A 57,671-nucleotide genomic window follows, 5' to 3' on the forward strand; every position below is an offset into this window, starting at 1 on the left:
TTCCGGGATACTAGTAAAATTGTTGTCGGTCAAGATAGCTTTGTAGACGGATAATTTTCCAATCCCCCTAGGTAGCGTCGATAATCCTCGATTCATAAGCCATAGATAATTACCGTTAGCGTCTTGTAAAATAGATGAGTCTTCACTTTTATAAAAACTTTTTTCCTTTCCTTCAACAATATTATTGCACAATGAAACCATTAGGTCTTTCAGATTTGAGCCGTCTTCTTTTCCCTTCGAGAAGCTCCAGGCTTCAATTTTATTATCGCAAACGATGCAGTCTACTGTTACATTTGGATTCCATCTCACGTTAGGATAGACTAGCACAGGAGAATCGGCAGACCCAAAGCGGACCATACGAGGAATATCTTCAAATTTTGTAGAGGTAATCAGAATACCCATTTCCGGCAGAGTGATGGTTCTCTTCCAAAACTTTGCTTTGGGTAGTTCGGGGTAGCCCTCGATACCGAAAATGATACCAGACTGTCCGTCAAAATCTTTCGGCAATATGATGTAGTTGTGCTCCTGCCACCGCATGTAGAAGACAAATACCACAACCAAATAACCTAGGGTTAGCACAGTTTGGCCAACTTCGTATATTCTCCGGTTCTTTGACAACTTCCGTAGGGCAAAGTCGATGATATATAACAGCAAGCCTATGCCCAAGAGGTAAATACCTAGAAAGAAAAAATAGCTAAAAGTCAAAATTGCCAATAGCCCCACAGCGGTGGTCAGAAAGGCCATAACCTTCATTGGGGAACCCAAAAGTCTTCTGATAAACATTTTTTTGAGATAATGTAGAGAGTTTACTGAACTATTAACCAATGATCCTATTGAGCAATTTACTTATTTCTTCTGGTTTGTTCACTGTCATAAAATGACCACCACCCTGAATTTTATAATCCGTTTTTATGTTTTTAATAGGTAGAATTCTGTCATTGAGACCATGTATATGAACATAATTTAGGGGTATTTGCAGGTTCTTCCAAGTTACTACTTTGTCTATAGCCCAGTAAAGGAACTTATTATCAGTTTCCTCTAAGATCTGTTTTAATAATATTTTGTCGCTCGGTGTCTGCGCTCCAAAGAACCAATTAGAAATACAATTAGCGCTTTTAAGAAAAGGTGCGGGTATAAAGTGATGTATCTTTAGTTTCCCCAAAATCCTATACAGCATTGGTATTTCTTTTCTAGTCTTGGCCGAAGCAATTAAAATTAGCTTGTCAATTGCTATTGTTTTTGCAATTTCGACAGCAATAATACCGCCGAAAGAAAGACCAATTAAAATCGGGTTTTCAGCATTTATTTTCTTTGAAATCCTTTTCGTATAATACTCAATTCTTTCATCCTTTCGAGGTTCAATCCAATCTATGAATTCGACATCTAAGTTTCCAAAATCTATTTTTTGAAAAACTCTTTTGTCGACACCTAAGCCACTAAAAATGTAAGCCTTTTTCATGAAGATTTAAAATTAATACATGCCGTTCAATTGAAACAACGTTTATTTGATTGTTGCATTTACAGGCGGAAAACTGTTCTTTTAATATCCATATATTCAGAAAAGTCTTGCCTCTCTTGTCAACTTACTTTTGTCCAGTCCGAAGTTCTCGCTAAAAATATCTGTCAGGAGATCGACTATTTCATTTTTATTATAAGTCTTCGGATTTCTACGTGATCTAACATAGTTTTCCCTGGTTATTTTTTCCGCAAGTTGTCCAACCGTTTCTACACGGAGTTCTTTTCCTACTTTTTGAGCAAACCAGAATCCCGAATATGTAAGCAAAATACCCAAGGCCCCTACAAAGGTATCCACAAATAGCCAGCCTGCGGAAGCAAACAATGAAATCCCAAGTGTCGTGATCAACCAACCAGGAGGGCTCAGTATATTTAATTTAATCCCCAAGTGTCTTTCAAGCTTCTTAGTCCTATGTCGCCTCTCCTTATGGGGTAAGATTACTGTTAATGGAAGGTCTGTCGATATCGATTTATGATCTATCTGTAACGTAATGGAGATTGCGTTACGGAGTTTGTAAAATGCTTGCTGTGTGGTACAACTGTCAACGTTGTCCAGTTTAATTTTCTCCATAACCAAGTCACATAGCTGTCCGAAGGTCGTAATGGAAGACAGCTCTGCATCTGCAAACGAAATTTCGAATGATTTTTCAATCTCAATCAGCAGATCATCAATATCTTCAGAGTCGATGTTTTCGAGTTTGTCATCTGTTTTCATTAGTCAGTTGCTTTAGTTATTTCACAGATAATGCGTTGCTCAGTTTTCCTCAGGTAAAGTTGGGAGATAATTTCCGCCATAATGCCAAGACGCATCATTATATTTTTTCTCTAAACGCATTATATAAACTCCATTCTTTGTCCGTTGAGATTTCAAATTCAAACGGTCTTTGCTCACCCGATTGGCTTAGGTTATCGATAACTTCTTTTGCACCTACTTTATCATTGGTTACTATATAAAAGTTTCTGATTCCTTTATGGGTATCACGAAAGACGTAATAGTTTTTGATATTTTTCTGCGTCAAATTGTTTTCAAAAAAAAGTTCAAATTTATCCAGCTCGTCCAGTTCTCCTTGCACTGGTAGCATAGATTCTTCATCCATGTTATACGGTGTTGTTACCTTAATGAAATAGCAAAATTCCTCTTTATGCGGAAATCGGTCAAATGCAGTATTACCGATTAATAAGCAGGGAAAACTGTCTTTCTGGTGATCGACGGTTTTAAATTCCTCAGGAACTACATAAGTATCACGTTCAAGTGGCCTGTCCTCGTCTACATTACCGACATCAAAACCATCATAAGTGATTTTATACTTGCCAGCTATTTCGTAAAGTTCCTCGTCAAGTTCATACAAACTTTTAGCATTATGAATTTCTTTTCGCTCCAAATGCAGCCAATAACTCTTATCATCTGCCTGAAAAATATCCACAAATTCAAATCCTTTGTTTTTAAGTTCGTTGGCAACCTTTTCGAAATCGTCCTTTTTGTTTGAAGTAAAGAAATAACCCCAAAGCAATGTCGTATCCGTATAAACGCCATTTGCTTCCATGTTGGAAAACATCTCTTCAATTTCTTCTAATGATATTTTAGTGGACTCCAGATTTGCATTACAACAGCCGAATATTGCAAGTAAAAATGTCCACATCATTATTTTTTTCATACTGTGAATTTTGCGACAAAGCCTCTTTATATGGAATTCATAATTTTCTTTACTTCTCTAAAAGTAGGAAATATTAGTGAAAATATTAATACTCATTTATCTATATTTACACTGTATTTTGCCTAGAAAATAACCAACTATGAATAAAGAAACACTAGATTCTCTGAAACAAACCTTAGCATTAGATAGTGCTATAGACATCGGTCGTTTCGGCATCTTCTATGATTCCAGTGAATCCAGAGAGGATAAATATTTTATTAAAGCTAATAAGGAAGGATTGAAGATGTTTGCCTATCAATTATTATGCGCCTCTAAAGATCTGGAAGATCAGGAAAAGGACAATGCATTTGAAAAGATAGCTTTGATTCCCGATGGGAGTGCGTGGATTGATAAAGATTCAGAAATCAGCTTGTTCCATGTTGAATCTCCTCAGTTAAGTAAGCATTTGGTGCCACTTATAACTAAGGAGACTTGGAAAGATCGGCTTAGCGAGATCGGCTGCACATTGATTGTCATCTTTTTATTTATTTCGTTACTTGTTGGTATAGATGCCATTTTTACCTATTTAACGCCGTAATAGAAAACAGAGCGTAGTAATATGTTTCCGATTGCGGATACGCTGTATTCGTAATTACGTTAAAATACGATTGCATGTAAACTTCCTATATTGCGATATATTTGAAATTCGTAAATTTAATCTTGAACTAATCAGTGGTATAGGACAACCGAACTAGAACAAGGCCTCTAAACAAAAAAATATTTGAGCATATGAATAAATTGATAATCATCGGCAATGGCTTTGATCTGGCGCATGGTCTCAAGACCGATTACAATTCCTTTATAAAATGGTTTGTCATCAAATGTTTCAGAGAAGCCTCTTTTGAAGATAAAAATGCTTCAGAACGGCCTATACATGTTTCCAATCAGATATTTGAGATCTGCGCATCCACGAGTACAGTTATATACAGTGCTCCATCCTTCTCGAGTATCGAAGATTTGGTAGATGAGTTATTGGAAGGGAAATACACGTTGAACGATCAGTATCAAACAATCGAGCTTCGTAATAAATATTTCAATATTAGGGGCACTGTGAAATCGTCACTACTTGAAGGGATTCTAGCTGATAAAAGGGAATACAATTGGGTCGACATCGAAAGCCATTTTTATCAGCGGCTTAAAAAAATTCTTGTTGAGCGAAAACGTTATACCGCGGAATATTATCATGATCTTTCCGTTAAAGAACGTACGGAGTTGTTAGATAAATTAAACCAAGAACTGGATGAGCTTAAAGAGCAGCTCTCGGAATATCTTACAGATGTATCGAAAGCAGCGCAGGTCAATTCCGTGTTTGAAGAATTTGTACATGAAGATATAAATACGCATGCTATCTTGGAAAAACATCAGTTAGCAAATAAGGAAGTAAGTAAAACGCCGCACGGTTTTATCAATTCTACCTCTGTTAAGTTTCTTGACTTCAATTATACCTCATTGGTTAGACAGCTCACATCTGGTAGCGATACAGGTTACATCCCCATACACGGCACGCTCAATAATCCCGAAAATCCCTTGATATTCGGCTATGGCGATGAGATAGACGACGACTATCTGAAGATGGAGAAAACCAATATCAATGCATACTTAAAACATATTAAGTCCTTTGCTTATTTCCGTACCAATCAATATTCTCGTTTGGTAAACTTTGTCTCTGCGGAACCATATGTCATTTACATATGGGGGCACTCGTGTGGACTGTCGGATCGTACGTTACTCAATATGATCTTCGAACACGATAATTGTGCCGGCATCAAGATCTTTTATCATCAGAAAGAGGATGGAAGGGACAATTTTGAAGAAATTACCCAGAATATTGCGCGTCATTTCAAGGATAAAGTCAAGATGCGCAACAGAGTATTTAATAAGACGCATTGCTGTGCAATGCCGCAGGTGAAAGCAGACTAAAACTCGCAGAATCTTTGTTGAATTGGAATAACACTCGAATAAATTCATTATCTTGCTATAGGCAATTATTTACGCAAAGCAAAAGTCAATAAACAGCTTAAAATAAAATTTAGAAAATGCGGATTCCCGTATAATATCATAGAAATTAGAGTTTAACTTAGCTGTAATAATGATTGCAAGTATTCATACAATGTTATCATAAACTGGAATAAGTTTAACAAGAATAATTACAATTTATAAACCCTAAGAATCGTGGAATTAAAAAAAATAGGAGAAAATTTAGAAATCAAGAATTTTGTCATTCATCAGCTCTTAAAAACAGCTGGTTTTAAAGAAGTGAAGAAGAAAGCTGCTGATGGATTAATAGCCATCAGTGAAAAGGAACAGGTTTTTATGGGAAACTTGGATAAATCGTACCATAGAAAGTCTTCGCCTATCTACGGTATATTTTCTGGAGAAAATCCTAGATTCCGTGATCTTTTAATTGGATATAAACTTGAAGAATATGATTTTCTAGAATTTTCAAAGAATGTCTTAGATTACTATGGTTCTGTATTAAGCTTGACCCCCACTTCGACAGGAGGGTATATGATTTTGTGTGAGTATACTAATAAGACCTCAAAAAATGATTTTCTTTTGGTGTTGATGATTAATAATAAAGAGGGCTATGTCGTAAATGAGAAAAATCTCACTCTAGAAAATATTAAGAATTTAGATCTTAGTAAAGTAGATGTCGCTTGTTTAATCAATTTGACAGAATGGGCTAATATAGAGAATGAAGAAGAAACTGATCGGATAACCTACCTTTCATTTGTAAAAGGCATGAAGCAGGTGAGCCACTATTTTATGACATTTATAGATTGTGATAATAAGAATACTAATTCTGAATCATCACAAAGGTTATTGACTGCCATGAATGCATTTTTTGAAAAAGAAAAATACTCACGCAAGAAGAAGAGTCAATTGAAAAATGACGTTTTTGCGTATTGTGAAGAACGGATGAAAAATAAAAAGGAAATTTTATTATCCTACATCTCTCAGCTTATTAATAAAGATGACCCCGAGAGCTTCCAAAATTTTGCTATTGGAGAGGACTATAAAGTTAGCTCGGTAATAGGAGGGGATAAAGCGAAGATGAAACAGTTGAAATATGTGAGTTATGAGGGCGAGAATTATAAAATTGAATTTGAAAAAGGGGCAATGCTTCTTGATAAAACAGTTGTGTATGATAAGAAGTCAAACGACCTAATTTTTAAAAATATTCCGATGGAGTTTGCTGAAAAAATTAAGGCACTATAATGATTCATGCTCTTGTTGATCTGATTACTAAGAACAATTGTCAAATAGAAGATGATGTATTGTTAATAGAACATAGAATTAATAATTTAGCTGATTTTCTCGATTTCCTTAGGCAATTGAATAGCATACAGGGGCTTTTAGAAAGTGAATTGCTTGAGGATGAGTTGAAAGAGGGGGATCTTATTTCTTTAGAACTTTCAATTGCTAGCTTGAGCCAATTTGGAGTTTATACACAGTCGCTCTATTTTTTTAATAATCATAGATATAGTCTTCCTGAGAATAATGTGTTTTTATATGATGAAGGATGTTACATAGATCAAGCGTCCTTTTATGAAAATTATAAGGCTTTCGTAAATTTGGTAGCGGTATTGGAATCTATGGCGAAATATAGCTATCTTAAAGTTGATGACAAATATGCTTTTATCGGTCGGGAGGATAGATATATTTTGGTTCCATTGATTTTTTCATTGGAAGATATCGTTGCGTTGTCTATGTCAAAATTAGGCTGTCTTAATCAATTTCTCAATGTGATGAGAGATAGTGAAGTTCAAGAGAAGAAACATATTTTTCTTAACGAACTTATCGATTTCCTTTCACAGGTTGAAGAGGCGACACGCCTTATTACATTTGTTAATAAGATAGATGATTTCTTATCTAAAGCTGGAGCTGCCTTTAGCTTCTATCTTAGTGATTTCAAATTTAATAAACTTAAGCTTGAGATAGATTCTAAGTTGCTTGAATTTAATCAAAAAATACAAGGAGTAATAAACGATTCTCAAAACAAACTTATAGCTATTCCAGCAGCTTTTGTTTTAGGCTTGACTTCTTTTGACTATCAAAATACACAATCAATAAAAAACCTCGTTATTTTAATCTCTTTATTTGTCTTTACATTGCTGCTCCAGATATTTATTTCCAATCAAAAAACAGCGTTACTATTCATCGAGCAAAATATCAAGTTTTATAAAGACTCATTCGGAGCGAACCTAGCTTCTGGTATTAAAGATCGTTTTGTCGATGTAGATAAAGAATTTAAAAAACAGAAGGAACGACTCTTCATTACGAATGCATTATTATGGTTTGCCTTTATCTCATCTGCAGCATTTTATTTATGTCAGTTATTCGATACAGTATATCCCTCTTTTTTGATAATTTTTTACTTACTTTTTTTTCTAGGTAGGTACATGTGCATTTTCTATGTATATGATGGAAGGACTCGTCATAGGAATTCATAACTTAATAATTAATCAATATTGGACATTATATGACTACGTGGATTGATATTCATAAAATTTTATCAAACAGACTTCAAGAACTTGTGAGTATACACAAAGTAGATGGTGTAGGATTACATTTAATAGAACTATTTCTCAAAAAGCAGAGTTTGTACGAAACCGAGTTCAGTTGGTTATATAAATCTTATGACATAGTACAAGAAAGACTTTCAAATAACGATTGGGACACTGAGCCTCATATTGATCCTTTACAGATTTTCGTAAGTATTAATAATAGATCTAGTAAGAAGGAAAACCGAATTAGGAGAATAAATGCTTTGTTGAATGTATTAGATGTCGGAAAATCGTTTGAGGACATCGATTTCGACGGTTGCCCTACGCCTGTATCGGTTCAAGCAATACGTTTGAAAAGTGATAAAGACGCTATATTACTTTGGAAATATTTTGAGAGCTTGCTGAAGGAGCAAAGAGTGACCCAAAAGGATTTTTCCTTTACATTAAGTGCATTTGGTGTTGAAGCTACATTGCTCTCTATTTTTTCATTTTGGGTTCAACCTGAAAGATATATCCCTTTGGACAAATGGACGATCAATTATCTTATAAACGGAAGTAGGAATTTGTCTTTGGAAGATTCATTGAAGCGAAGCGAAAGGCTGTTTTTTATATTGAATGAAGAACCTTCAAATTTCTCGCAAAACATATCTGTTCCTGAGTTAGTTAAAACGGCTTATGTGTGGCAAGACAGTGCAAATCAAGATACTTTAAAAGGAACTTTTAAGTTGCTAGGCTTTCGAACATTAAAGTCAAACCCAAAATTGTTCAAGATATTAAAAGAAAAAGAAAGCTATTTTTTTGATAGTAATCTAAGGGTATTTGATGGAGTCCTCCGATACAAATACGACAGATATAACTTATATGATCTTTCTTTCTTTGAAAACGATTTGGAGACGAGTACTGGATTTAATAATTTGAGCGTAAACATTAATGCTATTGTTGGGAAAAATGGTAGTGGTAAAAGTACTCTATTGGATTTGTTTTATATGCTTATGTATAATTTATCACTTCAAGAAGGCTTGATAGATTATGATCGGTATGGCCGCAAATTACATGAGATTGCCGACCTAAATTTTGAAATATATTTTGAATTCGACAGTATCTTCAAGCTTACCTATCTTGATAAGAAAAGGAGCAAGAATAGAGTGGCTTTGTATAAAGGAAACGTTGGTCATGATGGCGTAGTCGTTTTTTCAGAACGCAAGGAAAATATATCAAAATATATAGATATGTTCTATACTTTAGGTATAAATTATTCTTTGTATTCACTTAACTCTCTTGATTACGTAGGTGTAAGTGATAAAGACTTTGATTGGTTGTCTGCATTAACACATAAAAATGATAGTTATCAAACTCCGATCGTTATTACGCCCTTGAGAGATAATGGTAATATTGATGTAAACAAGGAAAAACATCTAACAAAACAAAGGCTTTTAATCAATCTTCTGCGATTACATGATTATGATATAATAAAAAATGGTGAAAAATCGGAGCAATTTAGATCATTTAGAGATATAGGTAATGAAAAGACTTTTACTCATGTATTAATTACAGGTGAATCCAAGTCAATCACAAAGTTTCGTAAAAATTTCAATCTTTCCGTGAAAGAGAGAAAGACCAAACAAAATGTATTAAACGCAGAATATAACAATGCTGAATTATATAGAAAAAGGGAGATTATAAAAGAGTATATAGAGCTTTTACCTAAAGATCGAGTTGATAAAATTTTTAAAAGGATTAGTAATCATTATGGTTTTGATGAGGATGTTGATCCTGCATACGAACTTTACCTTATCTCTAAGGTATACAAAATTTGCTGGTATTATAGCTCGTACCATGCTTTTTGGCCGAAATTTAAAAGCATATTAGAAGGCGGTGACGATGTAGTTTTCAAGCCCATTTTAAGTCAGATTGATCGTGATAATAGTCATGTGACCGATAAATTTAAACAGGTAATTGCCTTTCTAAAGATCCCCAATTTAAAAAGTATTTATGAAAGGAATGTTCCCATAAAATTAGATGATATCTATCATGAAATCTCAGCTATCTTAACTCAAAATTTATCAAGCTTAGGTTTTGATACGAAGAGATTTAAAAAGGTGAAATTTGTTGATAGACATCTAATGATTCCCCCTTTGTTTAGTTACGATTATATTTATAACGACAACATTAATGCTAACGATTTGAGTTCTGGAGAGCAGCAGCAGTTGGCATCTATATCGAATATTTTGTATCATATACAAAATATAGAATCTAAATTCGAGAATAATATTAAGTCCAATAAAACGCAAGAGATCAAATTTCGAGCAGTTAATATTGTATTGGATGAGATTGAATTATATTTTCATCCTGATTACCAACGGGAATATTTGTCTAAATTAGTAGGTTTTCTTTCGAGGTTACCTATAAATGCCAACATATTTGGAAGTATAAATATACTTTTTTCAACGCATTCACCATTTATATTGTCTGATATACCCTCGCAGAAGATTCTAAAAATCAGTAATGGTTCACCTGCAGCAGAGAATAATCTAATTAACTCTTTTGCTGCTAATATTCACGACCTTTTAAAGGATGAGTTTTTCTTGGAAGGTGGAAGCATGGGAGAATTCGCAAAGCAATATGTGAATCTTTTGATAAGTGAGTTGTCTTGGCTGTTAAATAATAATAACTCTCTCAAGGTTAAACTTGAGAAAACTACTTATCAGTTAATTAAGGATAGAATTTTGATCATTGGAGAACCTCTTATAAGAAATTCTCTGTTAGAGATGTTGAAGGAACTTAAAGAGAAGGATTCTGTTGACCATAGTACACCATCTTACGACACATTATTAGCGTTCTACAAAAAACATAATAATTAAAATATTATGAGGCAAATACCATATAGCTCTTTTGAAACAATCGTAGAAAAGCTTAAAAAAACTGATGATTTTACTGACTTCTTAAAAAAAGTACAGAATCGGATTGACGAATTTGTAACTAAACCTGAGTTTAAATATGGCGGGAAGTTAGCTAAAAATAAGAAAGTTGTCAAGGTATATAAAATAGGAAAATCACCAGCAAAAGATATAGAGTATAACATAATTTTAAAAAAAATATCTAATGTTTCTGATCTGATGTTCATGAATCCTTCGACATTCAAAAAGATATTGGAGAAGACCAAGGAACTAAATGAGAACAATCCAATAGATAAAGCTTTCAGTGATAAGATACAATCTCTATTGATGTATACAGAGTTGCGATCTGGTGATATGAAGCTTCTGCACAGTTTCTATAAAGAGCTTGGTATTAAATCGTGTGTATATTGTAATGCTCAGCATACAGTTTTACTAGATGATGATAAGAGAACTATGCGGCTACAAGCAGATCATCACATTCCAAAATCTAAATTTCCAATGTTTTCAATTACTCTTGCGAATTTAATTCCCGTATGTAATAATTGTAATCATTTAAAGAGTACCCATGACTTAAAATATAATTTGTATTATGATGACATTAACGGAAAACATCATGATCTCGGATTCTCCCTAACAGAGGAAAGCATTGCTTTGTATTGTGCAAATAGAAATTCTGAGAATTCAGAAAAATATCTAGAGTTAAATTTTAAGGATTATTATGAGGATGATACTTCTAAAAGTAGTAAACTAAACGAAGTTCTTAAGATTAACAAGATATATGAGAATCATAAAGATCTTGCAGCTGATCTCATAAACAAGAAAATAGTATATAAAGACTCTTATCTATCGTCGTTAGGAAAAGAGTTTGGTACGCTTTTCAAACGAAACGATGGAAGTATTAATAAGCATCTATTTAATCAGATGCTTTATGGTCATACCTTAGAAGAAAGCGACATCAATAAAAAAGTGTTCTCAAAATTAACTATTGACATTAAAAATCAGTTAGATAAACTTGATGTGGATAAATATTTAAATAGTGATGGAAGCTAAACCCTCACCTCATACTTGTCCTCAAAAAACTCATCGAGGGAATCTTGGTCAGTTTCCCTGAGTAAAAAATCCTTATAACCATCACTCAGTTCGTAGACACCAAAATTATTGATGTATGTGTTGTTCAAAGGAGTAGTAACTGGAAGAATAAGGCTTGCTTGTAGATTCTATTGGTCACTAACTCTGGTTTACTTTCGTCCGGAACCGGCGTGTACTTTTGTCGGAATATTCAAAAAGATGACATGGAAGGGAAAAAATCTATCTCAACAGGTTACTTGTTGTTTATGATTCGTTATTACTTTTTTTAAGTTTTCAACAACTTTTTTAAATCCATTTTTTGAAGATATATCCGTAACACCCAGTGAAAGGGCACAAATAGTTCGATTATTTGAGGTAATATCCTCCAAATATTGAATAGAATCTTCATGAACTTTTAGAGTGTTTGGATATATAAGTAATAAATTATTGGTATTCGTTGCTTGCATAAATGCAAGGGATTCGTAAAAATCAGAGCTTGAGATTATAGCATTTCCAGAACGAGTGGCGTTCTGCTCATTAACGGATTTATATTTTGCGTCAGCTAAAATGATTTCTTCTCCGAAATGAAAAGATATGTCTGGAGTAGCATTAATCTTAGATATTTTTCCATTTTTGTAGTGTCGGTATCCAATACAATAACTGTTTTTAGCAATTGTTATTTCTGGAAAAGCTTTTTGAGCTGCTTTACGGAGAAATCGCTCCCATAACTTGTCTGTACGTATTATAAAACCAGGCATTAGAGAGATATTCCCTCCATGATAGCTGATTGATCTATTATCTATAAGAAGCTTTGCCAATATTAATAATTCATTCCAATTATTATTTCTAGAAAGATTTGGAGTATTCTTTGTTTTAATGTAACCTTTTAAATCGTTTTGAAGTGATATTTTTGCGCGTGATAGACGTTCATATAGTCCTGCCTTCTTTATTCTTAACAGAAGTATTTCACACGCTTCTAATAAAATTTTATTATAATTATTTGCTTTAGAAAGTTTAAGTCCTTTCTGGGGATAACCTTCTGAACTTGGAATAATTATATCTTCTTCTTCAAAATCGCCATCTAAAGAAAAATCCGTCCATTTATTTTTGACATAAGTTTTAATAATTCTACGTTGGTTTTTTTCAAAATTATCTACCCATATTTTAGCGATTATCTCATATAAGTTATTTGATTTGCCTGAAGCCCGATGGAGGTGTTTTTCAAATAGATGGCCATCATTAGTTAGGAGTGCAAGAAATAGAAAGTCGTCTTTCCATTGATTATCATCAACGGAAAGAAATTTTGGAACTATTTCTATGTGAAGGGTTGGACTTAATGCAAGTATTCCAGCGATTCCTGCAAATCTAAAAGTATCTAGAGATTTGGTCTCTAAAAAACCCTGTTTCGGATAGGCATTCGAAAGCTTTTTAAGACCTTTGAGAATTAAACTCCAGAGCCTCTCTTTAGACATCTCCAAGGTATTGGCAATTGAAGTCAAACTTACAAATTCGCCGTACTCATGTAAAGTAATAGTTTTTAGCATACTAATAGCCTGCAACTTCCCTTAATATTTTAAAAATATTTTCTTTATTAATTATAGGTTCTAATAATTTTTCTATTCGTTCATTACCAAATTCAAATTCCTCCATTTTGTAATGGTTGCCCGCTTTAGCATTATATACAACTGCAAGTGCCTCATCATTTCCATAAAATAATTCTTTTGTCAAAGAGTCAATAGTACTCCAACAATCAATTGCCCATTGTTTTGCGTCTTCCAGATTTGAAGGTTTATTTTTCCCTAAGATTACTCCATGTCCTATTTTGAAAGCATCTCCTTTTCCTATTGAAATACGTTCATTGACAAACGTCCAAGCATAGAAAACTCCTGATACAATATGATCAATGTTTTCAGGAACCTTTGGAAGATCAGAATTTTCAATAATATTAAAATGATCTTTTATTAACTGCTCAGAAGGGGACAATCTTACCGATTTGAATCTCCGTAGAAATGCTATGTCTAAGGCTTCTACTGAAGAGTCAGCTTCATTCATTGACGATAATATATAAACATGAGCTGATAGGAATACATCCGTAGGCTCTCCAGTAGCTTCATCAAAAGTTTTAAAAGGTGCAGAAGAATAAAGCTGTTTGTCATTTTCATCTAATCTTTTATCAGCTTCAATTGCTGTCAAAGTATCCCCGAAGATTGAAACAGCAGGACCTCTATTCATTTCATCAATTAATATTAGTGATGCACCTCCGTTTAAAGCATGATTATTTGCTTCTAAAAGCACTCCTCTTACAGTTCTAAATCCGAAATCTCCTTTCTGTAAATTAGGTATGATACCACTAACAAAATCTCGATGTTTAGTTCCCTGATGGAAAGTAATATGAAATATACGTCTGTCTGTTCTGTTAGAAGATGGCATCCACTCCGGAATTTTAGCTGAGGTAACAGCAGGAATCGGCACAGCGTCAGACGGCTTAATTTCTGGTGTAACGTCAAGTTTTCCCATAAATGCTTTTCCTACCTCAGCCATCAACATTGATTTTCCAGACGCAGGAGGACCTAAAAGTAATACATTTTTATAATCTTTAAGATTATTTAATAAAATCTTAGCTTGATCTTCGGTTGTCATATTTTTAATTAAAATGTACAAAGCCCCTTATTGTACGATTATCGCTGAGTAAAGGAGTTATTTTTGCAGAAACAGCATCGTGCATCTGATATAACTTATCAGTAGAGAATTTGGATGCCCACACATTCTTATTTTCATCTAAGATAAGTAAGTAAATCCACTTATTTCCAGAGTTTATAATACTTTCATAATATTCTTGAGCAATATTCCAATTATCTATTTGCGCTATTTTGCATATTCTACATTCATTACGTCTACTGGTTGTTGGGCCCATTAGAGTAATTGTTTTGACGTTGTTTTCAGACCTAATCTTTCCAGTATATTCTCGATCTGAAATGCGATTAGGAAAAAATAATAGGAGGTGGTCCCAATAGTCAGAAACTGGACTTATTCTTAGATCTCGTGCTCCGCCTCCCGTGGGCGAATCATTTGATTTTAAATTAAATTTTCGTATATCGCCTCGAACGACTTCTTGAAAAAATGCGATTATCGGTTTACTTGGTTTAATTTCTGACTCTGTCATAATTTTGTGTTTTAAATTGACTTGGCACAAATGGAATTGCCCCAGCTTTTTTATATAAAGTTATTTTATCATTTAAAATTTTTATTTCAGTTTCATAGTTTTCCTTGGTTTTGAGGAATTCCAGTGCTATTATATCTTTGGTTATGTTACTGTTTAGCTCATTTTCAACTTTAGGTTGCAATTTGTCTACAATAGGAAAATCGTTGAGTATAATATCTAATTCATTTTTATTTAGACCATATAGATTCGCTATTAATGCATCTATTTTTGCACGAATCTCACCGGTTTCCCAAGTATAAGATGCATTTTGTCTGAAAATTATATTTTCTGTTAGTTCTATTATTTTTGAAGCTAATATGTTAGAAGTATTTACTATAGGAATTGGGATACTATCTACAATAAAGAAATTAGCATTAGTAGTTATTACCTTTCGTATTAACCAATCAAATATAAAACTATTCGCAATAGCTAACCAGAGAATTGATAAACGAGGGAACTGTTCTTCATGTATAAATTCAATTGTTGGGACTTTATTGCCGCAAATGCACCCAGGCGGAACATAGGCTGCAAGCATAGTTCTTTCATTTGTTTGTCCGGTTATATCGCAAAATCCTACTCGCCATTTCTTTGTCTTCTCTAATTGAGAATACGATAGACTATCTTCTTTTATATAATATTGAGATCTAAAGTTTGATATATTATTAAATATAGATTGTTCCCATCTCGCCTTGCGTCCCGAACCAGAGATGTAAGCTTTGGCCCCTGTGATAAATTGGTGTATCATTCTTCCTTCGAGAATAGGAATTAAACCTTCTCTAATATTCTGAATACCGGTTATAAACATATTTTTATCAAGAGTCATGTCGATTTCTCTGTTATAGGAATGCTCCCATATAGAATTTTTCATACCAAATGAGGGAAATGTGTTGCTAATTTTGTAAAACAAATTCCATTCATCTTTTGTATTGACTTCGGGTAAAGAAAAATCCGGACGTATTTTTTCTAGTTCTTTAGTTTTTATCTCAATTGGATCTTTGGTCTTAGAATTATTTACACTGAATGAAATTTGCTTTGAACCAGTACCTTTTCGTAGCTGTAACATTACGAATTTGAACCTCCCATCAATTTGAAAATAGCGAGCTTTATTGTCGAAAAGCTTTATTGACATTGATATACTATTATTAATCATAGCTTTTCTCAATGTTGCTGTTTGTTGATTCCTAATCAGAGATGCTGGGATAAGTTGGATCATCTCACCATTCTCTTTTAGAAGATCAAGGCCTAAATTTAAGAACGCTACATATAAATCTTTTTCACCTTTAGTTTCTTTTATGTATTTTGTTTCCTTTGCATATTTCTTTAAAGCTAATTTTTTTTGATTAAACTCGTTAAGCTGGTCTTGTGAAAGCTTGTCAAATAGGGTCCCATAATGTATAGTATTGCCATTCGATAACTCGAATTCATGTCTGGTTAGCTTGAGTTTTTCCCATGGAGGATTCCCTATTATCATATCAAATCCTTTTGGAGAAACCAAGTTAACTAAACTTTGTTTTTCATTCAGACTATCTGCCAATAACAAGTGCTCCTTTAAAGAACTAATGACATCTAGATTAGCCGTGTAAGATGAAATAGATAGTAGTGCAGCACGTATAGCATGTTTTGAAATATCTATCGCATATATATTGTTTGATATTATAGTATCTATAGCATAGCAATCTTTTATTTCTTCGAGAAATGAGCACAAAAGGATACCTGAGCCACAAGATGGATCTATAATTGAAATCGACTCTTGCTTATTCTGAACTAATTCGGAATATCTATTAGCCATCTTTTGTCCCATAAGGCTAGCCAATCTATAGTCCGTATAATAAACACCTTTGCTTTTCTTCTCTATATTATTCAAATTTTCGGTTGCAAGGATCCCGAGTAAAATCGAGCTAGGTAGTGGAGATTTTTTTATTTTAACTGCAAATTCTTCGGCTACATTTAAATTATATTCATATCTCTCAATATCAAGAAGACTATGATATTGAGAGATATTAAAACCTCCTAAAAAAGAAGAGACATGTTCTAAAAATTGAAGTTGCAATTCACTAGCTTTATCAGATTCACTGATATCAGATAGAATATTTTCTAATTCTGCTTTTAGATCCTCCAGTAATGCTTCTTGATAACTTGTATTCTTTGCCATTACCTTATCTGTTAATTTCAATTAAAAATTCTGTCAAAGGATTTTTTTTAGCATGATTACTAGATGCTTTGTTCGAAATATATCTGCCAAAATTCTCAAAATATGTAATACTAGTTTTACCGTAAGAATTCGCTATTTTCATTAAATCTTGTTCATTTATATGACCTTCGGAACTGTATGAAATAAATACTCTCTTTGAGGGGATTATTTTTATAAGATTGTCAAGAGCAACACTAGCCCTTGTTTTATAGCAAAAATCAGACGCTTTTGAATGCCATGGTCTTAAACCTGTGATACCAGAAACGTCTGGTTCATCGTCATTCGCAATTGTCTCGGGGATATGGTAATACGCTGCATATTGTCTTTTCGTATAAGGGGGATCTATATAAACAGTATCTTCAATCTCCATATTAACATTTAAAGCATCTTCTTGGGAAATAGCCCAGTCGATCTTTTTTAAAAGTAAGTCCCTTGGTTTTAATAAAAGAGGAGACAAAGCATTCTTAGATAATTTCTTTAGAAAACAGCCGTATGTTCCTGCAATATTGGCAACTTCATTTGCAGATTCTATAAGATCTGCGAGAAGAACCGTACGTTCATGTTCATTAATTAAGTTTTCTTGAGCCAAACTTCTTATTTTCGATCTTATTGCATCAATTTTTTTTGAATTTTGGATTGAAAAATAAGGCCGTTCAATCATCTCTTTATTTTCAGCAGAAGAACTATATTCTCTATAGAAAAAACCTTCTTCTAGGTCTACATTATTCAAATCATTTACTACCGATTGGTAGCCTCCAAGTTTGATAAATTTGGCTTCAGAAAGACTTATTAATTTGGCACTAGTTAGAGTTGCTGCAGCTAAAAGTGTATCATTAGCCGATACTTTCCAATTGTTGAGCCCTGCAGCGAGGGAAATTGAACCTGTTCCGCAAAAGAGGTCTATGAACCTACCTTCAGAGGAGAAACCAACTCTATTAATAATTTCCTGTACTAATCTTGCCTTTGAACCTAAATACCTAACTTTACCCATTTCCCGACTCTATATACATTTTACTAATATATAATTGTAAACGATGAAAAAAAAATATAAATGTAAATTGCTATAGAAGAGTTTTTCACTGCTCGGATTTTAACACTGAGATATATTCTCAAATATAGGAAATCTACATCTGTCTAAAAAAAATTTAAATGTGTGTTTTCATTGAAAAAAACAGCTATTTTTAGAATCTTTCAATTTTGATCCTAGGTTTAGTCTGATAAGATCTGTAGCTTTTCATTTTTTCCTTTCACTAGTGGCCTGATAAAAGGATCATTCGAGTTGCTACCTTTGGGTAGAGATAGATCTGAAAAATAGATTGCATGATCTTTTATAGTGGCACGGTTTGATCGAAATCGCTGGCGTGGTTCCTCCGAAATATTCATCTATTTATACTTGTAGTTTTAAAAAATTAAGGTAGTTATTTTTTTTTCACATAAAATCATAATTGTATGTGGTCGATCACCTTTAGGAACATTGAAAATTTCTGAAAAATTTACTTCAAATTCTGTTGCATCTACCCAAATAAATCTGTACCCAAATTTTTCCAGAGTTGGATTTAGTTTTAAGATTGTCCTGTCCGCATTTAGAATATAGACATAGACTCTATTAGGTGTTTCCCTAGGTGTAGCATATGATTTAGGTTCTAAAAAAGTTTTATAATTCAATGCTTTGGTATCAAATTATTAAAGAAGATGTTGATGAAACCATTTTTTAAAAAGTCCTTCATCTTTTTAAAAATCTAATAATTCAGAAACGGAAATTTTAAGTTTATCGGCTATCTTTTTTAATATTGAAATAGTAGAATTGGTTTCTGCTCGTTCAATACGACCAAGCTGTCTAATCTCAATATCGCATAGGTTGGAAAAGTACTCTTGAGACCATCCGCGAGCCTCTCGTAGAGCTTTGACATGCTTTCCCAGCTTTTCCAAATAGTCTTGATCCCGATATTGTCTCTCAGCCATGAAGTGAAAATCAAAAAATATCAGCATTTTGTTTGAGACATATTTGTCCTATTTATTTTTTATACTTATATTTGTTGATGACCTCATAGATGAGGTGGCATTTTTGACTAAGAAGCTTTGCTCAACAAGACCTAGGAAATCTTAAAGCACGCGAAGCAGCGGTGAGAAAATGCCTGCAATTTGTATATTTGATATTGCAAAGTGTGGGCTCTCTCCGTGCCGCGTGCTTGGAAATTTAGGTTTCCGCCCTTCCTAGGGGGTGTTGAGCGCACGGAGGGAGCCTGCATAATATATAATTTCTCTCGAAAGCTTTTGGGTTTAATAAACTTAAAAAGCAATAATGTATAAAAAACAACTCTTTCGAAAACTTATTGCAGCACCGGAATGACCGGTTTGCTAACCATTTGTGACCTTTTAGAGAGTGAGGCAATATAAACCCTAATATAACACAATATTCAGTCCGTATCGTCCGCATTCTATTTTAGCAAAATAAATTTTATCCCTTTGGCCTAAGCGTAGTTTGGCTTAGTTGGGAATTAATAAATAAAAGACGATGATGGAAAGGGAAGAATTTAGAGATATGCTATTGGGCACAATTGATGAAAAATATCACCACGAGGTATATGAGTGGTTAGATAATGCCGAAGAGAAATTTCAACAAATAGCGAATGCTACGGATTGGCCTATTAGAGAAATTCGGGATTTTTATCGGTCTATTGGTTCCGAAATAGGGTTAAAGCAGAGAGATATATGTATAGACGAATTAGAACAATGAAAAAACAACTTTACAAGAAAATAATTTCTCCGCCCGATTAGGGCAGCAGTGTGTAGGGCCATTAAGGCTTGCCTAAAGAATGCGACATTACAATACCGTATTATAAACATTGTACAACTGATCAATCAGCATTCCAACATCATCAAATTTACTAACTGTGTGGCCTAAACCGAGCTTAGGCGCAAAGGAGAAATAGGAGCAATCTTAAAATAACCAACCCCTTAGGCCACACCCTAAAAACCTCGAAAAAATGAACAATTTTTACAAGGGTGGGAGAGGACTGGCCTTTGTTTGGCGAGACGGAATAATTCCGTTGCGAAACAAAAACATCCACAAAAAAAATATAGATGCAACCTTATGGGAAAAGCAAGCGTCTATATATACAAAGAAGTTCTTAAACCTATTAAAAAGATTTGCTCGCTTATTCGCGGGCTCAATTGATCAGACAACAAAGACCAAATCAATGCCATCTGTTTGGGCATTGATTTGTTTCATGTTGTTTAATCTATCAACAGCCTGGGCGCAGTCCGCGGAAACGCGGACTGCCGAAGGGCAAACCGAAATCAAGCCTCTACAGATAGGGGATACCGTACCCAACGTTCCGCTAAAAATCTTGAATAGCGAGCGTAACCTAGTGCAAGATAGGTTACATAATTACGGAGGTGAAAAGTGGATCATCCTAGAGTTTTGGAATACGGTCTGTGCGCCATGTATCGCAGCTATGCCACATCTTTTTTCTTTAGAAAATGACGTGGATGAAAAGGTGCGTGTTATACCCGTAGGGCATGAGTCTGAAGAAAGAATGAACGCATTTTTGAGGAATACCCGGGCGCCGGGTATGAAGTCTCTCGAGGGAAGATTCCATACAGTCATCGAAGATTCCGTCTTAACAGCAATGTTTCCGAAGACATCCTCTCCCCATACCGTTATTCTGGATGAGAATTATGTGGTAAGGGCGGTAACCAAGCCGGCTTACGTCGATGTGCATATGTTGACGGAGCTGATGAGCAGTAATGCCCCAAGCACTTCGGTTAAGCTGTTTGCTCTAGAGGAAAAGCTTCTTTTGGCTCCGAACGAATTATTGGTAAATCCTTTTTATAGTGGTCTTGTCAAGTACGTTGATGGGCTGACCACTTCCTTTGAATCAAAAACAGATTCACTAAATGGGGTGGTGCACGAGTTCTTCGGGAATATGACCTTATTACAACTGTATGCTGCGGGGGCGACAAAAGATAAACCATTGAAAGGGCTCCAATTTAAACCGGAACACCGGATTCTTTTGGTTAAAGATCCGCATAACATCGTGTACCATACGGAGGATGCTTCGGATATACAGAGGAAGCTTGCTTGGGACAGGGTCAATAAATACAGTTATGAATCAGTACTGCCAATAACCATGTCAACGGAAAGCCGGCGAGCGCGACTCCGGAATGACATGGATAGCTTTCTTGGGATGAGCGCGGAGCTAAAATCAGTAACGGTGCCTTGTCTGGTACTTAAACAGATCCGTAATGTCACTCGTCGGAATTTAGATCATGATGACGAAAAACTATTCGTTGTAAACGGCTGGGTGCCTAATAGGCTAAAGGAACAAGAGAAATATGTGGGCAACTCGCCATCGGGAGCCCAGACCTATATCCGAAACCTCGGATTCAAGGAATTGACAACGGTTATCAGGAAGCTATCGTCCGACCCTATACCAACTATTGTAGATAAAACAGGATATAATGGGTTTTATAATGTAGATTTTTCCAAGGAGTCCAACTCGTTGGCCGATATACGTGCAGCATTGCAGAAAGAGGGCTTTGATCTGGTAGCCGGAGAAGTAGAACAGGAAATGTTCGTGCTGTCGGAAGATGGTATAGAAGCAAATGTTGACGAACTGGTCTTTACACCGCTCGGCTATGTCACGAAAAGTTGTGTTGATTTAAACAGGGCACAAAAACAGAAATAATATGACAAAAGGAATCAAGATTCTGGGATGTATATTATTGCTGTACATTCCTTTAATGATTACGGCAGCGGGTAGCCAAGATATCATCAGCGGCCGGGTGCTAAATGCAGAGACAGATCTCCCGATTGAAGGCGCCAGTATAGGCGTTGTTGGGGAAAGCTTGGAAACAGTAACCGATAAGCAGGGGAGATTTAGCCTGTCGATAGGAAAACGGGAATCGATGAAACTGATTATTTCACACATAAGTTTTCTGGAAGAAAAGGTAGAAGTGGGGGCATCTCGCGAAATAATCATTCATTTGAAGGAAAAAAAAAGTGATATTGAAGAAGTCGTGGTATCAACGGGTTACAGTACGGCCAGACAGCGGCATCTGACAGGTTCGTTTGAACATATCAATCAAGAACTTTTTAATCGGCAGATAAGTACCGATGTGCTCAGTAGGTTAGATGGTATAGCGAACAGTCTGCTTTTCGACAAGCGCTCGTCGTCTGCTGCACCGTTACAGATCAGAGGTTTAAGTACATTGACTGGAGCAATTTCGAGACCGCTTATCATTTTGGACAACTTCCCCTACGAAGGGGACATCGAGAATATCAATCCCAATGACATTGAAAGCGTAACCGTATTGAAGGATGCGGCTGCGGCTGCAATCTGGGGAGCAAGGGCTGGAAATGGCGTTATCGTGCTGACGAGCAAATCGGGCGTATTCCATGAGCAGAGCAATGTGTCAGTTACCAGCAATATCGGTATCACCGCGCGCCCGAATCTCTTTTATGCGCCGCAGATGACGACTTCTGATTTTATTGACATCGAAAGGTTTCTTTTCGAAAAAGGGGAATATAACTGGGCTTTGAATGACCGAACTTCCTGGCCAGTTGTTACGCCCGTTGTGGAGATTTTGAATAAGGAAGCGACGGGGATTTATTCGGATACCGAAGCAAAGCAAGCAATCGATGCACTTCGTCAATTGGATGTGCGGGATGATCTAAGTCGATATTTATACAGAAACGCGGTTAACCAACAATATAATCTACAGTTATCGGGAGGGACGCAACGCAGCCACTATAACGCGTCTGTCGGGTACGACGGGAATCTGAGGAGCGAAGTCGGGAATGCATACGAACGTTTGTCATTACGGACGTCCAACACGTATAAATTGGCAAAGGGGCTGGATCTGGATCTGGGGCTAACATACACGGGAAGTAAGGCGGCAAATAATAATCCGGGAGAGATACGTACATCGGATGTAGGCGGCACGCTTTATCCGTATGCGCGATTGGTAGATGATGACGGGAATCCTGCCATACTGGAGCGTAACTATCGGTTAGGGTTCGTCGATACGGTAGGCGGTGGAAAATTATTGGACTGGCACTACCGTCCGCTGGACGAAATTACCGCTTCGGAGAACACCAACCGTATACATGATATGTTGCTGAATGCTGGCGTAAAATACAGCTTTCTTTCATTTTTTGATGCCTCGGTGAGATACCAGTATCACAGCGCCAGGAATAACGGACAGCATCATTACAGCGTTGATTCGTGGTACGCCCGTAACTTAATAAACAGATTTACCCAGATTGCAGGTGGAAATACGATATATATTGTTCCCAATGGAGGTATTTTGGATGAATCGACAGGGACACGTAACGGTCATTCCTTGCGTACCCAGCTTAATTTTACCCATAATACCCATAAAGATCATGCTATAAATGCATTTATGGGTGCAGAAGTAAGAAACCGTGTCACGGATAACAGCAATAGCCGTGTTTACGGTTATGATGAACGGTATCTCACGCACCAATCGGTCGACTATATAAACAGATATCCCATATACGGCGGGCTTTCATCCAATTCGTTGATTCCGTACAATGCTGGGTTAAGCGGTTTTGTAAACCGGGCCATCTCCATGTATTTCAACGGTACGTACAGTTATAAAGACAGATATGTACTGACGGGAAGTGCCAGACGGGACGCCAGTAACCTGTTTGGGACAGATACGAATAATAAATGGAAACCGTTGTGGTCACTGGGTATCGCATGGGAGATATCAAATGAGCCGTTTTATAAACTTGATGCTTTACCATACCTTAAATTAAGGGCTACAAACGGATATACGGGCAACGTAAATAACAGCTTGTCTGCACTGACAACGCTCAATTTTAGGTCTCTGAGTTCAAAGACACGTTTACCGTATGCCATTATTGTTAACCCGCCAAACCCATCATTGCGATGGGAACAGGTTGCCACTTGGAATGTGGGTGCTGATTTTGCTACTCGGAACCGTAGGATCAGCGGTAGTATTGAATATTATAATCGAAAATCCACGGACGTCATAAGTGCTGAACCTGCCGACATCACGACAGGGTTCAATAGGTTGACAAGAAACAGCGCGCAGTTACGCAATACGGGAATGGATATCAATATAGCAAGCGCAAATCTCCGTGGAGCGTTTTCATGGAATACGAACGTGCTTTTCAGTCTCAATAAAACGAAAGTAGAGAAATATCTGGTAGAGGCTATCCGGCCAAGTAGCATGGTCGGCAGTGGACACACTATATCACCGATAGTAGGCCGCGGTGCATATAACATCGTCAGTTATCGCACGGCCGGTCTAAACCCCGAAAATGGAAATCCCCAAGGATATGTAGGGGGAGAAATATCTTCTGATTATAGGGATATAATTGACAATGCACAGGAAAGCGATCTTGTTTTTCATGGTTCGGCGACACCGCAGAAATTTGGGGCGATACGGAATACATTTTCGTGGAAGGGAGTTTCGCTCTCTGTCAATTTGAGCTATAGGTATGATTATTACTTCCGACGCCGCTCTATAAGCTATCTCGGATTGTACGGCGGAGCTGTTGGCCATGCGGATTATTACCAACGATGGCAAAATCCGGGAGACGAGATGCATACATATATTCCATCGGCGGCTTATCCGGTGGATAGCAGGCGGGATCAGTTCTACCGAGATGCTGATGTCTTGGTGGAAAGGGGAGATCATATCCGGTTACAGGATATTAATCTAAACTACAGCATTGGAAATGATGTAATCGCAAGGACGCCGTTTAAGCGCTTGACAGTTACGGGATATATATCAAATATTGGCGTCATCTGGACAAAAAATTCGCTCAACGTTGATCCGGATTTTAATGAGATGCCGCTACCGACAAGCTATACGTTTGGTTTGAAGGCAGAATTTTAATGGACTTGATTATGAAAATTATAATAAAATACTATTGGATGTCAGCAATCCTGTTTTTACAATTGGGCTGCGCAGCGTTTTTGGAAGAAAAGCCGGATAGATCACTGGCTTTAGCGGATGGCTTAAAAGAGCTACAGGCGATTCTGGATTACGAGGTTGGTATGAACCAGAACTATCCTGCGGCTGGTGATATTGCATCACCGTATTTTTATTTAACGGAGGCTGACTGGTCTGCCAGAACGGAGATTACCCGTGAAATCTATTCGTGGAATGAGAAAGCAGATAATTCACAGGACTGGCATAATGCGTATACTCGTATTTTTTACGCGAATGTGGTGCTCGATCAAATAGATGATGTGGCGCTGAAAGGTAGGCGTGAGCAGGACCGGGCAGCGATTAAGGGAAGTGCTCTCTTTTTTAGAGGTTGGAACTTTTTTCAATTATCCCAAATTTATACGCCTCCATATATGGAGGACGGGGATGGTCAATGGGGAATACCCCTAAGATTGGGAGCCGATATTAATATTGTAACCGAACGGAGCACGATATCGGAAACGTTCAATCAAATAGTATCGGATCTGACATACGCTTCGCAAACTCTTCCGGAGCAGACCGTTGTTCCTACTCGCCCATCCAGAGCTGCGGCATACGCGGCGCTATCCATCGTATATCTCTCCCTGGACGACTTTCTAATAGCAGAAAAATACGCCGACTCTTGTCTGATGTTGCAAAGTGATCTGATAGATTACAATTTCGTAGACGGCAGTATGGTGAATCCGTTTCCTATTTTTAATGAAGAAGTAATTTTTCATGCAACGATGTTTGGTACATCGCAGGTATTTTACAGGAATAGAGCAAAAATAACGGAAGAATTATTCGATAGTTATGACGAGGCAGATTTGCGGCGCACGGTTTTCTATGTGGAGCAAGCCGACGGATCTTTCACGTTTAAAGGAGATTATTCGGGAAGTAGTACCTCTGGATTACCGTTCTGTGGTATGGCTACAGACGAGATATACCTTATCAAAGCAGAATGCGCGGCAAGGTTGCAGAAAAATGAAATAGCATTGACGTATCTGAATGAATTTATGCGGAAGCGATATGACAGTGCTGTTTTTGAGGTGTTTAATAGTAACGACGCGCTGGAAATTTTAGATAAAACGATCAGTGAACGCAGGAAGCAACTTGCTTTTCGGGGAGGCGTGAGCTGGCGCGATTTAAGAAGGCTGAATAGGGAGGAGCGATACCGGCAAACATTGGTGAGAGAGATAGGGGACGATAGATATACGTTGGAACCGAATGGAAAACGTTATGCATTCTTAATCCCGGTTTCTGTGGTTCAAATGTCCGGGATACGGCAGAACGAAAGATAAAAAGGAAGAGAGCGGTTTAGGCTCCCTTCGTTCTTGACAACTATTACGGTTATCTGGAAAAATTACCGCGAAAAATGTTAGCGTTAGGATTACCCTCCTCTAGATCTGTTTCCAGACCTGTCAGATCAGGTTTTCCTGCAGCTGGGTTGCTTGGATTAGTAGATGGGGCACTAACTCCACAGACTTCTAGTCCGTCTTCACATTCTTCTTGAAGGTCTCCCATAGAATAATGTTGATAATAGTCCTGATTTGTTGGGTCATCCGCTGATCCAGGCGGGGAGTAAATCCACTGCTGGTCCGTCAGTGCATTCTCCGCTTCAAGCGCTTTCATTTTTGCGTTTACGGTGTAAACGCCAAGTCCTAATAGTAGTGCCATCATTGGCACGAGTTTAATGAGCTTTTTCATCTTTTTGAATTTAATGGTGTTAAAATGGTTTGCCTCTGATGGTTAAGCTGGGGCAGAACGTTTTGGCAACTTGCCTGATCTAAAATTTTTTCCTTATGGATATGGATATCTGAATTGTCGCAATCCCGAAAGGTTCTGCCTTTGCTTCCCGATCGTCAGACCGTTTGTTGGCTTTCCGTCGAAAGCCACTATGCATAGTTTTTTATTCTTTCTTTTTTGTTGCTTTTAATGTTTTGCTTTTATACGCGAAATAGAATCCCGCTAATGCCACCAACGTATGCTTGGCGTTGAAATAAAAATGCTCCCGCCAGCCCATGTCTTCAAATACTTTCCCGCAGGCACAGATCACATATCCGTATACCTCGCGATAAGCCAAATAGGCATATATCGTGTAGGCGAACATCAGGGCTGTTGCGATCAAAAGCCCCCAAACACGCGTTCTCGTAATACACAGCAGAAGCACTGTTGATAATTCGATCGTCGGTAGCGCGTATACCAAGATAGGTTTCGACCATATCGGTAGCGGCTGCTTTCCCATCTGTATGCTAAATACCGTATGATATAAAACTTTGTTCAACCCCGTTTGTACAAACAGATAAATCAGTACAGCCGAACAAAGTATGGCGAGCGTATCTAAATAGATTGTTAAATGCCGGTTGAAATGCGTGGTAATATGTGGCGTTATTGTCTTCATCATCTGCCTTTAGTTGTTGTTGTATAATCCAAAGGTAAAACGGAAAATAAGGCGAGCGTTATGCCGAATATGACATCAGTGATATGCCAAAAATGGTTGGAAACTAAATCGATCGCCGATATTCGGCTAGTGTAATACCACGATGTCGCTTAAAAAAACGATTCAATTCGCTGGGGCCATGGAAACCGGATTGTAGCGCGACTTCCCAAAGGGAAAAGGGTCCAATAAGCAATGTTTCGACATGTTTAACCAGCAATCTGTTGCGGTAATCGCTCAGCTTTTCGCCGTAGAATTGTTTATGCAGTCGGTTCAAATATTCGTATCGGGCGCGCAGTTGAGGGGCGATCAGTTTTATCTGTGTTTTGTTGCCCTGATATGCAATCTCTTTAGCCAGAAGTTGCCGGCAGCGGTGAATCAAGAGTTCAGGGTCGGAGGTCTGCTCATATTCGTTATAGACTTTTTCTTTTGAAAGTTGCATCAAGCGTGTGAGTTCGCGAAGGATAAAGGCTTCGTTATCCAGATCTCCCTTTTTAAGATGGTGGCAGCAGTATTGTATGCAGCGTACTGTTTGTGGGCCGATGAAGAAATCCACGCTGTGTACTAGTTTTGCCGACTGGCTTCGATAACCAGCTATAACATCGTGAAGAAAGTGAAAACTGCGTTCGTTGCCGTCCCGGAAGATACCGCCATCGAAATAGAAGCCAAAGACCTGATGCCGGCCTGCTGTGAGTTCGAACTGATAGTCGCCGGGTGGTATATAGAGATAGCGGGCACGTTGCGGGGAATGGGTACACACGCTATCGGCAGAAAGGTCACGAAGCAGGATATCGTTGTTCCCATCCAACACGTAGATCACGTAAAGATCACCGATATCGACATGTGCAGGGACGTTTACAGGTTGTTCGAAGTATAGATCATAACTATAGAGGTAGCCGTGTTTACCATCAAACTCTTGTGTAATGGCCCAATCACTGCGGTTGACATAGTACTGGGTATCGGCGTGCCGGATAGGTATGCGGGCTTGTGGTTCGTCGCTTGCATGATCGGCAACAGGTTGGCCAAAGTATGCCCGGAAATTAATGTGTAGGCTTTTTTTCATGATTTGGTAGTGTAGATGTGTTACAAATGAAAAAGACATTTTAATACGCGTCAAGTGACAAGGGTGACATCCACCAATAGGAAATCAGAAAGACTTTTGGCGACCGGTTGGCCAATGTTGGAATCCACCGGGGTGACATCGGGATCCAAAAAAATAAAAAATTATTGGAGGAGCCGATTCGCGTGAGAATTGGCCAATCCAACATAAAAAAAAGCGTGGAGACGCCTGTTCATGTCGATTATTTCAGGATAACGTTTTTTTTTTGGTAATTGAGATTGTTTGATTTTAAGTTTGGAGTAGATCTAAGCAATTTTTTTGGGTACCCAGAAGTAAGTTTTAACCAAAAAAATAAGAAACATGAAACAGAAAAAGACAACAGAAAGGAGTGCAGCAGTACGGCAGATTTTAAAACGCACAACAAAGCGAAATCCGTATGCATGGACGGAAATGAATACACGAGCGGCGGGTTATATACGTTTAGCGAAGAATTGCGATATTGTGTTGCCAGGAATGGGATTGGTGTAGTGGAAGCGCTGAATACGTATACTTTTCTAAGTGCAAACCTACAGAATTTTATGCCTACAATACCACCGGATCAGCATGTTGTTCTGTTCGAGCAGTTCCAATTGGCGCAGCATCTCAATGGTAAAGATACCACCTATTTTGTGGATCAATACCCGCTACCTATTCACGGTTGGGATAGCTTCTTGACCGAGCTGCAGCGGCACCCCGGTATCGTGTGTACCTACCATTTTGGGGCGTATCAACTGATCAACTATTTATTGATCAAAGCGAAAATGCGGTTTGCACTCTTGGTAGCCGGAGAGGTGAAGGCAAAGTGGCACAGGCGGTTTCCGCATTTACTGACCGCATTGCAAAAAGCGGAGGAGGATGGTTATTTTGAGCTACTGGATGCCAACGATAGATCTTCTTTACGGAGGTTGTATGCACGATTGGCACAGGGTTTTCTCCTGCTGATTTATACAGATGGACTGGAAGGCATACATACACGGAAGAGGGAGGACTTGCAATCGGTATCGTTTTTGGGGCAACACATCGTTGTCCCAAAAGGTGCCGCGCAATTATCGTACACCTTCGGGCTGCCCATCCATCCGCTGCTGGCATTGCGACGAAAGGAGCATATAGCATTAATCACCGGCGAACGGATAGAACCAGACGAAGGCGTCCTTAAGAAGTCGTATATACAAGAGACCACGCACAGATTATTTCACTTCTTGGAGCCTTATCTACACCATTGGCCCGAGCAATGGACCAATTGGCCGCATATACATGGTATGCTAGCGGAGGTAGGTACGCTTTTGAATGGCAATAAATGGGACGGTGATCCGCCGGAAGATAGCACGGCGTATGGTATATATTGCTTGGAAGATCGTTATTTCTTGTTGCGGAAACACGACTATATGTCTTTCGTGCTCGAAAAAGAGGATTTTGAAATGTTGTTTGACAGCTGGCATCGTAAACACTGAATAGAGAAAAAAATTAAAAATAGTATATTGTAGGCCGTTTTACATCGACCTAGCACTATGCCTAAACATTTTTTCTTTAGAGAAGCTTTTAAGATTCAGCTTTTTATATGGCCTATTTACTGGCTAATGACAGTCCTCCTTAACTATCATCTCCATCCAGAACGGACGTTGTGGGAGCAGTTGATCGCCTTTGGTATGTTTATCCTAACATTTAATGCCTCCACAGCCCTGTTTTTTTTCCTGTTTGTGAAAGGACGAAAATGGCTGGTTTGGCTCGGTCTGGTATTGCTCTTCGTCTTATCTTCCAGTGGGGTGTATCATGTGGTTTATCGCCTGATGCCTAAATATGGAATGGTCATGATGGAACCGGATCGTTTAAGTAATAGCAATAAATTCTTGTGGGAAATGCTCAATAACTACCTTACCTTAATTTTAGCGGCAGGTGCGCTGGTTTTGCATATTCGATCCAAGAAAAATCTGATACGTAAAGAAAGGGAAACGCAAGCAAGGCTTGAGAAAGAGAAAGAGGCAAATGCGAGTCTGTTAGCCATGTTGGGCGCACAGGTTGATCCGCATTTTACCTTCAATATACTCGCGGGTGTACAGGCGCAATGCGAGGAGCAGTTGCCTAACGAAGCGCGTACCATTGAGTTACTGACGGATATGTGGCGTTACGCGCAGAGCAGTGCTAAGAAACCGATAGTCATTATAGAGAAAGAAATTGATGCGGTGAATCGTTATCTCGAATTGGAGCGTACGCGGTTTGAGCATTGCTACGTCAACTTTAGCATCGAAGGAGAAGCATGCGGACAAAAACTACCTCCGGGGGTTTTAAGAACCTGCTTGGAAAATGCTTTCAAATATGGGTATAGGGGTCTTGCGGATAAACCGATCGAAGCGAAATTATGGCTGATGGACGATGGGTTTCGTTTCGTGTGCAAGAATTGGGTGAATAAAAATCGGGAGAATATCTTGTCGACAGGCACGGGTTTGAGTAGTACCCGACGCAGACTGGAGCTTTTGTTTCCAAATACGCATGAGATGCACGTGTGGGAGACTGCGGATAACATTTTTACGGTAGAAATAACAATTTTGGAATATGAAGACGATTTTAGAGATTTTGAAATGCGTGGTGCTAGATGATGAACGCGCACCGTTGCTAAAAATGCAGAGGCTTATAAAGTCAAGACCTGAACTTTTATTGGTCAAGTCCTCGACCAATCCCGATTGCATAATAGACCTGATTGAGCGGGCAGATATACAGATCTTGTTCGTGGACATGGAGATGGAGGCCATGCACGGTCTGGAAGTAATCAGACGGGTAAAAGGGAAGGTACATATTATATGCTGCACGGCTTACAACAATTTTGCGTCTGAGATCATGGAGTTGGCTGTTGATCATTATTTATTGAAGCCCATGTCGGAGGAGAAATTTAATCTGGCGGTAGATCGTGTGTTGGTAAACTGTGGCAGAAAGAAATCGCTGGAACCGGATACGAGTAATGTACCATTGGATATTTTGCAAACGGTTGGTTTTCGTACCCCGGGTAAAAACGCATGGTTTTATGTGACGTTAGGTGATATTGAATATATAGAAGCTGGCGAAAGAACGAGTACGGTATACCACACCCCAGACCAAGCTGGCCAACAAAGCAGTGCTTCCACAACGGTCGCGTTTACGATCACCGAAATGGAGCAGTTGCTTCCGGCTAAGTACTTTATCAGGGTTCATCGGGGCTTTATTTTGCCTGTTCATCGGATCAGGGAGTATAGTGTTGCGGAAGGCATCAAACTGAGGGGATCTACAAGGAAGGAATTTATTCCGGTAGGTGACAAATATAAAGCAGCATTAGAAGACAGGCTACGGTTGCTGGAGCGGTTTAAAAAGCAATATCATGAGGAGTAGTTTTGCTGAACAATTCCGAAAGTTGGTAAGAGACTACGAAAGGCTGAAAGTACGGGAGGTGGATGGAAGGGATTGCTGGTATGAGATCGAACGCTTACACCAGCGGATCGAAAAACTTTTGGGGGAAGTAAGGCATTGGAGTGCAGTTATGGAACAGGAATTACAGGGACGATGGGATTTGCAGCAGCTGGTGCGGAAGAGCGACTGGAGTGGGGACGCGCTGCAGTTATTTTGGAACGATCAGCTCCAGTTCTACGAAAGCCGGTTAAACCAATGGATGCTACAAATGGAGCCAGAAAGCCAGCGATGTGTTGTCAATATATCCGTGAGAAAAATGTTGATGCTGCTTCGTTTAGCACGCGATGTAGAGCTATTACCGGATGATCCGCTTAAACATGCTTTCGTCTTTATCACCAAGCATTTCCGGACAGCGCAACAGGAGCAAATATCCTACGAAAGTATACGGAAAAAATACAGCCAGATGGATTCGGTAGCCATAGCGGAAGTAGAAGGTCTACTTCGGGAATGCCTGAAGAAACTGGCGGAATATAAAAAGAACTTATAAATAACAGAAAGGAGGTCACCATGACATAATCTATTATCAACTACCAGAAAAAGAATTAATGCTCCGTGTTCATTTTATGACGACACGATAACACTAACATTATAACACCATTTTACAATGAACAATTATACTTGTGGCCAAGAGCCACGTAAATGCGTACAATGCGCTATCCTACTAGCCATCTTGAAAGCACTACATATTGATGTGGATTTACCGCAAACATGTTCGTCGGCTCCGAAACCAGCTGAAATAGATACGCTGCTAACCCGAAAGGAGGTGATGCGTAAGCTGAATATTAAAGATAGTGCCTACACCCGTTGGGTAGAACGTGGCATCTTGGTGCCGCGGATTATGGGAAGGCGTCATTTCTATAGTGAAGATGATCTGGGTGGTGCTTTCAAAGAAAGCAATCGCAAAGGCAAACGTTAATATAATAAGGACGTTGCGCGCCGTACTGGCGCAAGGGGAGGTACAGATAACATCGTGCTTCCCCTTTGTTTTGCGGTCCGCCGACGGCTTGACGGCGTACGACTTCCGTAATTTGCCGGACAACGGCACGCTTCTTTCGTATGGGATTGTGGTTCTTTCATGCGCCAACACCATGAAGTTGACTTTCAGGGGTATCTCCCTGTCCGGAATACGCCTTTTTCGCTATGACGAGACCAAACTTCTGTCCATCAGGATAATGTCGCCGTACGTCGAAAATAACCGCCTGTGCACCGAAATGATTTCGGCATACGACAACATGCGTGCCTTGGGCAAGGGGATTGTTGTCCCGTATGCCGACGCGAAAAAGATAGCCGGGAGCTTGATCGGGTTGGTTAACAAAATGACGTCGGCGTACGACGATGTAATACTTCCGCCCATCGATACGATACTTCCGTCCGCCGAAGCGATACTTCCGTCCGGGTTGCTGATGACGCTGTCGTCGTCGTTAATGCTCAAATGACTTATTTATCTTCGTTCAAAGCCTTTTCTACCTGATTATAGATAGAGATAAGCTTCTCGTATTGTGTATTTTTTTTATGAAACATCATAGATGTATATAGAATTTGAGGAGATTCTAGGTTTACATCAACTTTTATAATATTGTCTAGTTTTATAATATCCTCTTGATATTTGGAGTTTTTATACCAACGACTAAAAATTTTATGGCGCACTATTGATTTGTGATCGTCATCCGAGCATATATAAATAAGGGAGTTTTCTGTTTGTTGAAAGAACCTTTGAATGATATTTTGGATAGTTCGAGAAACTTTTGCATCGAAAGGTTCAAGTTCTTCATTTGCCTTTTCTACTACTAATTGATAGACATTTTGTATCTCTTCGCCCGAAATAGACGAAAAAGATTCGTCCACGACGAAAGCAACTCTATATAAAATGTTGTTTTTGGTTACGAAATTGTACGTACTGGTAATGTCGTCAAAAACGTAGTTATAATGGCTTTGCAAACTTAATACCTTTTTTATTCAGTTCTTTAAGAGAAGTTTTTCCCTTCATGTATGAACGCACGGATTCCTTATCAGCAATCATTTTAGACACTGATTTAACGATCGTTTCTTTTTTGATCTCTTGCTTTTTCATACTGCTACAAATATAACAAATTATTTTCAACTAATTATCGTCGTCGTTAGTGCCCTTTTGTGTTCTTTTGTGCCCTTCTGTCGTCGTTTTCCGTTAAAATTTTCCGGCTCAGACCACTTTTGTTTCACAGCGAGGGAATGGGCCCTGCTGCTAAAACAACTATGTGATGAACATAAAACAACAAGCATTGGGTGGTTTCACCAAGGACAGTGATGAAACCGTATTGGTCAAAGGGAAAACGGTGCTGCTTGCCATGACGGGCAACGCCAACTTTGAAACACCGGAACCAACATTGGAAGTGGTGACGGAAGTCTTAAACGATTACGAACAAAAGCTATCCATGGCCAAACGACGCGGCAGTCCGGAGGATACAGCTGCCAAGAACCAGGCTAGGAAAGCGACAGAGCAGCTATTGAAACGGCTGGCGTTCTACGTGACGCAAATGGCCGATGGTGATCTGCCGAAACTATTGAGTTCGGGGTTTGCGGTATCCAGTTTACCGCAGAAGGACGATGTACCGTTGCCAGTGACAGGAATTACCGTGGGTGACGGCCGGCAGAAAGGACAGATGCGATTGGATTTCGACAAAAACCATTCGGCCAAATTGTACGAATACCAATTGTGCCAGATCGATGCGAATGGTCTGCCGGATGAGTGGGGTGAATCGTATACCACGTCGTCATCAAGGCAGAACATCGTAGCGCCATTGGTACCCTATCAACGTTATGGCGTGCGTGTACGTGCAGTGAACGGTTATGGTCGCTCGGATTGGTCGGAGATGGTAACACATGTGGTGCGTTAGCGGATGGAAATCGAAGTAAAACGCAGTAGGCAGGGGAAAAACAGTACCCTGTCTGCGCTCTATATCGACGGTGAGCAAGTCTGTTACGTACTGGAGGATTCGGTGCGGGACGAAAAGATCAAAGGAAGTACCGCTATTCCTGCGGGCCGCTATAAACTCGCGTTCCGACACTATGGTCGTATGCACGGGCGATACCACCGGCTATTTCCGGATTTTCATAAGGGCATGATACAGCTCATGGATGTGCCAAATTTCTCTTACATCTATATCCACATGGGCAACAATTTCTCCGACACGGCGGGTTGCTTGTTGGTGGGGCAAAAGGTAAAGTACTTCAAGAAACAGAAGGAGTATGAAATTCGACAGTCCAGAAAGGCCTATGTAGCGCTGTATAAGCGACTTGCGGCAGCAATGGAAAAAGGAGAGGTGTTTATAAAAATTCATGAGCTAAGTTCATGGGGGAACGAACTAAGTTCATGAGGGAACCAACTAAGTTTATGGGGGAACGAACTTTTAAATAGCAGATAATGAGGAGGATAATCAGAAAAATAAGCCAAGCGGTACAGGTGGTACTGCTGGCGCCGATAAAATTGCCGGCGAAGGCATTGAATGTATTGAAATACATCGCGGTGGGTTTGGGCATCATCGAGCAAGTAATGCAGGATGATACCGATCAGCCAAAAACAGAAGGAAAGGAGGGGAGCGATGAGGTCGCTAAGTAATGTGCAGTTGGGTACGCTGGGCGGTACTGTTTGCTCGGTGTGGAACAGCTTCGACTGGAGTAATCTCGCACATACCGCTTTGATGGCCGTGATAGGCGCATCAGTGAGTTACCTCACCAGCCGCTTGTTGCAAGGTAGAAGGCGAAGGCGATAATAAAAAACACCCGGAGCATAGGCTTCGGGTGTTTTTTGTTCAGAGTCAGAATACCTAGAATTGATAAGAAAGTCCTAGAGAAGCTTCATTCCAAATGTTGCTAAATAAGTCGAAATGACTTGTTTTCGCGTCAACATCTTTTGTTTTTAAATGGCGATAACTAACCAAACGGTTTAGGCGTACCTCTGCACCGAGTCCTTTGAAAAAGGTATACCGTCCTCCGGCATGTATTCCAGAGGAATATACATTAGCACGTGTAGGCTGACTAAACCATGTAGACTGTTCTTCAGGCAATATTTTTGTTTTTGAGGTTCCCTTTGTACCGTCTAACTCTAAAAAAGCTGCGAATTTTCCGTTATCAAAAAGATAGGTCTGAACCAGCACGCCGGCATGCTGATCTATTGTTTTGGTATCTAAATACCCTTCTCCAAGTCCCGGTATTACAATGCGTGATCTATTAGTGACATTACTGTAGTTATATAGCGCGCCGATTGCCCATACGTTATCGATCCGAAAAACTGCTCGAGGTGTAATCGTAAACCGTTTCATTTCGGCTGTAGAGCTATTCTCGGATGCCGTGCCGGTTGATGAGTTGCTTTTACCGAGATTGGTATGGACGGAGATATTGAACTTATGATCTTGGCTATAGGACCGACCTGTAGCAAGTATGCACGCTACTAAAAATAAAATGTAAAATTTGCTCATGTTGAAAATTTAAATACTAAATAAAAGTGAAAGATAGGTGTTTGATAATGGCGAAGTAAAAAAGCGATAAGACGTCTCTTTCTGCTCATCTGTTGTGCTATACGAATTGCTAAAGGTGTGCTTTACATTGGCTAACGATCTTATGGATAGCTGGGCATGGAAATTATTGGCTATGCGGTAGGAAGCCCCAACTTTAATATCGATATCGATGGCTTTCTGACGGCGTGATGATGCCTGAACTGTGCTTGATCCGTAAAATGACTCGTGGTTTTGGGTGGTTGACATAACAGCGTCATGAGCCTTAGTTAGCTGATAGCTTGGATTCACCTCGGCAAAAGTATTCCAGCGTGTTTTGTTGAACGGCATAAAATAATAACGGTAGAAGACACCGAAGGCATTGGTCTTTTCTACGGTTTCTTTTCGCTCATTAGCCGTATAAACTTCGTTCTCGAACTTGGAGGTGTAGATTTCTTTTTGCTTTGTTAAATTGTAGCTGACTCCTACATAGGAATGGGGCGACAATCCCACACCAATTTGGGGTTGGATTTTGGGAGATTTTAGGTGTTGTGTTTGGACAGCGTTCGGCTGCAAATACCCTTCGGATCTGGCCTGGTTATAGGCACCCCCGAATTCGATTAATAGTTTTGCCTGTTGCGCAAGACCAAGATGGAATGTCCCTAAGAATAATAGGATAATAAAGATTTTATTCATAAAATATAGATTAAGCAGCAAAGATAGTTTTTTTCCATATCTTTCGTTGCGAAATGCATTCTTAAATCATTTTATGAACACGATACGGATATAGGTAGCTAATGCCGTAATTTGCGGTCAGAACTTGCAAAAAAAGCATGAACTTTGATATCTGGCAGTTTACAAATTCCGCTCATCCCGCTCTAGAGGCGGATTTCAGCCATACATGGAAAAAGAAGCCGTGTTAAGAAAAATGCATGAACTAAGTTCATGCGGAATGAACTTTTAAGTAATATAAAATCGTTTTTTCTTATTTTTGGGTAGATTACAACAACATCAAGATGATAGAATTAAAAGGAAAAAAAGCAATCATTACAGGCGGAGGTCGCGGTTTAGGAAAGGCCGTTGCGTCAGCACTTGTGGCAGAGGGTGTTCATGTGGGTATCACAGGGCAAAACGAGCAAAACCTTCGGTTGACCGTGGAAGAACTTCGCGGATATGGTGTGGAAGCACACTATGCCGTATTTAATGTAGCAGATAATGCGCAGGTGGAAAAAGGGATACAAGAGTTGGTGGAGGCACTTGGCGGTGTGCAGATTGTAGTAAACAACGCTGGGGTGGGCCAGTTTGGCAAAGTGATGGAGATGGCACCGGAAGATTTCCAAAAGGTATTTGATATTAACTTTTTTGGTGTGTATCTCGTGGCAAGAGCGGTATATCCGTATCTAAAAGAAGCGGGGCAAGGAGATGTGATCAATGTTGCTTCCACGGCAGGTTTAAAGGGCGGAGCGGGTATGGCAGCCTATGCGGCTTCCAAAGCCGCGGTAATTTCACTATCACAGTCGATGATGGCGGAATGGCGAAAAGATGATATCCGGGTAGTGACCCTAACGCCGAGCACGATTGCCACGGATATGAGTATCCAAGGTGGTTTAACGGATGGTAACCCGGATAAAGTGTTGCAGCCGGAAGATTTCGCAGAATGGGTCGTGGATATACTCAAAATGAATCGACGGGCGCTGATCGCGAACGGATCCATTTTTAGTACGAATCCTTAAAAATAAAAGCTATCTGCGCTATTGAATTGTGAGATGCTGTTGCTGAGGAAATATAACTGGCTGTTGTTATGGGCTAGTTTGACGGTTGTTTTGCGTGTGAATGCACAACGGCCTGTAAATGAGATTGAGATTACGCCTGTTCGTTCGGACACTAGCGAACAGCGGGATCTGATCGATATCGGTCGTCAGGTATTTGGTATTACGCCTCCTCAAGGACAAGACAGTATAGGAAAAAAGGTTTATTTTTCGTTTTTACCTTTTTCCACGAGTGTGCCCGGTGGCGGTTATGCGCTGATTACCTCGACGACTGCGGGCTTCTATCTCGGCGAACGGGAAAATACCCATATGTCACGCGTAAACTTTACGCCCTACACTAATTTTAAGCAGCGGTTTGGTTTACCTATTCGATCCTACATATGGCTTAAGGAAAATAAATGGGTTATCGATGGCGATATACGGTTACTGAAATTCCCCCATGAAATATGGGGGTTGGGTAAGCAATATGGCCATAACGACAAAATCAATTTGGATTATACATATGTCAGGTTTTATCAGCATGTCCTCAAACGTATTGATGGTGGTTTTTTTATGGGGCTGGGATACGATCTGGATTATCGTGCCGATATTCGGAGCAAAAGTGAGATTTCGATAGCTGATTTTACGAAATATCCATATGGAACGGCACAAAACGGATCCAGTATTTCTTCCGGATTAAGCTTAAATCTTATTTTTGATACTAGAGCGAACTCTATTAATACGTGGGATGGAAATTTTGCGAATTTGCAATTTCGTGTAAATCCAACGTTTATGGGAAGTACGGAGAACTGGCAATCTTTATATCTCGAGGTGAGAAGATACCATAGACTTACGGATAATCCAAATCAGCAGAATATGATCGCTGTCCGCAATTTCTTCTGGACGGTATTCAATTCGAAAGTACCTTATCTGGACCTTCCGACGTTAAACTGGGATCCATACAATAGCTCGGGGAGAGGACTCCCGCTCAGTAGGTATCGAGGTAAGTCCTTATTCTATCTGGAGTCGGAATACCGTCGGGATATTACGCGCAACGGTCTTTTCGGATTCGTCCTGTTTGCTAATGTAACGAGTGTTAGCGGACCTAATACACACCTTTTCGGAAACTGGAATGTAGGTACGGGCGCCGGAGCAAGGATCAAGTTCAACAAAAAGTCTGGGACGAATATAGCCATCGACTATGGGGTAAGTAAAGGGTATCGGGGTTTTAGACTGGGGTTAGGAGAAGTGTTCTAAGGGACAAAAGCGCTCCAGAGCAACCCTGCTTTGGAGCGCTTTTTTTAATACTTTTTTAAATCAGTGCTTGCTTGATGGCGGATCGGGATAATTTTTAGTTGGCACAATCCGGTAACTGCTTGATGCTTCATAGGTATTGTCGTAGTCATCTGTGGCCCGTACACGTATACGATGCTCGCCGATAGCTAGATCTACCGGCAGGCTCACACGCCAAAGATGTGCACTGGGCATCGCGTCGGTGGGGCGCCGCCCCGGCAGTAGCGTGTCTAGATTATCCCAAGGGTATAGTTCGGCCAGATAAGCAGGATCGGATGTGCGAACCGGCATCATTTTTTGCCATTCCCCTTCATCTACCGTATATTCTACCATATTACCATGATGCCCCATAAAGAAGTTGGCAAAAATAGCGGAGCGGCTCCTTTTTCCTTGTCCCACAACCTTGGGATGAAAGATGTTGATCTGGTAGGTAGAATCGCGCCCCGACGCTTGATAGCGGATACGGTATTGGTTTTTGTCGAAATCGATGAATGCATAACCATTCGGTGTACCGTCGCGCATGGTAGCGCTCGGTACTCCCCGGCTATCCAACTGACCAGAGTACCAATCACCGGAAGTGGTGCCTGCATTGTATTCGTGATGTGGCTTTTCCTGATGCCAACCATCTTTTTCATCATAGAAATGCTGTGTTTGGGTATGCATGTGTGCAGAAAGGGAAAGTGTGTGCGGATATTCCCGGAGTAGATCAAACAACCGCTGCCTGTCTTCTGCCCGGAACGTGTCGCCATTACGATGATCCAAAGGGATGTGGAAGGCCAACACAATCAGATGGTCTGTAGGAACATGCTTCAGGTCGTTTTCTACAAAATCAAGTTGCTCTTTGCGAAAACCGCCGAGATAACCTTTGCCGGTCCGGGGATTAGGGTACCGTACATTGTCCAAGACAATGAAATGTACCTTACCGTAGTTAAAGGAGTAGTTTGCCGGCCCGAAATTCGCTTCGAAGGTTTCATCAGACAAGCTGTCGGCCTGCACATCGTAATTCATATCGTGGTTGCCTTTGAGATTATACCATGGCAACCCAATACGCGCTACACTCTCTTTATAACGGGGATGGAGGCTTAGATCGTCACCTACAAGATCGCCTAAACTGATGCCAAAAGTTACGTTCTTGATCCCTACGACCTCGTCCACAATGGCACGGTTAAAAAAGAGCATTTCTTGTGCTGTATAGGCCTGTGGATCACCGAATACCAATATGCGGAATTGGCCGTTTTCCCGACTTTTCGTAAGGCCGAAGTCAATACTTTTGGGAAGTGGTCCTGTTGGAGTCACACCAGCATACGTGAGATCTGTTGGAGATCCCTGCGGCTTGTATATGTAGAATGACTTCGGTAGGTAATGCCTGTCCAGCGGTATAGTATAACCACTTGGTTTTATAACGAAGATGATATCGTCGTTGCCGACCGGTAAGGTATAGCGGCCTTGTGCATCGGTTAAAACAACATCAACGCCATTACTGACGGGCACATTTGGCAAACCGGTTTCTATCCCGTCTTTTTTGCCGTTATGATTGGAATCTAGATAGACGGTTCCTTGCGCTTGTTGTTGGGCATAACTCCATGTGGATAGCAGAAGAAAACCCGCGCTGAGCAACAATTTTAAATTTGTTTTCATTTTGTGTCAGATTATTTATGAAAGGGCATGATGTAAGGTGAATTTTTATGTTGAACCAATATGCGGTTCATATCGTGTTTGATGGTAACGACTCCCGATGCCGTGTCGTAGGTGAAATCATCCAGACCTCTATTCTTGGGAATGAAATCGGGAATAATGGCTTTGGTATGTTCATCGGTTACATGGCTATTGGAAAGCTGCTCGCGTTGCGATATGGGGAATCGGATACCAAGATCGGTCATGCGGCGTCCTTCGGCAATGAAAATCTCCTGCCGCAGCAGATAGATGAGGTAAAGGGCTTCGTCCGCTGTTCCTACTGCATCAATATCGGATGACGTAATATGAGTACCTGATACGGAATACGCTGGAATATTTCCTAGCGAGCGATCTAATACCAACCCTTCTTTGGTAACCGACTCGGTGTCGAACTTCACGGAAACAGCCGTTAGGGGATAATCTTTTCGGTTACCACCGTTTCGTGTTTCTTTGCTATCGTTGAGCATCGTTGTTGGTCTTTTTCCAACACAGTTGGTGAGCAGATTTTTCAATGTTTGTTTCGCTGCCGAAATATCCTGTTGCGCAACGAGTGCTTCCGCGAGAATCAGATACGCCTCTTCAGCCTTGGCGATTGCGATCGGTTTTTCATCCTCGAAGATCGTTGTCGTTTGGTGGAAATATTTAGGGTCCAAGAAGTCCAGACGGGGGAGTGGCGCAAACGAGTTGGTTGTGGAGGAAAAAATATAGCTTTGGAAATTGTTAGAGGGACCATTTTCTGTACCGTAGTGTACCTGCCGCAAAGATAACGGATGGGTAATCGCTTCACGGGAAAATTCGATAGCTTCCTCGAGATTGCCTAAACGATAGTGGCATCTAGCCAGCAAGAGGGTACAAGCTTCTTGATCGTCGGCTTCGGAAAAAAGATGTGCCGCTTCCGTAAGGATGGCAACAGCTGTTTCCAAAAGCTCGCGGGGCGACTTGACTTCTCCTAAAGCTTCGGTCGGTAAGCCGATGTAGAGCTCGGCTCCTAAAATATGAGCGTATGCTTGATGGAATAGCAATTCAGCTTTCTGCTGACTAACATCTTCTTCTTGTAGTGGAATAAGTTCCTCTAGGCCAAACGTACTCATCTCCATAAGCTTATGTATGGCGGCCTGAATATTCGCAACGTCCTGATCAAAATAATTGATATCTGGGTTGTCAAACACCTTGCTGCTTTGGGTGTAGTTGTTAAAATAGTTGTCAGAGACTAGTTCGGAAAATTCGACAACTGTCCCAACCGTGACGCTCGCTTGCCGGCGCACGCCATTTAACCAGGTCTCTAACGATTGGAAGCTCGGGATAAAGCGGTCTTCTGTTACATAGGGATTGGTGACTTCTGTCAGTTCACAGGAACTAAAGATAAACGCGCTGATTGCTATTGTGTATATCGGTTTTTTGAATCGTTTCATGATAATAAGGGGTTAGAATGAGACTTTTACGGACATTAAAAATTGTCTTGGGGCGGAATAGGTGGCATAGGAAATACCACCAGTGGTCGCACCGTCTTGCCCCTCGGCACTGCCACTGATAGTCGCCTCTGGGTCAAAGGAGGAGGATGCAAAACTGAAAGGGTTCATGACACTGGCACCGATAACGACGTAGTTGGCAAAGGAACCTATTGCTGACTTGGGTAGGATGTATGTGGCACCGATGGTGCGGATTTTGATGTAATCTGTTTTCTCGATAAACATATTGGTGAAGCTTAGCCAGCGTGTACGCCCATACTCAGAATTGATCTCTCCTTTAGGTATGCCTTCGTCACCTGCTCCGTAATTGTAACGGAATTGGCTGTCCCAATTGTTGGCAACAGAGCCTTGTTGATAATCCGCGTTGGCAAAAACATTTAATCCTTTCCACTGGAGATCGAAGCCCATGCTACCAAATAAATCGGGAATCGTTGTCCCAAGATATTGCAGTGGAGTAGATGTTGCCATCACACCATCTTCACCGAACTCACCGTAACTACCACGGATAAAACCCACAGGGTACCCTTCTTGGACAACCGTTTGTATGGTGCGCTCGCTAAAGCCAGCAATGTTGAAAGGTGCAGCACCACTGGAAGATAGCACCTTGTTGTCTAAGGTGTTCACGGCAAGATTGAATCGCAATGCCGTGTTTTCTGTTTGTACTGCGGTAATCTGCGTGCTGAACTCTAAACCACGGTTCATAATTTTTCCGACATTCCGTAAGGCTTCATTTTCTGCGCTAGAAGGCGCCGCGGGCACGCTGAACAGTGCATCGTTGGTGATGGCATGATAAAAGCCGGCCGAAAGCGTTAGGCGGTCTTTCCAGAAACCAAAGTCTACGCCCGCTTCAAAGGTATTTGTTTTTTCGGGTCGGAGATCAACTCCGGGCATGCCAAATGTGGCTGCTTGTGCACCCAAATAGCCGGGAAAGGCCATGGTACGAAGGTTGCGAAATGGAGGGGGGAAGTTTCCAGCTAGACCATAGTTCCCACGTAGCTTTGCGGATGGAATAAAGGTAGGGATATAGGAAAAACCGATTTTCGGATAATATTGTACGCCGATATCTTTACCAAAAGCGCTATTCCCGTCGCCACGCAATCCCAAATCTAGAAACAGCTTGTTTTTCCAGCCCAGATTGCTTTGCAGATAGACACCGTAATTCACTACTTCTGAATAGAATTCGTTACTGCTGGTCGTGGTGGCTTCTGATATATTTCTGGCTCCGTCGCGAACGTTGGAACCGATGTAGGCAACTTGTCGATCTTCATTCCGAAATAGTTGCCCCCCCAAGGTGGTAATAATCGATAGGTCGCCGATATCGGCTTTATGTTGTCCGTTTAACTCGAGTGTAAGCCCCCAGTATTTCCGCTCACCATTGTTGATGTTTCCACGATCGGTGGTTAAGTTGCCGGTGGTATGGGTAAGGTATTCGTTCGTCTGGATAGCCTGATTGCGTAATACGCGATAATCAATTCCTCCAACTGCTTTGATGTTTAGGTTTTGCATCGGGCGGTACTGGAAACTTTGTGACGTTTGAAACCTATTCACAACGATCTCATTATCTTGTAGCCGCTCAGCCGTGTGGACATATTCCTTCATCTTGGCAAATTCTTCATCACTGAGCTCATCGAGTCTTGGATTAAATCTGGGTTGTGGTCCCGTTGTTGCGGAAGCACCACTCTCCGTAAACCATAGACCGGTATAGCCTCCCTGATTCCCGTTACGGTTACGTTTATAGCTATTGTTCACAAAGGTAAAACTGCTTTCGTAGGTAACTTTGTCATGGAGTTCGGCTTTGAAACCGGAACGGAGATCGATACGCTTGTTCTGGTTTTGTTTGAAGACCTGTACACCGGAGCTGTTAAGGTAGGCGCCAGTCACACTATAGCCTACTTTTCCGCTATTGCCGTTGACGGCAACATTATAACGTTGAAACATTCCTGGCTCAAACAGCAGTTCCTTTGTTCTGTCGAAATGTAAAAAATCAGTTGTAGCCCGCTCTGCACCAACGGTAGCTTCTGCCGTAACCGTTGTGCGATCGGATCCACCTTTCTTCGTGAAAATCTGTATGACGCCATTGGCGGCATCTGAACCGTACAATGTGGTGGCTGCGCCACCATTGACGTATTCTACGCGTTCAATATTGTCGATAGGGATATCGGCCAGTGAACTGACTCCAGAACCTTGGGCACTGCCGCCACCAATTGTCGAAGCGGTATTTAGGTTGTCCATCCGGACACCGTCTACATAGATGACAGGTGTAGAATTTTTGAAGGCAGATACCACACCGCGTGCACGAATGATAGAGGTGGCTCCCGATTGTCCGCCCGTTAAACGGATTTGTGCATTGGGGAGTTTCGATTGTAGCAATTGATCAAACCGAGCTGCTGGGATTTTTTCCAGTTCCTTGCCGCTTACGGTGGCAATATTAGTGGAAAGACGTCGTTTGTTCATGTCCAGTCCTTGCCCCGTAACGACAACTTCATCGAGACCGAACAAATCTTCCGCTAAGGTTATGGTTAACGCTTGTTTTAGCTGTTCCGGCGTTAATGTGATGTCTTTTGTTTTATACCCGATATAACGCACACGCAGTAAAACAACTTCTGTTGCAGCGACTACCGGTAATTTGAATTCACCTTGGACGCCCGTTTGTATGGACCGATTTGTGCTTACCAATTGTACCGTTGCGCCTACAATTGGTGCGCCTGTACGATGGTCGGTGATCGTGCCATTTACCCACTCTTGCTGTTGGGCAACAGCGCGGGTAACGGGTGTAACGGTAGTAGCCACCTTGTGGAGAATAATTTTATCGCCCTTTAATTGGTAACCGACACCGGAATCTGACAGTACCAACGGCAAAAGCTGCTCTAAGGGTAACTCGTCATCATATGGATGGACGGTTTTTCCGGTTAGAATCTCTTTGTCGTAAATCAGTTTTTTTCCGTTTCGTTCCGCTATTTGCTGTATGGCATGAAGCAGAGAATTGTCCTTGCCCTGCTGGATATAGCTGACGGGGATAGACACTGGCGTGCTTCCTGCAAGTGACCCGTTCCAAAGACAAGCACCAGCAATGAATAATAGATAGTTTTTCATTTTTTTATTATGATATGTTTAAGTACGATCAAATACGAAATACCGTTGAACCTAATAGTCAAGCGCGCCGTTCAAATGTTTCGATCTGATCTATTTTTTAAATAGTATGATGGTGTCCTCTTGAAGTTGATACTGCGTGCCTGTGGCGATACAAATAATTTCCAAAACGGAGGCAAAGGGTTCATCCGCATCGAATTCGCCTGAAAACTGATGAGCTCGCCCGATTTCTTCCGTTACCTGTATATTGCGGTCGTATTGCTTAGCCAGTTTCTGTACGACTTTTTGTAAACTCTCCTCTTCGAAAATCAGTTTTCCGCGTGGTAAGTCTGCAAAATGCATATAATGGATATTGTTTTTCTTTTGGTCGAAGGAAAGGCTGTCATTCGCTAATAGCGTATAATGCTGGCTGTCTTTTTCCATTGTTGAAACACGCACCTGACCTGTTTTTACATGTATGTTCCATGTCCCCAGCACGTCGTGCGTTCGGATGGTGAATGATGTTCCCAGTACTTCCGTCTTCATCAACTCGTTCTTAACGACAAATGGACGGCTGGCATCTTTCTTGACAAGAAAGAAAGCTTCTCCTTCGTACAGTTCAACTAATCTGATGGAGTCTGTTTCAAATTGTTTACTCACGAGTAGCTCCGCGTTTTCTCCCAAGATGATAGAGGAGCCGTCGGATAGGGAAATTTCCCTTGTTTCATCCGGACCAGTGCTATAGCGTATATCGTGATCGACACGTATATACTTAAACAGGATGAAGCCGATTAAGAAGGTTGCTGCAATGCTACCTACGCTACGCCATAGTAACCGCTTGCGGGAGGTGCGACGACGAGATAAGTATTCGTATTGGTACTCGACATGTTGCCAGATATCGTGACGTATGGACTCAAGTTTTTCTGATTTGTGGGAAAGCTGTTTTCCTCTTAAGCTATCGAGCCATTGGTCTACAGCTTGTTGTTCGATGATCCCATGGTTGCCTTTTAAATAACGTTCAATGATTCCCTTAATCTTTTTAAATTCCATATACAAATGAGCTTTCACTTGTATGTCTTTTTTTTTAACCAGAAGGGCTAGTACATGATGTTATCAAATAATTAACAAAATATAAAGAATAATAGGAAGCAAGGACATGCTCCGTTTATGAAAGAGGCACGGAGAGGCTGATCACAAATGCGGTGTAGGCTACATCTCTCAGTTGAATACGTAAACGCTTTCTGGCCGAAGCTAGGTGATTCTTGACGGTATCTTCGGAGATGTCAAGCTTTTCGGCAATCTCCCGTATGCTGAGGCTCTCTTTCGTTTTTAAACGGATGACCTCCTGCATACGCTCTGGTAGTTTGTTGATCTGAAGATCGATTTCTTGTTGCAGTTCTTTCATAATCAAGGGATCTACCGCATCTGAAAAGGTTTGTTCAATATAATTTTCAAGCGGCAAGTTACGCTCGTTCGACGAAAGTCGCTGCGATAGTTTGGTTAGTGACTTGTAACGCACGGAGGTAAATAGATAGGATTCGATAGAGCTATGGATGACTAAATCTAGCTTTCTATCCCACAGGGCGATGAATACTTCCTGGACAACATCTTTGGCGTCGTCGTCATCACGTAATATGTTGAAGGAAAATTGAAATAACGGTTTCCAATAATGATCAAATAACTTGTGCAGTGTTTTATCAGCACCTGATTTTTTTAGTTCATTGACAAAAGTCTGATCATGGTTGGAAGGAAGTCCGTTTGTCGTCTTTATTGATTCCATGATACGGCAAAAGTAAATGATGGAGATTAAGGCAATATTAATATAGTGATAAAAATAAAACCGCTTTCAAAAATGAAAGCGGTTTTATTTCTATATACGTTTTTTTCCGTAGCCCATCAGTGGATCGGTTATGCTGGGTTTGCCTGTTTCCAAGTGCCCCGCATAGCGATATACTTGCGTTTCGTCGTCTGCCGAGCGTACTTCCAAATCGTACCATCCTTGGCTTTTGCTTAGATCGACATGGATGATGCGACGTTCGGATGAACTTTTAGCTATGGTGCCGTAACCATAAGAGAGATCCTGTATGCTATATTTGCCACTACTGTTGCGCATGTCGATTTCTAAAACCTGCTCCTGATTTCGTTGCTGGAGGATACTCATGGAATCGCTTAGGAATGTAGTGCTCCCTTGAAAAGAGCGGTAGAAACCGTTCGGTCCGTGGATGTCTACGCAATACATATCTTTTTGAAATCGATTAAGCTTCCAGCGATAGGATAACGGCTCGCTGCTGTCAACAGCAAAATTCCATACGCCGGGATTCCCCGATGCATCGTTGTATTGATCGTACGTGACGGCAATAAAGGGAACACCGGTAGCTTTGTGTTTGGACAGCTGGCCGCCTAGGACAAATTGAACAACCAATTCTCCTTTTTGGTGATCTATCTGGGCATTGACTTCGATATCGTACGGCAGTGGACAGGCAGGTTTCGTACCTTCTTCCTGTACGGGAAACAACGATTGGGCAATATTCCCCTTACGCCACCGTTGAAGTTCTTCAGTACCTATGGGATTAAAGTTATTCGGAAGCGTTTTTTCTTTGGCAGAATAAATTCGCTGCACGTAAGCATTGCGGTCCACCGGTGCAAGTGTTATCTCAGATGGTTTTTGGACGGGACGAAAAACGGATGTTAAATCGCCACAGATGAGCCGTCTCCATGGACTGATATTTGATTCGGAGATTTTCTTGCTGAATTTTTTCTCCAGAAAATGTTCCATAAATTGGAGGGTGGAGGTGTGGTCGAACACTTCGGAATTTACCCATCCTCCCTTGGTCCAAGGTGAGGCAACGACGAGCGGTACGCGGAATCCCAGGCCAATGGGGCTATCGAGATCGGTATCTGGGTTTCCAGTTCGTTTTTTCTCCTGGTCCGCCGTGACGTATTCTGCTTGGGTATCTAATCCTTTGGCAGTTTTTCCACTGTGGGGCCGAGCAGAGTGGGGTGGGACAAATGGCGGCACATGATCGAAATAACCGTCGTTCTCGTCGTAGGTAAGGATGAATATGGTTTTTTTCCAGACTTCCGGGTTGGCTGTTAGGATATCCAATGCTTCGGATACGTACCAAGCGCCATACCAAGGGGATCCGGGATGGTCAGAGAAGCGGCAGGGGGCCACCAGCCACGATACCGTTGGCAGATTTCCGCTCTTTACATCTTGTCGAAATTGGTGGAAAATGTCGCCCTTGGGTACGTTTACTGATTTTTCACCTTCACTATCTTGATACGTAATGTTTTCGAGTTGATGGTAGTCCGGATCGGCAGTGTTGGTTACGAATGCTCGCTGATGTATATGTTGGGCGGTAGCATCTAGCTTTTCGAAATTTTCTGGCGTATAATGGGCAATGTCCTTTTCGAGTTGCGACAACCGTTGCTGCATCTTGTTACGCTCCTGCCTGTCTGCTGTCTCGTCGCGTAATGCTTTTTTTAGCCGTTCAGCTTCCCGTACCATATAACGGTGATGAGCCGGATGGAAACGCACATTGTATTGGGCGTAGAATTCTAAATTGTTGTCTGTAAAATTAGCGAGCCAATCTTCTTCTTCGCTGTTGAGCCCAACGGGCAGGCTTAGCTCGTTCTGATACACTTTCCAGTCAATGCCTGCCTTTTCCAGACGTTCGGGATAGGTTGTCCAACGGACGTCTTTATAGTTTATTTGACCATTATCAACGTGAGCGGTAGACTCGGGATTATGGGGTTCTTCGCGTATAGCACCTGCCCAGAAATAGGATCGGTTGGCACTTGTACCCGTTAGGGAAGAACAGAAATGCTGGTCACATACGGTAAAGGCATCGGCGAAGGCATAGTAAAATGGGATATCCTGTCGTGCATAATAACCCATAGTTAAGGGCATATGCTGGTAGGCCGGATTGCCTGCTTTCTTGGCTTCTAGCCACGTATCCATTTTCCCGTTATTTCTTGCGCCAACCATATCTTTCCATCCATGTGGCAGCGAACCCATCCAGGTTGCCTTGGTGTTTTCGATGTCGAGACGGAAAGGCGGAAATGTTTCTCCCTTTGTGTTTGTCTGTAGCCATACCGGCAAGCCGCTATCTAATCGTAGGGCACGTGGGTCATTGAATCCTCGGACTCCCTTTAAGGTGCCATAGCAATGGTCAAACGATCTGTTTTCCTGCATGAGGAAAACAATGTGCTCAGCATCTAGATAAGTTGTTCCTTGTGGTGCGTCAATAGCGAGGGCACGTTGGATTGAACTGGGCATAAGCTGATATGCAGCTGTTGCACCGGCTAGTAAGGCTGCCTTTTTTAAAAACGTTCTTCTGTTATCCTTCATAGCGTCAATTTACAATTGTTTTTCTAATTTTTATGTTTAATCTAACCACCAGGTTTTGCTATGTATATTGTCATTGCCGTTAAATTGTCGTTGGATAGCAGTGCCTACATGTTGTGCGTTTTGGTTGTATTCTGCTTGGGGGTACATCCACCGATAAGCGACCCGTACGTTAGCTGCCTTGCGTAGGGTCGGATAGCCGGTGCGGAGGTGGTCAAAATAACTGGAGTAACCGCCTTGGTGGAAAGATCGTAGATATTTCTGCATCATGATACGTTCGAGTTTGGCGTCTTTAGAAACGGCAGCGTCTAAATCGACATTTGTCTGTGCAAGATAAGCGGCAACTTTATCTTCGGAAACAAATGAACTCAGGTTCTTTGCGTATGTGGAATAGAAAGCGAACGATGCTTTAACCCCCTCGGTATATAATTCCTTTGCATCGCCATCTATCCACCCGCGAACGGCGGCTTCTGCTAAAAGAAATTGTTGCTCCGCATATCCCATTAATACGAGGGGTTCGCAGGTGGGATCGTCCGTATAACGATCGTGTACTTTGGAGAGCCGGCCGGCAACGGCTTTGTCATTCACCTGCGCATAGGGGGCAATGGGATCGCCCCCCTCGTAAGCACTAAAGTCGTCCAATGCTGCCCCGGCTTCCTTGCCTAAACGGGTCTGGGTGGCAATGACAAAAAGACGGGGATCTTGGTGATCTTGCAAACGCTTGATAAAAGTTGAATCCATATACATACCTGATCCGTAACCGCTGGAGTTGAATTCGGGATAGCGCACATCCTGTTGGTCTACAAAATGGAGCTGCCCATCGTCTTCGGGGCTTCCCATTAATGGCTCATTCGTATATATTTGTGCAAATTGCTCAGAGACATTAAAGGCGGGATTTTGTTCCTTATTGGATAAGGTCATCAATACTTTTAAACGAAAGGAATGGATAAGTCTAATCCATTTCTCGGGGTTGCCACCATAGATGATATCTCCTTGAAAGAGATTTGGATTGTCATGTAAGATAGAAACCGCCTCTTCCAATTCGCTTAAGATACCTTTAAAAACATCTTCTTGGCTGTCGTATTGTGGTTGGTATATGCCTGATAATTCACCTTGTAAGGCTTCCGAATAGGGAATGTCTCCAAAAAAGAGCGTCAGGTTGTAGAAATAGTAGGCCCGGAAAAATTTACCGAGCGCGAGGTAGCTGGTTTCATTGATTTTCTCGGCTTCTTCCATCATCTTGGTGACATTGCGTAGTTGCTGGTACTGTTCAAAACTTCCGCGCTGCCAGTTGTATAGTTGATTGGCATTTTCGCCATCGGTCTGTACGATCATTTTTAGGATGTAAAGTGGTGTGGTACCGTGCCAGGTACGAAAGGTTTCCCATTCTACTTTGGTGAGCAACGCCTGGGGATGGGTGGTTGAGGCTTCGTTTGGATTTTCGTTTATTTCGGTCAGTTTTTGACAAGAACTAACCAATAAGACGGACAGGATCACAAGACCTGTCGATAGGATATGTCGGATGATTTTCATTTCTATGAGGATTAAAATTTAAAGTTTAACGATGCGCCAATATATCTTGTAGAAGGATCCTGCAGGTTATCGTCATTACCAATACCAAAATCAGGGTCGATGTATGGAATGTTCTTCCAGACAAGTAGATTGTAGCCAAAAAGGGAAGCATCGAGGCTCTTCATTTTTTTGCTTCGGATAATCTTGTTCAGATCATAACCGATAGAGAGCCTTCTGAGCTTGACAAAGGTACGGTCGTATACGTTTGCAAATGTGCTGCTTTCTGACTCGGTTACACGTGCTTGGTAGGGATAGTTTTGGCTCCATGTTTGCCAGCTAATGGCTTTGTCAAAGGGCTGGTAGGTTCGGGTGTCGGATGTAATGTTACCGTTTATGTCATACTGCACTTCGCCATCCGTTACCACGACACCTTGGGGAACGTATATGTACTCCCCGGCATCGTACTCTTCTTGTCTATATTGGGTGGAAGAGGGATGTTTACCGCCCCACCACATTTTTTCTATGGTTTGGGAGCGCATCACGCCACCGACCGATCCGTCGATGTCTACATGTAGGGTGAAATCTTTCCATTTGAATGTATTGAGGAAACCGAATTGCCAGTCTGGATTGAAATAGCCTAAATAACGTGGGAATGGATCACGTATCGGCATCCCCGTGTTCGCGTTTAGGATAAGTTCACCGGCATTGTTTTTTTGCCAGACGTTATCATAATAAGCATCTGCGCGATCGCCTTTTTGGAGATTTCCAAACTTGGATTGATCACCGTAAATAGATTCCAGTCGTTGAACGGAGCGCATCCAGTTGATTGTTGTATTCCATGAAAAATCCGTATTTCGGATCAGTGCTGTATTCAGCATGACCTCTACGCCTTGTGTACGGTAGTAATTGCCATTAACTTTATGTGACTTGAAACCGGAGGCTTCTGAAACGATGAGGTCGATGATTTGATTTTTGTCCAGTACGTTATAATAGGCTACGTCGAGCGAAAATCTGTTCTTGAAGAAGGCCATCGATGTGCCCAATTCCCAGGAAATGGATTGCTCCGGAAGTATATAAGGGTTGGCGATTCCTTCGGGGTATGTCACGGAGGGAATAGAACCGTGTGTGATATTCTTTTTATAGTAGGATAACAAGCTATAGGGGTCTAGATCATCGGATACGGACGCCCATGAACTGTATAGTTTTAGGAAATCTATTTGATTGGGCAACCTGATATAATCGGATAGCATCGTGCTGAGTGATACGGCTGGATAAAAATAGGAATTGTTGGAGCTGGATAGAGTAGACGACCAATCGTTACGACCGGATACATTTAGGTAGGTAGATTTGAAGAGATCGATATTAACCGAAGCGTATACACTTCGGATAACTTTCTCTTGATGCAGATTCTCGGCCTTTACTGGTCCTTGCGTATTCCCGAGGTTATAGATGCCGGGTACAACAAGCCCGTCAGTTGATTGAAACCCTTCATTATAGGTTCGTTTAAACGTCGAAGCACCGGCATTAATGGTTAATCCCAGATTTTCTCCAAAGGAATCTTCGTAGGTTGCCAGTACATCCGCATCGAAATTGAGTTGATCTTTATCCCACATCTTATAATCTCCGTTGCGCGAATCGCCATAATTCATGTACGATTTGGGACTTTGCATGTCTTCGAATGTGGTGCGTTGGCGTAGTGCCATACGTCCTTGTAGGTTGAGTTTGGATGTGGCCTGCCAGTTTAGACGTGTTTGCCCGTGCAGTACCCCCATGTCATACACTTGATTCAGCTCATAGGCGGCAAAGTAAGGATTGTTATACCAAGCATAATTGTAGTTGGCCTGGCGGTATCCTTCTTGTCCCGGCACATAGAAGTGATCTGCGAGATCATGGCCATTGACGTCATTTCCCATCCATAGCAAAATAGTGTACATGTGGTTTTTGGGCCCATAGCCATAGCGGGGATAGTTGGGAGAGTGTACCTTGTTGTACGAGACGTTTAGGTCCAGATTTAATGTCGGAAGGAACATGTAAGAAGAATTCATGTTCAGACCGCCTGAGCTAAGTTTGGTATTCGGAACCTGCCCTTGTTGCAAGGCATATTTTCCGGAGGTAAATAAACTGAGCTTATCATTTTTGAATGAAAGGGTGAAATTGTTTTCAGTGACTAAGCCGGGGCGTAAAAAATCACGTAAGTTGTCGTGGCTTACCCAGTCGATAGGTACGCGTTCATACCGCGACTTATCGTTGTAGATGGTGCCGCTGACGTCTCCCCACCAAGGAATAATTTCACCTGTTTGCTTGTCGCGGATAGGACTGTTCCATTGCGCGTATTTTTCTCCAGTGTTGAGTTTGGGACCCCAGGTCATGTCGCCATCGGATATGCCACCGTCAGCACCATCCCAAAACTCGTATTTGCCGTTGGAACCACTGCCGAATTCTGTTTGGGACTCTGGAAATACGGTGAAGCCTGCCGAAACCATGTTGGTAGAACCTACTGTAAACTCCAGTGTTTCGTTTTTGGCATTTTTGGTCGTAATCAAGATAGCTCCGTCCTTACCTCTGGAACCATAGAGGGCAGAAGCGGCAGTTCCTTTTAAAACGTTAATGTTTTCGATATGTTGGCTCGGAATGTCAAATAAATCAGTTTCTACCGGAATACCGTCAATGACGATCAAGGGTTTTTTCCCACGGAGATTGAAAGAAGGTGCTTGAAAGACACCTGTGGGATTGTTGACGATTAAGCCGGCTACTTGACCGGAAAGAGCGTTACCGATATTCATCGTCTTCGATTCCTCCAATACTTCTGTCGGTACTTCTTGTGTGGCATATCCTACTTTTCTTTTTTGCTGCTTGATGCCTATCGCTGTAACCACGACTTCGTCCATGTCTGTGCTACTGAATTCATTTAATAGGAAAACAGCGCTTGATCGTTTTCCGACAGAGACGATATAATGGCATTCCTGCTTAGGCAGCAAGCCGGTGAAAGAAACAGAGATACAATAATTGCTGTCTGCTGGCAGACTGCTAAACAGCGACTTGCCTTTATCGTCGGAAGCAGAGGTACGTGTAATATCGAGTGCGGTATTACTGACCGTAACGGTGGCTGCCGGAATAGCTTGTGACTGGCCATCCTGTACGATAACAACGAGTTCGCCTACTTTTTGGGCCATCGTCCAGCTGCTCATTCCCATAAACAGGAGCAAGGTAAAGAAACCTTTGAAAGGTGTGCGATTGATAATGGATTTGTTCATATTTGTTTGTTATTCTGATATAAAAATTCCCTACGGCTATTTTAGCCGTTCATTTATTGTGCATACTATTTGTTTATCTGTTTACTTTTTTATGGTATATATTGCTTCGTTTTCATTGTACTCTACGGTTAGGTCATTTGCTAAAGCGATTGTTTGGATGATTTCCTGTATCTGGTTTTCGTCGTCGTATGTGCCGTAGAACGACATTCCTTCCAGTTCATGGACATCGAATTTGATGGTTACGTTGTAATAAGCTGCTAAACGTGGAAATACCTCGTATAGCGGCGCGTGATGAAAGATCAGATCTGCTACTTCTGGGACGGGTTTCTTTTCTTTCAATTCGTTGTTCGTTTTCCGTCGAATAGGTGCTTTGGGCTTCGTCACGTTCCATTCCTGTCCCGGTGCTAACATAGCCAAAAGGCTATCCCGGCCATCTGTCATCCGTCGTTTGACGCTGACTTTACCCGTGACCAGTTTTACCATTGGTGAGCGGTTACCTTTCATTTTTTCTATCCAAAAAGAGGTGCCCAATGCGGTGGTAATGATGTCCCCGGTGTGTACGGAGAAAGGTCGCTTGACGTCTTTTGTAACACGGAAGAAAGCTTTTCCGTCTAACGTTAACTGACGAGCGTCGGATGCGAAATCAGTCGGCCAGATCAAGGTGCTTCCCGAGCTTAGGAGTACCTCGGATCCATCCTTTAGGGATAGGAGTGTATCCCTATTGCTGCGATTGGTAAACTCCATGAAGTCGGGCGTTTGATTTACGGTTAAGGTTTGTTGATTTTCTATGTTCGCTTGATCGGATGGCCAGAAATAGGCGCCGATAGTGAATGCGAGAAGAAGTGAAGCAGCGACACCAGTCCACCACAGTTTACGTCTACGCAAAGGAACTGTATTTTCAAGGGCTCCGGTACGAAGATCGATCTGTTTTTTCATAATTACTTTATGAAATTCGTTTATCGCAGGCTGTTCGTCCGATATATCAAGGCGTTCCATCCATCTTTCTAAATGCCTTTTTTCTTCTGGCGTGATGGTGCCGAGCAAATATTCGCTGATTAACCGTTCTACATATTTTTTCTGTTCTTGCATATATACACAGTAGTTGCAAAAAGGTTAATAACGTACCACGATAATCACGTTAACGTTATGTAAAGTTTTGATGAAAATAAAACCCAGGTGTTAGGAAAGGAGAAAAAGCAAAAAAAGGAAGGCGGTGGGATGGGATAGGTGTTCTGGAATATAGTTACGTATATGCTGCAAGGAACGCATAAGCTGATTCTTTACCGTCTGAACAGATATACCCATGGTTTCGGCGATTTCTAGGTTGCTTAATGAACGATGATACTTTAGACTAAAAACCTGCCGCATACGTTCAGGCATATCTTCTACGGACTCTGCTATAACGTTTATTAAGTGGTTATGCTGTATCTCACCTTCCAATAGTTGTAGAAAGTCTTCTTCCTGTTCATCGACGCCAAATGTAATGTACGAGCTTACATGACGCTGTTGGATGCCTTGGTGTCTAAAATGCATGAATACCTTAAAGTATAACGAACTAATGAGGTATCTACGGACATCATCAATTTGGGGCAATGAACTGCGTCGTTGCCAAATATCAACAAAAAGATCTTGTACGATGTCCATAGAAACATCGATGTTTCCTGTTTTTTTCCGTGCAATGGAGAGAAGTAAATCCCAGTATTTGTCATAAAGGTGACTGAACGCTTTATAGTCGGAACAAGCTATATTTTGTAAACATATTGTATCTAACATATCATGCATCACATTTTGTTACTCGTGTACAAACTTCTTTTTTTTATGCAATAGCACGGTTAAAAAGCTGTGAAATAAACGTTAATTTTTGTTTGTCGATTGGAGAGATTGAACTCATTTTCTAGTGAATAGGTAAAGCGGTGTCTTAGACACATTCGTTACCGATCGTTACGCCCGAGGTAAATAATTTTATAAAAGGTGTCTTTATTCTGTCCACACAACCGGGCCTTTCAATGCTTCAGGCGAGATTTCTCCTGCAGCAATGACGGGAATGACGCCATTTCCATTCGTATCCACTTGATAGGTTTTTCCATCGACAGGAACGATCTTCATATAGCTTTGATAGCTTGGCACACTGCCCGGTACACCTATTTCGGTCTGACCAGCCCCAAATACCATAAACCGGCCATCGGGAGAGAAGGCGGGACTGGCTTCTCTTCCCTGACTTTCTGTTGCTTGGTAAAACTCATCGGTCGTGAGATCTAGTATCCAGACCCGCTTTTGATAAATCATGGCCAACTTTTTTCCTTGCCTATCCGCCGTAATCTGTCCGAAATTTTCATCGGGAAACTGTTTGATGACTTCACCTTTGGTGTAAGGAGGTGAGAATCGTACAAGGGCGTTTTTCCAAGTGATCACCAGCGAATTGTCGGGTAACCAGCAAAAACTGGAGTTGCGATCTACTTGCTCATTGTTTATTCTTTCGATGTGGGTAATGATTTTGCCTTCTTGAGGTGATAAGACTACAAAGCCTTCATCAAATGTTGGATCAATGCAAAATAGGCTTTTATCTGGGGATAAAGTCCCTGAAATATACACCGTACCGCCGTTTGCTGGCCTGTAGTAAAACTCGTTAATAGGCTGCTCCTCAGCGAAACGCCGGTAGGTAAATTTGACCTGGTCCGGCATACCGTCACTTCAGCCATCCCGCATTTCCAAGATGTTTTCGCCGTCCAGCGATATGTCCCAATCATACCAGCTTCGGGTTTTTTTCCATATTACTTCCTTCATCGAGGGAAGCGCTATCGAGGTGTGACCGTCATAATTT

Annotated in this window: 52 protein-coding genes (2 of these 52 running past the window's edge); 22 read left to right on the forward strand and 30 right to left on the reverse strand. The window is 40.9% G+C overall.

Going from position 1 to position 57,671, the window contains the following annotated elements; all coding sequences use genetic code 11:
• From EWE74_RS01015 to EWE74_RS01030, 4 genes are all read right to left on the reverse strand, one after another.
• Nucleotides 1–783: the 5' portion of a leucine-rich repeat domain-containing protein gene (locus EWE74_RS01015; RefSeq protein ID WP_130139683.1), read on the reverse strand. It extends 645 nt beyond the left edge of the window; 783 of the gene's 1,428 nt are visible here — the first part of the coding sequence; its start codon is at nt 781–783; its stop codon lies off the left edge, out of view.
• 34 nt (nt 784–817) lie between these two features.
• A complete protein-coding gene (locus tag EWE74_RS01020) occupies nt 818–1,459 on the reverse strand; it encodes an alpha/beta fold hydrolase (RefSeq protein ID WP_130139684.1) in 642 nt (213 codons plus the stop codon).
• Nucleotides 1,460–1,555: 96 nt separating this feature from the next.
• Nucleotides 1,556–2,230 (reverse strand): acyl carrier protein, encoded by a 675-nt coding sequence (locus EWE74_RS01025; RefSeq protein ID WP_130139685.1) that lies wholly within the window; start codon nt 2,228–2,230, stop codon nt 1,556–1,558.
• Between the two features lie 97 nt (nt 2,231–2,327).
• Entirely contained in the window at nt 2,328–3,170 is an 843-nt protein-coding gene (locus EWE74_RS01030) for a DUF695 domain-containing protein (RefSeq protein WP_130139686.1), read from the reverse strand.
• 139 nt (nt 3,171–3,309) lie between these two features.
• On the opposite strand from EWE74_RS01030, the gene EWE74_RS01035 reads away from it, so the two are divergent.
• From EWE74_RS01035 to EWE74_RS01060, 6 genes are all read left to right on the forward strand, one after another.
• Entirely contained in the window at nt 3,310–3,747 is a 438-nt protein-coding gene (locus EWE74_RS01035) for a hypothetical protein (protein ID WP_130139687.1), read from the forward strand.
• Between the two features lie 191 nt (nt 3,748–3,938).
• Nucleotides 3,939–5,129 carry an AbiH family protein gene (locus EWE74_RS01040; RefSeq protein ID WP_130139688.1) on the forward strand — a complete coding sequence of 397 codons (1,191 nt, stop codon included), beginning with the start codon at nt 3,939–3,941 and terminating at the stop codon, nt 5,127–5,129.
• A 252-nt stretch (nt 5,130–5,381) separates the two neighbouring features.
• Nucleotides 5,382–6,428 (forward strand): nucleoid-associated protein, encoded by a 1,047-nt coding sequence (locus EWE74_RS01045; RefSeq protein ID WP_165384611.1) that lies wholly within the window; start codon nt 5,382–5,384, stop codon nt 6,426–6,428.
• A complete protein-coding gene (locus EWE74_RS01050; protein WP_130139690.1) occupies nt 6,428–7,663 on the forward strand; it encodes a hypothetical protein in 1,236 nt (411 codons plus the stop codon). Before EWE74_RS01045 ends, EWE74_RS01050 begins: the two co-directional genes overlap by 1 nt.
• A 29-nt stretch (nt 7,664–7,692) precedes the next feature.
• Nucleotides 7,693–10,578 (forward strand): AAA family ATPase, encoded by a 2,886-nt coding sequence (locus EWE74_RS01055; protein ID WP_130139691.1) that lies wholly within the window; start codon nt 7,693–7,695, stop codon nt 10,576–10,578.
• A 6-nt stretch (nt 10,579–10,584) separates the two neighbouring features.
• Nucleotides 10,585–11,664 carry an HNH endonuclease gene (locus EWE74_RS01060; protein WP_130139692.1) on the forward strand — a complete coding sequence of 360 codons (1,080 nt, stop codon included), beginning with the start codon at nt 10,585–10,587 and terminating at the stop codon, nt 11,662–11,664.
• A gap of 263 nt (nt 11,665–11,927) precedes the next feature.
• Here the strand turns inward: EWE74_RS01060 and EWE74_RS01065 are convergent, their stop codons facing one another.
• From EWE74_RS01065 to EWE74_RS01090, 6 genes are all read right to left on the reverse strand, one after another.
• Nucleotides 11,928–13,226 (reverse strand): 5-methylcytosine restriction system specificity protein McrC, encoded by a 1,299-nt coding sequence (locus EWE74_RS01065; RefSeq protein ID WP_130139693.1) that lies wholly within the window; start codon nt 13,224–13,226, stop codon nt 11,928–11,930.
• A 1-nt stretch (nt 13,227) separates the two neighbouring features.
• A complete protein-coding gene (locus EWE74_RS01070) occupies nt 13,228–14,322 on the reverse strand; it encodes an AAA family ATPase (RefSeq protein ID WP_130139694.1) in 1,095 nt (364 codons plus the stop codon).
• Nucleotides 14,323–14,326: 4 nt separating this feature from the next.
• Nucleotides 14,327–14,845: a hypothetical protein gene (locus EWE74_RS01075; protein ID WP_130139695.1), complete on the reverse strand. Its 519-nt coding sequence runs from the start codon at nt 14,843–14,845 to the stop codon at nt 14,327–14,329.
• Nucleotides 14,826–17,036: an Eco57I restriction-modification methylase domain-containing protein gene (locus EWE74_RS01080; protein ID WP_130139696.1), complete on the reverse strand. Its 2,211-nt coding sequence runs from the start codon at nt 17,034–17,036 to the stop codon at nt 14,826–14,828. The genes EWE74_RS01075 and EWE74_RS01080 overlap by 20 nt, the downstream gene beginning before the upstream one ends.
• Nucleotides 17,037–17,040: 4 nt before the next feature.
• Nucleotides 17,041–18,066 (reverse strand): DNA adenine methylase, encoded by a 1,026-nt coding sequence (locus tag EWE74_RS01085; protein WP_130139697.1) that lies wholly within the window; start codon nt 18,064–18,066, stop codon nt 17,041–17,043.
• 740 nt (nt 18,067–18,806) lie between these two features.
• Nucleotides 18,807–19,037 (reverse strand): helix-turn-helix domain-containing protein, encoded by a 231-nt coding sequence (locus tag EWE74_RS01090; protein WP_130139698.1) that lies wholly within the window; start codon nt 19,035–19,037, stop codon nt 18,807–18,809.
• Nucleotides 19,038–19,590: 553 nt separating this feature from the next.
• Between EWE74_RS01090 and EWE74_RS01095 the strand changes: the two genes are divergently transcribed.
• The 4 genes from EWE74_RS01095 (at nt 19,591) to EWE74_RS01110 (ending at nt 26,344) form a co-directional block, all read left to right on the forward strand.
• Nucleotides 19,591–19,812, forward strand: a complete 222-nt coding sequence (locus tag EWE74_RS01095) for a hypothetical protein (protein ID WP_130139699.1) — start codon at nt 19,591–19,593, stop codon at nt 19,810–19,812.
• Nucleotides 19,813–20,062: 250 nt separating this feature from the next.
• Nucleotides 20,063–21,766, forward strand: coding sequence for a TlpA family protein disulfide reductase (locus EWE74_RS01100; protein ID WP_130139700.1), 1,704 nt, complete (start codon nt 20,063–20,065; stop codon nt 21,764–21,766).
• A 1-nt stretch (nt 21,767) separates the two neighbouring features.
• Nucleotides 21,768–24,971, forward strand: coding sequence for a SusC/RagA family TonB-linked outer membrane protein (locus tag EWE74_RS01105; protein ID WP_130139701.1), 3,204 nt, complete (start codon nt 21,768–21,770; stop codon nt 24,969–24,971).
• Between the two features lie 11 nt (nt 24,972–24,982).
• A complete protein-coding gene (locus tag EWE74_RS01110) occupies nt 24,983–26,344 on the forward strand; it encodes a RagB/SusD family nutrient uptake outer membrane protein (protein ID WP_165384612.1) in 1,362 nt (453 codons plus the stop codon).
• 49 nt (nt 26,345–26,393) lie between these two features.
• On the opposite strand, the gene EWE74_RS01115 is transcribed toward EWE74_RS01110, so the two are convergent.
• From EWE74_RS01115 to EWE74_RS01125, 3 genes are all read right to left on the reverse strand, one after another.
• Nucleotides 26,394–26,750 carry a hypothetical protein gene (locus EWE74_RS01115; protein ID WP_130139703.1) on the reverse strand — a complete coding sequence of 119 codons (357 nt, stop codon included), beginning with the start codon at nt 26,748–26,750 and terminating at the stop codon, nt 26,394–26,396.
• Nucleotides 26,751–26,952: 202 nt separating this feature from the next.
• On the reverse strand, nt 26,953–27,447 hold the full coding sequence (locus EWE74_RS01120; RefSeq protein WP_130139704.1) for a MauE/DoxX family redox-associated membrane protein: 495 nt from the start codon (nt 27,445–27,447) through the stop codon (nt 26,953–26,955).
• Between the two features lie 100 nt (nt 27,448–27,547).
• Nucleotides 27,548–28,543, reverse strand: a complete 996-nt coding sequence (locus tag EWE74_RS01125; protein WP_165384613.1) for an AraC family transcriptional regulator — start codon at nt 28,541–28,543, stop codon at nt 27,548–27,550.
• 357 nt (nt 28,544–28,900) lie between these two features.
• Between EWE74_RS01125 and EWE74_RS21040 the strand changes: the two genes are divergently transcribed.
• The 6 genes from EWE74_RS21040 (at nt 28,901) to EWE74_RS01150 (ending at nt 32,930) form a co-directional block, all read left to right on the forward strand.
• Entirely contained in the window at nt 28,901–29,068 is a 168-nt protein-coding gene (locus EWE74_RS21040; RefSeq protein ID WP_165384614.1) for a hypothetical protein, read from the forward strand.
• Between the two features lie 50 nt (nt 29,069–29,118).
• A complete protein-coding gene (locus EWE74_RS01130; RefSeq protein WP_130139706.1) occupies nt 29,119–30,030 on the forward strand; it encodes a lysophospholipid acyltransferase family protein in 912 nt (303 codons plus the stop codon).
• A gap of 126 nt (nt 30,031–30,156) precedes the next feature.
• A complete protein-coding gene (locus EWE74_RS01135) occupies nt 30,157–31,173 on the forward strand; it encodes a sensor histidine kinase (protein ID WP_165384615.1) in 1,017 nt (338 codons plus the stop codon).
• Nucleotides 31,130–31,936 carry a LytR/AlgR family response regulator transcription factor gene (locus EWE74_RS01140; protein WP_130139708.1) on the forward strand — a complete coding sequence of 269 codons (807 nt, stop codon included), beginning with the start codon at nt 31,130–31,132 and terminating at the stop codon, nt 31,934–31,936. Before EWE74_RS01135 ends, EWE74_RS01140 begins: the two co-directional genes overlap by 44 nt.
• Nucleotides 31,926–32,501 carry a hypothetical protein gene (locus EWE74_RS01145; RefSeq protein ID WP_130139709.1) on the forward strand — a complete coding sequence of 192 codons (576 nt, stop codon included), beginning with the start codon at nt 31,926–31,928 and terminating at the stop codon, nt 32,499–32,501. Before EWE74_RS01140 ends, EWE74_RS01145 begins: the two co-directional genes overlap by 11 nt.
• A 117-nt stretch (nt 32,502–32,618) precedes the next feature.
• Nucleotides 32,619–32,930, forward strand: coding sequence for a helix-turn-helix domain-containing protein (locus EWE74_RS01150; protein ID WP_130139710.1), 312 nt, complete (start codon nt 32,619–32,621; stop codon nt 32,928–32,930).
• Between the two features lie 222 nt (nt 32,931–33,152).
• On the opposite strand, the gene EWE74_RS01155 is transcribed toward EWE74_RS01150, so the two are convergent.
• Genes EWE74_RS01155 through EWE74_RS21045 form a run of 3 tightly spaced genes read right to left on the reverse strand, consistent with a single transcriptional unit; the run spans nt 33,153 to nt 34,085 of the window.
• Complete coding sequence (locus EWE74_RS01155; protein WP_130139711.1) at nt 33,153–33,446, reverse strand: hypothetical protein; 294 nt, start codon at nt 33,444–33,446, stop codon at nt 33,153–33,155.
• A 5-nt stretch (nt 33,447–33,451) separates the two neighbouring features.
• On the reverse strand, nt 33,452–33,952 hold the full coding sequence (locus EWE74_RS01160) for a DUF6169 family protein (protein WP_130139712.1): 501 nt from the start codon (nt 33,950–33,952) through the stop codon (nt 33,452–33,454).
• On the reverse strand, nt 33,936–34,085 hold the full coding sequence (locus tag EWE74_RS21045) for a hypothetical protein (protein ID WP_165293153.1): 150 nt from the start codon (nt 34,083–34,085) through the stop codon (nt 33,936–33,938). Before EWE74_RS21045 ends, EWE74_RS01160 begins: the two co-directional genes overlap by 17 nt.
• Before the next feature lie 166 nt (nt 34,086–34,251).
• Between EWE74_RS21045 and EWE74_RS01165 the strand changes: the two genes are divergently transcribed.
• Genes EWE74_RS01165 through EWE74_RS21050 form a run of 4 tightly spaced genes read left to right on the forward strand, consistent with a single transcriptional unit; the run spans nt 34,252 to nt 35,763 of the window.
• Entirely contained in the window at nt 34,252–34,887 is a 636-nt protein-coding gene (locus tag EWE74_RS01165) for a fibronectin type III domain-containing protein (RefSeq protein WP_130139713.1), read from the forward strand.
• A 3-nt stretch (nt 34,888–34,890) separates the two neighbouring features.
• Nucleotides 34,891–35,367: a DUF5675 family protein gene (locus tag EWE74_RS01170; RefSeq protein WP_130139714.1), complete on the forward strand. Its 477-nt coding sequence runs from the start codon at nt 34,891–34,893 to the stop codon at nt 35,365–35,367.
• A 47-nt stretch (nt 35,368–35,414) separates the two neighbouring features.
• Nucleotides 35,415–35,609, forward strand: coding sequence for a hypothetical protein (locus EWE74_RS01175; protein ID WP_130139715.1), 195 nt, complete (start codon nt 35,415–35,417; stop codon nt 35,607–35,609).
• The gene (locus EWE74_RS21050; protein WP_165384616.1) at nt 35,593–35,763 is read left to right on the forward strand and encodes a hypothetical protein; all 171 of its coding nucleotides are present in this window, start codon (nt 35,593–35,595) and stop codon (nt 35,761–35,763) included. The genes EWE74_RS01175 and EWE74_RS21050 overlap by 17 nt, the downstream gene beginning before the upstream one ends.
• A gap of 54 nt (nt 35,764–35,817) precedes the next feature.
• On the opposite strand, the gene EWE74_RS01180 is transcribed toward EWE74_RS21050, so the two are convergent.
• Together EWE74_RS01180 and EWE74_RS01185 are read right to left on the reverse strand one after the other, a co-directional pair.
• On the reverse strand, nt 35,818–36,468 hold the full coding sequence (locus tag EWE74_RS01180) for a hypothetical protein (RefSeq protein ID WP_130139716.1): 651 nt from the start codon (nt 36,466–36,468) through the stop codon (nt 35,818–35,820).
• A 9-nt stretch (nt 36,469–36,477) separates the two neighbouring features.
• Nucleotides 36,478–37,179 (reverse strand): outer membrane beta-barrel protein, encoded by a 702-nt coding sequence (locus tag EWE74_RS01185; protein WP_130139717.1) that lies wholly within the window; start codon nt 37,177–37,179, stop codon nt 36,478–36,480.
• A 320-nt stretch (nt 37,180–37,499) separates the two neighbouring features.
• Here EWE74_RS01185 and EWE74_RS01190 point away from each other — a divergent pair, with 320 nt between their 5' ends.
• Both EWE74_RS01190 and EWE74_RS01195 read left to right on the forward strand, forming a co-directional pair.
• Nucleotides 37,500–38,216 (forward strand): 3-ketoacyl-ACP reductase, encoded by a 717-nt coding sequence (locus EWE74_RS01190; RefSeq protein WP_130139718.1) that lies wholly within the window; start codon nt 37,500–37,502, stop codon nt 38,214–38,216.
• 33 nt (nt 38,217–38,249) lie between these two features.
• Nucleotides 38,250–39,488 (forward strand): BamA/TamA family outer membrane protein, encoded by a 1,239-nt coding sequence (locus EWE74_RS01195; RefSeq protein WP_130141079.1) that lies wholly within the window; start codon nt 38,250–38,252, stop codon nt 39,486–39,488.
• A gap of 60 nt (nt 39,489–39,548) precedes the next feature.
• Here EWE74_RS01195 and EWE74_RS01200 read toward each other — a convergent pair whose 3' ends face one another.
• The 12 genes from EWE74_RS01200 to EWE74_RS01255 form a co-directional block, all read right to left on the reverse strand.
• Nucleotides 39,549–41,162 carry a calcineurin-like phosphoesterase C-terminal domain-containing protein gene (locus tag EWE74_RS01200; RefSeq protein WP_130139719.1) on the reverse strand — a complete coding sequence of 538 codons (1,614 nt, stop codon included), beginning with the start codon at nt 41,160–41,162 and terminating at the stop codon, nt 39,549–39,551.
• An 11-nt stretch (nt 41,163–41,173) separates the two neighbouring features.
• Nucleotides 41,174–42,610, reverse strand: a complete 1,437-nt coding sequence (locus EWE74_RS01205) for a RagB/SusD family nutrient uptake outer membrane protein (RefSeq protein ID WP_130139720.1) — start codon at nt 42,608–42,610, stop codon at nt 41,174–41,176.
• Between the two features lie 12 nt (nt 42,611–42,622).
• On the reverse strand, nt 42,623–45,760 hold the full coding sequence (locus tag EWE74_RS01210) for a TonB-dependent receptor domain-containing protein (RefSeq protein WP_130139721.1): 3,138 nt from the start codon (nt 45,758–45,760) through the stop codon (nt 42,623–42,625).
• A gap of 90 nt (nt 45,761–45,850) precedes the next feature.
• Complete coding sequence (locus tag EWE74_RS01215; protein WP_130139722.1) at nt 45,851–46,786, reverse strand: FecR family protein; 936 nt, start codon at nt 46,784–46,786, stop codon at nt 45,851–45,853.
• 115 nt (nt 46,787–46,901) lie between these two features.
• The gene (locus EWE74_RS01220) at nt 46,902–47,516 is read right to left on the reverse strand and encodes an RNA polymerase sigma factor (protein WP_130139723.1); all 615 of its coding nucleotides are present in this window, start codon (nt 47,514–47,516) and stop codon (nt 46,902–46,904) included.
• Nucleotides 47,517–47,606: 90 nt separating this feature from the next.
• The gene (locus tag EWE74_RS01225) at nt 47,607–50,087 is read right to left on the reverse strand and encodes a phosphocholine-specific phospholipase C (RefSeq protein ID WP_130139724.1); all 2,481 of its coding nucleotides are present in this window, start codon (nt 50,085–50,087) and stop codon (nt 47,607–47,609) included.
• A 36-nt stretch (nt 50,088–50,123) separates the two neighbouring features.
• On the reverse strand, nt 50,124–51,617 hold the full coding sequence (locus EWE74_RS01230) for a SusD/RagB family nutrient-binding outer membrane lipoprotein (protein WP_130139725.1): 1,494 nt from the start codon (nt 51,615–51,617) through the stop codon (nt 50,124–50,126).
• Nucleotides 51,618–51,628: 11 nt separating this feature from the next.
• Nucleotides 51,629–54,850: a SusC/RagA family TonB-linked outer membrane protein gene (locus EWE74_RS01235; protein ID WP_206365107.1), complete on the reverse strand. Its 3,222-nt coding sequence runs from the start codon at nt 54,848–54,850 to the stop codon at nt 51,629–51,631.
• Nucleotides 54,851–54,931: 81 nt separating this feature from the next.
• A complete protein-coding gene (locus EWE74_RS01240) occupies nt 54,932–55,939 on the reverse strand; it encodes a FecR family protein (protein WP_130139726.1) in 1,008 nt (335 codons plus the stop codon).
• Between the two features lie 90 nt (nt 55,940–56,029).
• The gene (locus EWE74_RS01245) at nt 56,030–56,623 is read right to left on the reverse strand and encodes an RNA polymerase sigma-70 factor (RefSeq protein WP_165384617.1); all 594 of its coding nucleotides are present in this window, start codon (nt 56,621–56,623) and stop codon (nt 56,030–56,032) included.
• Nucleotides 56,624–56,827: 204 nt separating this feature from the next.
• Nucleotides 56,828–57,532 (reverse strand): TolB-like translocation protein, encoded by a 705-nt coding sequence (locus EWE74_RS01250; protein WP_130139728.1) that lies wholly within the window; start codon nt 57,530–57,532, stop codon nt 56,828–56,830.
• Between the two features lie 9 nt (nt 57,533–57,541).
• Nucleotides 57,542–57,671, reverse strand: the 3' portion of a protein-coding gene (locus EWE74_RS01255; protein ID WP_130139729.1) for a hypothetical protein. It continues 119 nt past the right edge of the window; the window shows 130 of its 249 coding nt (coding positions 120–249); its start codon lies beyond the right edge, outside the window; it ends in the stop codon at nt 57,542–57,544.

Source organism: Sphingobacterium corticibacterium (assembly GCF_004208525.1).
Classification (GTDB): domain Bacteria; phylum Bacteroidota; class Bacteroidia; order Sphingobacteriales; family Sphingobacteriaceae; genus Sphingobacterium; species Sphingobacterium corticibacterium.

Coding starts and splice junctions, on each gene's coding strand:
- EWE74_RS01020 (WP_130139684.1), bottom strand. CDS start 1,459: ATGAAAAAGGCTTACATTTTTAGTGGCTTAGGTGTCGACAAAAGAGTT.
- EWE74_RS01025 (WP_130139685.1), bottom strand. CDS start 2,230: ATGAAAACAGATGACAAACTCGAAAACATCGACTCTGAAGATATTGAT.
- EWE74_RS01030 (WP_130139686.1), bottom strand. CDS start 3,170: ATGAAAAAAATAATGATGTGGACATTTTTACTTGCAATATTCGGCTGT.
- EWE74_RS01035 (WP_130139687.1), top strand. CDS start 3,310: ATGAATAAAGAAACACTAGATTCTCTGAAACAAACCTTAGCATTAGAT.
- EWE74_RS01040 (WP_130139688.1), top strand. CDS start 3,939: ATGAATAAATTGATAATCATCGGCAATGGCTTTGATCTGGCGCATGGT.
- EWE74_RS01050 (WP_130139690.1), top strand. CDS start 6,428: ATGATTCATGCTCTTGTTGATCTGATTACTAAGAACAATTGTCAAATA.
- EWE74_RS01055 (WP_130139691.1), top strand. CDS start 7,693: ATGACTACGTGGATTGATATTCATAAAATTTTATCAAACAGACTTCAA.
- EWE74_RS01060 (WP_130139692.1), top strand. CDS start 10,585: ATGAGGCAAATACCATATAGCTCTTTTGAAACAATCGTAGAAAAGCTT.
- EWE74_RS01065 (WP_130139693.1), bottom strand. CDS start 13,226: ATGCTAAAAACTATTACTTTACATGAGTACGGCGAATTTGTAAGTTTG.
- EWE74_RS01070 (WP_130139694.1), bottom strand. CDS start 14,322: ATGACAACCGAAGATCAAGCTAAGATTTTATTAAATAATCTTAAAGAT.
- EWE74_RS01075 (WP_130139695.1), bottom strand. CDS start 14,845: ATGACAGAGTCAGAAATTAAACCAAGTAAACCGATAATCGCATTTTTT.
- EWE74_RS01080 (WP_130139696.1), bottom strand. CDS start 17,036: ATGGCAAAGAATACAAGTTATCAAGAAGCATTACTGGAGGATCTAAAA.
- EWE74_RS01085 (WP_130139697.1), bottom strand. CDS start 18,066: ATGGGTAAAGTTAGGTATTTAGGTTCAAAGGCAAGATTAGTACAGGAA.
- EWE74_RS01090 (WP_130139698.1), bottom strand. CDS start 19,037: ATGGCTGAGAGACAATATCGGGATCAAGACTATTTGGAAAAGCTGGGA.
- EWE74_RS01095 (WP_130139699.1), top strand. CDS start 19,591: ATGATGGAAAGGGAAGAATTTAGAGATATGCTATTGGGCACAATTGAT.
- EWE74_RS01100 (WP_130139700.1), top strand. CDS start 20,063: ATGAACAATTTTTACAAGGGTGGGAGAGGACTGGCCTTTGTTTGGCGA.
- EWE74_RS01105 (WP_130139701.1), top strand. CDS start 21,768: ATGACAAAAGGAATCAAGATTCTGGGATGTATATTATTGCTGTACATT.
- EWE74_RS01110 (WP_165384612.1), top strand. CDS start 24,983: ATGAAAATTATAATAAAATACTATTGGATGTCAGCAATCCTGTTTTTA.
- EWE74_RS01115 (WP_130139703.1), bottom strand. CDS start 26,750: ATGAAAAAGCTCATTAAACTCGTGCCAATGATGGCACTACTATTAGGA.
- EWE74_RS01120 (WP_130139704.1), bottom strand. CDS start 27,447: ATGATGAAGACAATAACGCCACATATTACCACGCATTTCAACCGGCAT.
- EWE74_RS01125 (WP_165384613.1), bottom strand. CDS start 28,543: ATGAAAAAAAGCCTACACATTAATTTCCGGGCATACTTTGGCCAACCT.
- EWE74_RS21040 (WP_165384614.1), top strand. CDS start 28,901: ATGAAACAGAAAAAGACAACAGAAAGGAGTGCAGCAGTACGGCAGATT.
- EWE74_RS01130 (WP_130139706.1), top strand. CDS start 29,119: ATGCCTACAATACCACCGGATCAGCATGTTGTTCTGTTCGAGCAGTTC.
- EWE74_RS01135 (WP_165384615.1), top strand. CDS start 30,157: ATGACAGTCCTCCTTAACTATCATCTCCATCCAGAACGGACGTTGTGG.
- EWE74_RS01140 (WP_130139708.1), top strand. CDS start 31,130: ATGAAGACGATTTTAGAGATTTTGAAATGCGTGGTGCTAGATGATGAA.
- EWE74_RS01145 (WP_130139709.1), top strand. CDS start 31,926: ATGAGGAGTAGTTTTGCTGAACAATTCCGAAAGTTGGTAAGAGACTAC.
- EWE74_RS01150 (WP_130139710.1), top strand. CDS start 32,619: ATGAACAATTATACTTGTGGCCAAGAGCCACGTAAATGCGTACAATGC.
- EWE74_RS21045 (WP_165293153.1), bottom strand. CDS start 34,085: ATGAAAAAGCAAGAGATCAAAAAAGAAACGATCGTTAAATCAGTGTCT.
- EWE74_RS01165 (WP_130139713.1), top strand. CDS start 34,252: ATGAACATAAAACAACAAGCATTGGGTGGTTTCACCAAGGACAGTGAT.
- EWE74_RS01170 (WP_130139714.1), top strand. CDS start 34,891: ATGGAAATCGAAGTAAAACGCAGTAGGCAGGGGAAAAACAGTACCCTG.
- EWE74_RS01175 (WP_130139715.1), top strand. CDS start 35,415: ATGAGGAGGATAATCAGAAAAATAAGCCAAGCGGTACAGGTGGTACTG.
- EWE74_RS21050 (WP_165384616.1), top strand. CDS start 35,593: ATGAGGTCGCTAAGTAATGTGCAGTTGGGTACGCTGGGCGGTACTGTT.
- EWE74_RS01180 (WP_130139716.1), bottom strand. CDS start 36,468: ATGAGCAAATTTTACATTTTATTTTTAGTAGCGTGCATACTTGCTACA.
- EWE74_RS01185 (WP_130139717.1), bottom strand. CDS start 37,179: ATGAATAAAATCTTTATTATCCTATTATTCTTAGGGACATTCCATCTT.
- EWE74_RS01190 (WP_130139718.1), top strand. CDS start 37,500: ATGATAGAATTAAAAGGAAAAAAAGCAATCATTACAGGCGGAGGTCGC.
- EWE74_RS01195 (WP_130141079.1), top strand. CDS start 38,250: ATGCTGTTGCTGAGGAAATATAACTGGCTGTTGTTATGGGCTAGTTTG.
- EWE74_RS01200 (WP_130139719.1), bottom strand. CDS start 41,162: ATGAAAACAAATTTAAAATTGTTGCTCAGCGCGGGTTTTCTTCTGCTA.
- EWE74_RS01205 (WP_130139720.1), bottom strand. CDS start 42,610: ATGAAACGATTCAAAAAACCGATATACACAATAGCAATCAGCGCGTTT.
- EWE74_RS01210 (WP_130139721.1), bottom strand. CDS start 45,760: ATGAAAAACTATCTATTATTCATTGCTGGTGCTTGTCTTTGGAACGGG.
- EWE74_RS01215 (WP_130139722.1), bottom strand. CDS start 46,786: ATGGAATTTAAAAAGATTAAGGGAATCATTGAACGTTATTTAAAAGGC.
- EWE74_RS01220 (WP_130139723.1), bottom strand. CDS start 47,516: ATGGAATCAATAAAGACGACAAACGGACTTCCTTCCAACCATGATCAG.
- EWE74_RS01225 (WP_130139724.1), bottom strand. CDS start 50,087: ATGAAGGATAACAGAAGAACGTTTTTAAAAAAGGCAGCCTTACTAGCC.
- EWE74_RS01230 (WP_130139725.1), bottom strand. CDS start 51,617: ATGAAAATCATCCGACATATCCTATCGACAGGTCTTGTGATCCTGTCC.
- EWE74_RS01235 (WP_206365107.1), bottom strand. CDS start 54,850: ATGAACAAATCCATTATCAATCGCACACCTTTCAAAGGTTTCTTTACC.
- EWE74_RS01240 (WP_130139726.1), bottom strand. CDS start 55,939: ATGCAAGAACAGAAAAAATATGTAGAACGGTTAATCAGCGAATATTTG.
- EWE74_RS01245 (WP_165384617.1), bottom strand. CDS start 56,623: ATGTTAGATACAATATGTTTACAAAATATAGCTTGTTCCGACTATAAA.
- EWE74_RS01250 (WP_130139728.1), bottom strand. CDS start 57,532: ATGCCGGACCAGGTCAAATTTACCTACCGGCGTTTCGCTGAGGAGCAG.